Source organism: Tenacibaculum sp. SM2510, from assembly GCF_057002845.1.
In genome coordinates, this window is record NZ_CP192703.1 from 2,144,291 (window position 1) to 2,201,961 (window position 57,671).

Consider the following 57,671-nt stretch of genomic DNA (forward strand, 5'->3'; position numbering starts at 1 on the left):
TGTTACTTATACGACTTATGAGTATGATGAAGATTATAAACGTAAAGCAGTATCTAAAACGAAAAAAACATTAGTACCTGATTTTACACTAATGATTGGGTCAGAAGAAAAAGAGTTATTGAATAAAATGTTTAGATTAGGACAAAAACATAAGGTTGTAAATACAACTAATAATGTTTTTGAATTTGTTAGCAAGAAAGGAGAGTTACCATTTAACTTATATTCAGTAATTAAAAATGAGGTTTTATATATAACCACATCAAAAACAAGAGCTGTAAATATAGAGGCAGGAAGAGTTAGCTATAAAGGGTCTAAGTTTAGTAAATTGATTAAAAGAAATTCAAGTGCGCTGTATTTAAATGTAAATGCTTTGATTGATAATTTACCTAAAAAAATGTTTGGTAGAGATGAAAGAAAAATGGCAAGCTTTTCTAATGAAAACATTAATGATGTTCAATTTAAAGTTTCAAGAATAAAACGAGGGAAAATGTCTTCTGAATTACAATTGAATACAAAAGGGAAAGAAGAAAACACCCTGAAGTTATTATTAAAGTTGATTAATGATGTAGCTAAGTAAACAGATGATTAAAAAGGTAGTATATATTGTTTTAATTATACTTGGTATACTATTTACGGTTGGGTATTTTAGGTATAACCCAGCCGTAAATATTGTAAATGTAGTGCCAGTTTCCGCAGATGCAGTTGTTCGTTTTAATTTAAGAGAAATTGAATACAACATAATAAAAGATGCTATAAAGCACCCTTTTTCGTTTTTTAAATCGACAAACAAAACAATTAAAAAATCAACAAATACTGAAAGTGAATTTTCTTTACTTGATGAAGTGGTAATTCCTGCAAATCTCTTTTTTTATACAAATCATAGTAATTTAAAAAATACATGGATTAGTAGTGCTGTTAAAATAAAAAACAAAGACAACTTACAAGCGTTTTTTAAACAAGAGAAATTTATTAAAAAAAATATAAACGATATTGACTATTTTACGCGTAAAAACAGTGTTTATGTTGTAAAAAATGATGAGTTAAGTATGCTATTTAGTTTTGGTAAAACAATTAAAATTGAAGAGAAATTAAACTTTGTTTTTCAAGCAAGAACATATCTAACAGAAAAAGATAATGCGCTTTGTAAATTAATAAATAGCAATCAACTTATTGCTATAGCAACAAAAAAAGATGATTTTTTTGAACTTGGTATCGGCAGTAAAAAGTTACAGATAAATGGTGAATTAGGTAAGAAGTATAATCCTTTTTTGCCTTACAAAGCTGGGAATAAGACTAATTCCACGGCATTTATTTCGGGAAAAATTAATAAGCAACTGTTATTTAGTTTTGTGAATAAGGACCAAAAAGATAAGTTTAAAAAGGCAACGAACTTATCATTAGAGGCGATTAAAAAATATTGGAATGGGGAGCTTCAGGTTAATTTAGAGTCTTTCATTAGTAAAAACGACACTATAACAACTTATGAGTATGATGATGATTTTAATAAAGTTGAAAAAACAATAATTAAAAGCAACATAATTCCTGATGTGAGCCTAAGGTTAGGAGGTGGTATTTTTGCAGATTACTTATGTTCTAAAGGAGCTATCAAAAACATAAATGGCGATAGCTTGCTAGTCATGAATCCCTTTTTTAAAACCTATAGTAGTAGGCGCAAAAACAGCTTGTTTTTGTCTTCAAAAAATCCAGTTATTGATGATTTCGAAATAAGTCAAAAGAACAAATTTTTTCTTTTTTTTGATATAGAAAAATACATAAAGGTTCAAGAAAACTCTTATTCAATTCCTCATAAATATCTAACTTTAATAAAAAAAGTTAAAGTGGCTGTGACAAATGAAAACAAAGTAGTGCTAAGGGTTGATTTAAAGGATACACCACAATCTCTTTTATATCAACTATTAAAATAATTTAATACAATGCAAAAGCAATAAACGAAATTATAAAGGAACCTAGTAAAGCGAGCATAAAAAATACAAAATTTGCCATTAGGTACTTCATAAAGGTTTTAAGATAACCTTGGCCATAAAATTTCTTCATTGCCATAAATAAATAGATGGTAAATAGTAATAAGAAAATAGCCAGTAAAAATTCGGCATCTTTAAAATAACCGATTAAATAAAATACAGAGAAAAGTAAAAAGAAGACAGTTTGAGTATGAAAAACAAAAACCAAATGTTCTACATATGTAAACTTTCTTCGGATGTAAACTATTCGTAAAAACAGTGTAAAAAGCGGTAGCAAGATAAAAAGAGCTATTGATGCATAGGATAATAATTGGCGATAAAATTTTTCAGTTTCTCCTCTTTTTGATATAAAAGAATTTAAAACCTCAGTACGTGAGTAGAGAAACCTGTTGGTAAAGGTTTTTTTCATTTGTAAACTATCCAGCGCATTGTTGATGTAAATTTCTGGATGTTTTTTTTGAAATTCAATAATTTTTGAAAGTCCATTAGAATTGTCAAACCCAATATTTAGTAAGGAATGCTTCGAGTTTCCACCAATTTTTAAGGAATCAATTTTTTGCGTAATTAAATTAATTTTTACTGAATCTTGCTTGTCAATTTCTTCAAATATTTTTTTTTGAATAGAGTCTAAATCTACTTCTAGAACTTTTATACCGTTTTTATCAAATTTTATTTGTGATGTAGTATTTTTTGAAATGTTACCGTCTTGTAATTCGTTAAATTTATCATAGCTTTCAGTAATTCCTATAATTAAAAAAAACAAAATAGAAACGGTTAAATAAAACCGAAAAGGATTTGAGTATCTATCTCTTTTTCCATTAATATAATCTTTAGATATTTTCCCAGGTTTTATTAAAAGAGGAATTAATGTTCTCCAAAATTTAGCATCCCAAGAAAAGAAACCCGCAAACACTTCGCGAATAAAACTAGCTAATGTAATTTTTTTACCTTTATTTTTTTGGCCACATTCTGGGCAGAATTTCTCATTTTGACAAAATGGGTATCCGCAATTTAAGCAATTAGGTTCTCTTATAATTGCAACATTGGTTTTCTTGGCCATTAGTTTAAAGTAGGGATAGTAGTTAATTGAAATGTTGGTATGGTTACCAAGAATTCTTCTAAAGTATCTGGGTTAATCATTTTATAGTTTCCTTTCATGGCGCCTACTGTAGAAAGTAAAAAACAGTTAGATCGGTAGTTGTAGGTTTCATTAGGTTTAAGAATAGGAGTTTCTCCAATAACACCTTCGCCCTCTACATATTCGGTGCCGTTAAGGGAGTCAAAAATTGTCCAGAAACGTTCTAAGAGTTTTACAGTATCTTTTGAGTTGTTTTCAATAAAAACATAATAGCTAAAAGAATAATATTGTTGATGTCCACGGTAAATTAGACCATTAAATGTGGTCTTGATAGATATTTTTATGCCTTTTGTTATTTGTTGAAACATTGTATAAATATAAACTTTTTTCGGTTTTCAGTCAATTATTTTAAAAGTAAATTACTTGTTTTGATTTAAGTAGCCGTTTCCTACACCTACAACTCTGTCGTAAATTCCGCCAAAAGGTTTGTAATAAACGATTACAGTATATTTATTTTCAGTTTGATAAAAAGAGCCATCTACTTCATTTAAATCAAGCCTATTATTTTTATCTAAGGTAGCATAACTGTAATTATAAAATCCTTGTTTAAATTTAATTTCGGCGTAATATCTTTCGTCAACAGCATTGTATTTCATTTTGTTTTCATCTGATAGTTTGTAGTTGTTATAAGCGCCGTATACAAATACTTCTTTATTATCGAAAGGCTCAAAAGCATCTAAAGAAAAATGAAGCATTGAGTAGTCAGCTTCAGTATTCGCGTCATTTGCTTCTAAAGTTCGAACAACAAACTGTCCGTTAATATCAGGATTGTAAGTGTAAATTTTATCAACTCTTTGTTCATCAGTATATAAATAACTGTGATAGATTTTTTTTCTTTCGGTTTTTGCAATGTTTAAACTTGTGCTTCGTATGTGTTTACTATCAAAATTTAAAAATTCATTTCCTCCCCAAAAATCTGTTTTAAGAGTGTGGTTGTATAATAATTGTTGAGGTTTTATAAATTGAGGTTGAATATTGTTAATAATGGTTGCCCAATTATGGTTTTGAAGTAATGAAACATTAATTTCTTGGTTTGGATTGTTAATTACCAATCCCGGATGATTTATAGAGAATTGAACTGTTTGTTTTTGTATGTTGTGCTTGGTATCTCTACTTCTAAAAACTGCCACGCCAACAGTAGTAATATCTTCATAAAAAATGCAGCGTCTCGAAAACACTACTTCATAATCATCATTTAAAACAGAAAGTAAATAGTTACCACTTTTTGTAATAACGGTATTCTGATTCGGTATATCAACCGAATAATGTGTGTAAGGTTGTAGGGTGTTAAAAGAGTTAGATATATTAATGATTTCGTTCTCATTAAATCCGTTTATATACTGATTAGAAGTTAAATTGCTTGGTTTCCAATCATGTGTCATATGCTCAATTTTATACTTGTATTCTTTGTTGTCGGCATCTAAATCATCAAAAGACAGTTCCAATACCTCTCCTAGCTTTACAATTGCCGAATATTGATTTGTATTGTGCTTGGGTTGTAATTGAATTGTTTTTATGTTCTGCGCATTTACAGTTATGCATAATGTGCTAAATAGGAAGATTATAAGATGTTTCATCATAAATGCAAAGGTATCAAAATGTAGACCAAAGATAAAAATTTATTTAGAACAGATATAAATAATGAGCTATCGAAAAGATAAAAATGTAAATACTTACCCGAAAAAATGAAAATCTGTAAATTTGCGTGTTTTTAGAAAATCAATTTAATCAGTTCCTATGTCAAAAGACATCCGTATTAAGAAAGGCTTGGACATCAAGCTCGTTGGCGACGCAGAGCAAATCACTACTGAACTTTCGTTGGGTAGCGTGTTTGCAATTAAGCCTAGCGATTTTCATGGCGTTATTCCAAAGATTTTAGCAAAAGAAGGTACCGAAGTAAAAGCAGGTGAAGCACTTTTTTATTCAAAAAGTGACGAGCGTATTTTATTTCCTAGTCCGGTAAGTGGTAAAGTTACAGAAATCGTTCGTGGAGACAGAAGAAAAGTTTTAGCATTTAAAATCACTGCTGATGCACAGCAGCAATACAAAGATTTTGGTAAAAAAGATATTGATGCAATGTCTGGTGAAGAAGTGAAAAATCACTTATTTGCTTCAGGTTGTTGGCCATTTGTAAAGCAACGTCCTTACGATGTTGTTGCAAATCCGAATCAAGCACCAAAAGCAATTTTTGTATCTGCTTATGCAAGTGCACCTCTGGCAGCAGATTATGATTATGCATTAAAAGGTAAAGAAGCTGAATTACAAGCTGCTTTAACTGCGTTAACAAAGTTAACGGCAGGTAAAGTACATGTTTCAGTTGCAAAAGACTCAATGTTATCTCCGTTTAAAGAGATGAAAGGAGTTGAATTGCACAAGGTTTCTGGTCCGCATCCTGTTGGTAATGTAAGTACTCAGATAGCACAAATTAATCCTATTAATAAAGGAGAAGTTGTGTGGGTGGTTACTCCGCAAGATTTAGTGGTAATCGGTGAATTATTGTTAACAGGTAAGTTTAACGCAAAGCGTACAATTGCTTTAGCAGGAGCTAAATTTAACAAGCCACAATACGTTACTGCCCTGGCAGGAGCAAGTATTGTTGATTTGGTAAAAGGAAATTTAGATGCTGATAACGCGCGTGTAATTAGCGGTAACGTGTTAAGCGGAACGCAGGTTGGCGAAGAAGGATATTTAGGGTACTACGAAAATATAGTAACTGCAATCCCTGAAGGAGACGATTATGAATTATTTGGTTGGAATAAGCCAGTTTTTGATAAGGTTTCTACTTCTAGAGCATTTACGTTCTCTTGGTTAACACCAAAGAAAAAATACGACTTAAATACGAATACAAACGGTGAGCACAGAGCATTTGTGGTTACAGGATCGTATGAAGAAGTGTTTCCGTTAGATATCTATCCGATGCAATTATTAAAAGCGAGTATGTACAAAGATCTTGACGAAATGGAAGGATTAGGAGCTTACGAAGTTGCACCAGAAGATTTCGCTTTAACAGAATTTATTTGTGTATCTAAACAACCTCACCAGAAGATAATTCGTGAAGGATTAGATTTAATGAGAGAAGAACTAGGATAAGATATGGGCTTAAAACAAAACTTACATAATTTAAAAGAAAAATATAAAGGTACTAAGATGGCACCTGCGTTTAACGCAATCCACACCTTTTTATATTTACCTAATGAGACGACTCACGGAGGAACTCATATAAAGGCGGCCGATGATTTAAAACGTACAATGAACATAGTTATTATGGCATTAGTACCATGTTTAATCTTCGGGATGTTCAATGCAGGTTATCAACATAACGCTGCTATTAACGGATTTACAGAAGGAATGTCTTTCTTTAGTGGAGATTTCTGGAATATGGATAATTTCTTAATCGGTTTAGTTAAAATTTTACCATTAGTAATTGTATCGTATGTGGTTGGTTTAGCTGTTGAATTTGTTTTCGCAGTAATCAAAGGCCACGAAGTAGAAGAAGGATACTTAGTAACAGGTATGCTAGTACCGTTAATTGTACCAATCGATTTACCTTTATGGATGCTAAGTGTAGCCGTAATTTTCGGTGTAGTAATCGGTAAAGAAGTTTTTGGTGGTACAGGGATGAATATCTTAAACCCAGCATTAACTATACGTGCATTTTTATTCTTCGCATATCCAACTTGGATGTCGGGAGATAAAGTATGGGTAGAAGGCGCAAGAGAATTGGCAGGAACTGCTGATGCTATTTCTGGTGAAACAGTTTTAGGAAGCTTAGCGCAATCACAACCATTAACACATTCAGTTTCTGATATGTTCTTCGGATTTATTCCGGGATCAGTAGGCGAAACATCAACATTATTAATTTTATTAGGAGGGCTTTTCTTAATCTTTGCAAAGATAGGTAGCTGGAGAATTATGTTATCTGCAGTGATCGGAGCCTTAGTAATGGGATTCATCTTTAATCAAGTAGTTGATTTAGGATGGATTGGTGAAACAAGTAAGTTTTACGGATTAATGAGCTTAGATTTTTGGAAACATTTATTAATTGGAGGTTTTGCTTTTGGTGCCGTTTATATGGCAACTGATCCGGTATCAGCATCGCAAACCAACAAAGGAAAATGGATTTACGGTTTCTTTATCGGTTTTATTTCGATTATGATTCGTGTATTCAATCCAGCGTATCCAGAAGGAGTAATGTTAGCTATTTTATTAATGAACGTTTTTGCTCCAACAATCGACCATTATGTGGTTCAAGGAAATGTAAAGAGAAGATTAAAACGTGCTAAAGTTAAAACTGCCTAATTATGAGTAAGAAAACAGACAGTAATGGATATACGCTACTTTTTGCCATAGGTATGGTATTAATAGTAGGTGCGTTGTTAGCTTTTACAGCTTCATCGCTTCGGCCAATGATAGATGCTAATAAGCGTATCGAAAAGCAACAAAATATTTTGTATGCAATGGGTGTAAATGACAATGATGAGAGCAGTGCCGTTTTTGTAGCAAAAGACAAAGTAGCAGGTGAGTTTTCAAAATATATCAAAAAGCAATTAGTTATCGAAGGTGATAAAACTACTGAAGATGCTGAAGCGTATTTAATTGATGTAAAAAAGCAACAAACAGCTGCAAAAGCAGGAAAAGTAAGAAAATTACCATTATTTGTTGGCGAAAAAGACGGTAAAGCGTTTTATATCGCACCAATTAGAGGTAAAGGATTATGGGATGCTATTTGGGCATACGTTGCAATGGATGAAAACATGGTAGTTCAGGGTGCTTTTTTCGATCATAAAGGAGAAACGCCAGGTTTAGGAGCAAATATTAAGCAACGCTATTTTATGGATGATTTCATTGGAGAAGATTTAATGAACAATGGTTCTTTTAAAGGAATCACAGTTTCTAAATCAAATAATGACCCGAAGAACGAAGATAAAAATGATAACGAGGTAGATGCAATTGCAGGAGCAACCATTACAGGTGATGGTGTTGCAGCAATGATTAAATCTGAATTAGGTTTATACGTGCCTTACTTTAAAACATTGAAATAAATATGGGACTTTTATCAAAAAAAGACGCAGTATTAATTACAGATCCGTTATTGGATAACAACCCAATTACGATTCAAGTATTAGGTATCTGTTCAGCATTAGCAATTACAGCAGAGCTTAAAGCTTCTATAGTAATGGCTGTTTCTGTATTATTTGTATTAGGTATAGGAAACGTAGTAATCTCTTTAATGAGAAACATCATTCCATCAAAAATTAGAATTATCGTACAGTTAATCGTAGTTGCTGCTTTAGTAATTATTGTTGATCAAGTATTAAAAGCATTTGCTTACGAGTTAAGTAAAACACTATCGGTATTTGTAGGGTTAATTATTACCAACTGTATTATTATGGGGCGTTTTGAGGCTTTTGCTTTAGGAAACGGACCATGGAGAGCTTTCTTAGACGGAATAGGTAATGCTTTAGGTTACGGTGCTATTTTAATAGCTGTTGGTTTCTTTAGAGAGTTGTTAGGTTCTGGTACTTTATTAGGATTTAAAGTATTAGGAGATCCAATTGAATTAACAGGATTGTATGCTTTCGGATATGAAAACAACGGATTCATGTTATTATCACCAATGGCATTAATTGTTGTGGGTATTATTATTTGGATACAGCGTAGTAAAAACAAAGCATTAATTGAAGACTAACACCGTTAGGAATCATTAAAAATATAGAAAAATGGAACATTTAGAATTATTTTTCAAGTCGATATTTATTGATAATATGGTATTTGCAACCTTCTTAGGAATGTGTTCTTACCTAGCAGTATCTAAAAAAGTAGCAACAGCCGTAGGTTTAGGGGCTGCCGTTATTTTTGTATTAGCTGTAACAGTACCTATCAACTGGTTATTAGATCAATATTTATTACAACCAGGAGCATTAACTTGGTTAGGAGAAGAATATGCAGATTACGATTTAAGTTTCTTATCATTTATCATGTTTATTGCAACTATTGCAACCATGGTACAATTAGTAGAAATTATTGTAGAGAAGTTTGCACCAGCATTGTATAACTCTTTAGGTATTTTCTTACCATTAATTGCAGTAAACTGTGCAATTTTAGGAGGGTCATTATTTATGCAATCTCGTGAAATTCCTACTTTAGGTTTATCATTAACCTATGGTATTGGTTCAGGAATCGGATGGTTTTTAGCAATTGTTGCCATTGCAGCAATTCGTGAAAAAATTAGATATTCATCTGTACCACCAGCTTTAAGAGGATTAGGAATAACTTTTATCATTACAGGTTTAATGGCAATCGGATTCATGAGCTTTGGAGGTATGTTAACAGGAGGTGATGATGAAGCAAAGAAAGAGGAAGCGCCTAAAACATCAGTTGTCAGTTCGAGCGCAGTCGAGAACAAAACAACAAAGAAGGTAGTAGCAGAAAAAGAAGAAGCTGAAAAATTAGCTGATAACCCTAAAAAAATTATAGAATAATGGTATTTTTAGAAGTAAGTACAGGAGGTACAGTAGCTGTAACAGTGATATCTTTTTTAATAATCTTATTAATTTTAGTAGGATTGTTATTATTTGTAAAACAAAAACTAGCACCATCAGGACCCGTAAAAATTACAATTAACGGCGATAAGATAATCGAAGTTGCATCAGGAGGTACGTTGTTATCTACTTTAGGGGCAGAGAAAATTTTCTTACCATCAGCTTGTGGTGGAGGTGGATCATGTGTGCAGTGTGAATGTCACGTAAATTCTGGTGGAGGTGAAGCTTTACCAACAGAAACACCACACTTTACACGTAAAGAATTAGCCAGTGGAGTACGTTTATCTTGTCAGGTAAAAGTAAAACAAGACATGGATATTTCTATTCCAGAAGAAATTTTCGGAATTAAGAAATGGGAAGCAGTAGTTGTAAGAAACTATAACGTAGCAACATTTATTAAAGAATTTGTAGTTGAAATCCCTGAAGATATGGGCTACAAAGCAGGTGGTTATATTCAAATTGAAATTCCAAACTGTGAAATAAAGTATGCTGATATGGATATTACTGCGCATCCAGAAGAGCATGATACACCAGATAAGTTTGAAGCTGAATGGGATAAATTTGGTTTAAGACCATTGGTAATGAAAAATACAGAAACTGTAGAAAGAGCATATTCTATGGCTTCTTATCCTGCCGAAGGGAGAGAAATTATGTTAAATGTACGTATTGCAACACCACCATTCGATAGAGTAAAAGGTGGATGGATGGATGTAAATCCAGGAGTTGCCTCTTCTTATATTTTTAACTTAAAGAAGGGTGATAAGTGTACTATTTCTGGACCTTATGGTGAATTCTTTATTAATGAATCTGAAGCAGAAATGTTATATGTAGGTGGTGGAGCAGGTATGGCGCCAATGCGTTCACACTTATATCATTTATTCAGAACATTAAAAACAGGAAGAACAGTAACATATTGGTACGGTGGTCGTTCTAAGGCTGAATTATTCTATATAGAACACTTTAGAGCATTAGAAAAAGATTTCCCGAACTTTAAGTTTTACATCGCATTATCTGATCCAACAGAAGCAGATAATTGGAAAGTGAAAAAAGATATCAGTGATGAAGCTGGAGATGGATTTGTAGGATTTATTCACAATTGTGTAATAGAAAATTACTTAAACCATCATGAAGCACCAGAAGACTTAGAATTGTATTTCTGTGGTCCACCATTAATGAACAATGCTGTTCAGAAAATGGGAGAAGATTTTGGTCTTGCTGATGAGAATATCCGTTTTGATGACTTTGGAGGCTAAAAACTCAATGTCATTACGAGGAAGTATGACGAAGTAATCTTTTCAATAAAAAATAGATTATTTTACTTTATTAGCGATGACTATATAATACATAAAAACCGATACAGCAATGTATCGGTTTTTTGCTTTTTATAACTTTTATGCCAGTTTATTTCCTTAATAATGATAAGATGATATTTTACATATTTTGTCAAAGTAATATACTTATGGTTTTTGAGTATAGAAAGCGTACCTTTGCGGCAAATTACTGTAAATGATTACTTTTCAAGATTTAGATTTATCAAATCCACTAAGAAATTCAATAGAAGAATTAGGTTTTGTTAACCCAACACCAATTCAAGAAGAAGCTTTTCCGATTATAAGATCTGGTAAAGACGTTGTGGGTATTGCACAAACAGGTACTGGTAAAACGTTTGCCTATATGTTACCTATACTTCGCGATTTAAAATTTTCGAAGCAAGTACACCCTAGAGTTTTAGTTGTTGTACCAACACGTGAATTAGTAGTGCAGGTGGTTAGCGAAATTGAAAAGCTTTCAGAATTTATGAGCTTACATACCGTTGGTGTCTTTGGAGGAATTCCTTTAAACAGACACAAGGAAGCCGTTGCGCAAGGTGCAGATGTTATTGTAGCAACTCCTGGACGTTTGTATGATTTAGCAGTAAGTAAAATACTAAAGCTTAAATCAATTCAGAAATTAGTGATTGATGAAGTTGATGTAATGCTAGATTTAGGATTTAGATTTCAACTATTAAATATTTTTGATTTATTACCAGAGCGTCGTCAAAATATTATGTTTTCGGCAACAATGACAGAGGATGTAGAGGCATTGATTGATGATTTTTTTACAGCTCCTAAAAAGATTTTCATAGCAGTAAGTGGAACCCCGTTAGATAATATTCAGCAAATCAGTTACGATGTGCCTAACTTTTATACAAAAGTTAATTTATTAAACGAGTTACTATCTAATAAAGAAGAGTATAGTAAAGTACTAGTTTTTGCGCCAAATAAAAGGAATGCAGATCGATTATTTGAATGTGTAAAAGAAGAATTTCCTTCAGAATCTTGTGTAATTCACTCAAATAAAACGCAAAACTACCGTATGCGTTCTATAGAACAATTTAATAATGGTGAAAAGCGGATTTTAATCGCTACTGATGTTATTGCTCGTGGATTAGATTTAGAAGAGGTTACACACGTAATAAACTTTAATACACCACATTTTCCAGAAAATTATATGCACAGAATTGGTCGTACTGGTCGTGCAGAACATGAAGGGAAAACAATTCTTTTCTCAACAAAAGATGAGCAAGAAGCAAAACTAAGAATTGAGGAATTAATGAATTATGTTATTCCGAAATCTGAAATTCCTGAACAAGTTGAAATTACCAAGCAACTAACAGAAGAAGAACGCCCTAAGGAGGAAGGAGAGCGTGATAAAAATAGAACTTCTTTAGAGTATGTTCCTGGTCCTGCTTTTCACGAAAAGAGTGAAAAGAATAGCAAAACAAATCAAGGAGGATCTTATCGTAGAGAAATTGCAAAAAAATATAAGAAACCTAAGACCAAAGGAGATAAAAACTTTAATTTACGACGCAAAAGAAAATAATGCAGGCACTTACAAAGCAAGAATTTCATAATTTAGGTATGAATATTGTAGGTAAAAAACTGCAAGAAAAGGGTTATGAGTTTGTCGCTATTAATAGCGAACTCAAAAAACACCCACAGTTTGTTTTATTTAAAAAAGGTGAACCTACCATTTTCGTTTTAGTAAAAACGACAAATAATATTCAAACGCCAGAAGAATACGATGTCTTGTGGATGGAAACATTTAAAGAACATGCCAAAAAGCAAAATGCAAAAGTTTGGTTTGCAGGTATTGGTATTGCTAATTCAGAAAGCGTAGAGTTGCCAGTATTTAAAGACAAGCCATATTATATAGCCTTTAATGATTTTATTAAAATTTTGTAGCTAGTTAATTCACTATATGTTTTTAAATATTCTTCTTAAGATGTCTTTATTTACTTCATAATATGTTGTTTTTAAGTTGTTTATTTAATTTTTTCGCATGATTACCGTGAGGTTATTGTGAAAAAAGGAAAAGAAATTACCAACTATACATGATAATGTGTAATCTACACATTGTTAGGTTTTTAGGTTTTTTTCGCTTTTATATGTTCGTATATTTGTAGTGGGGAAATTAAAAACTACAATTATGAAAAAACAATTATTTAAGGGGGTTCAAAACTTTTTCAAAAACATTTTAGATCAATTAGCCGAGTTTGGTAAAGCAGCAGGTTATGCAATAAATCATTAAAAAGAATTTAGTTTTGAAGAAAAACACTCGCTTTAAGAAAGGCGAGTGTTTTTTTATGCCTTCGTTTTAATGCTTCAATAAATACAGCCTAGCTTTTTAATATAAAAGAACTATAAATAATTAGTAATAATGACTATAGTTCTAGAGGTCTTAAAGCTATAATTTAGGGCTAACGTTAGTGTAGCAATAATGTAATAACTTTATGAAATTTATAATGTTACGTGCTAAATGATGGTTTTTACCAGCTACAAGAATAACGCTTTTGCAATGATGCGTATTATTATATAAAAAAAGTAAATGTAAAATTGTAGGGTTTAATTGAGTTACAAACACAAAAATAGTATCTTAAAAATTCACTTCAAAGGTATTAATAGGCGCAGTAAATCATTTTGTAAGTATTACTCTTAATACATTACATTATGAGTAATAGGTTTTAGGATGCAAATAGCGCAAGGCCTAAGAAAAGCAACTCTTTATAATAAAAACCAAAAAGTAACAAAGACAATTTAGATTTCCTAACTTGATAAATTTGTACTTTTGCAATCTATGGTAGAAACACGTGAAGCAATATCAGAAAAAGCGGTTTTAATTGGTATTATAACCCAGCATCAAAACGAAAAACAGTCTGATGAATATTTAGACGAGTTAGAATTTTTAACTTTAACAGCAGGAGGTGTTGCCGTAAAACGCTTTGTGCAAAAGATGGAGAAGCCCAATCCTAAAACATTTTTAGGAACCGGTAAATTAGAAGAGGTAAGAGCATATATTGAGTCTAACGGTATAGGTACCGCAATTTTCGATGATGAACTATCACCTGCGCAATTAAGGAATATAGAAAACGAATTAGATTGTAAAGTATTAGATAGAACAAATTTAATTCTTGATATTTTTGCAGGAAGAGCTCAAACCAGTTCTGCGAAAGCACAAGTAGAATTGGCACAATGTCAATATTTATTACCTCGATTAACAAGACTTTGGACACACCTTGATAAACAAAAAGGTGGAATTGGTATGCGTGGGCCTGGTGAAACAGAAATTGAAACAGATCGCCGTATCATTAGAGAGAAGATTACTTTGTTAAAGAAAAAATTGGCAACCATTGATAGGCAAATGGCAGTTCAGAGAAAAAACAGAGGTAAAATGGTACGTATATCATTGGTTGGTTATACGAATGTTGGTAAGTCAACATTAATGAATGTAATTAGTAAAAGTGATGTTTTTGCAGAAAACAAACTATTTGCAACTCTAGATACCACGGTGAGAAAGGTTGTAATAAAAAACATTCCTTTTTTAATGACCGATACTGTTGGGTTTATTAGAAAATTACCAACACAATTAGTAGAGTCATTTAAATCTACTTTAGACGAGGTTCGTGAATCAGACTTGTTATTACATGTCGTAGATATTTGTCACCCAAATTTTGAAGATCATATAGCATCTGTAAATAAAATTTTAGACGAGATAGGTTGTTCAAATAAGCCAGTCCTTATGGTTTTTAATAAGATTGATGCTTATACCCATGATACAATCGAAGAAGATGATTTAATTACTGAGAAATCAAAGATTCATTACACACTTGACGATTGGAAAAAAACTTGGATGAATGATTTGGGTAAAGAGAATCTTTTTATATCTGCTCTAAATAAAGATAATTTAGAAGACTTTAAGGAAACAGTTTATGAAGAGGTAAAAAAGATCCATATTCAACGTTTTCCTTACAATAATTTTTTATACCAAGATGATTTGCAATAAGGTATAGGTTGATTTTAGATAAAAAAGAGCATTAATATTTTCATTAATGCTCTTTTTTTATTATATTTATATTCGCTTAGCGAAAAAAAATAATAATATTTTTAACATTTTACCCCCCTAAAAATGAAAAATAATACACCTACCCACGGCAAATTATCAAAATTTTCTTTTGATAATACTATTCAAAGTAAAGTTTCAACTACATATTCTTATTTAATATTTTAATCAATTCAGTTTGATGGTATTCTATATTTTAAATATAGAATTATTATCACTGATCCCCTAAAAAGAAATGTAATGAAAAATCTAACTATAATAGCATTGTTTGTTTTTGGAATGCAACAAGTTCTCTGTCAAGAAATATGTGCTCCTAAAGAGCAGTTATATATTGATGTTAACACTCTAGATAATAGCAAATGTGTTATATCGGAAGATAAAACTCAAAAAAATACTTCTAAAGATATTTTAATATCACGAAAAAGATATTTAAAAAAACGTGTATATTTAAATAAGATGGTTTTTGCTGCAAGTAATTTAGAAGCTAATTCTGTTTTAAATACAGCGACTGTTAATCAGGTAGACAAAGAATTGTTGTTGGTTTTATTAAATAAAAAAAGAACAGAAGGAGTGCCTTTTGATGTGGTAGAAAAAATACCATCATTCCTGTCTTGCGAAGAAAGTGATTTAGATAGTGTTGACTGTTTTAATTACGAAATGCAAAAACATATAGTTAATAATTTTATTTACCCTAAAAAGGCCTTGAAAAAAGGACTTGAGGGTGATTTTGAAATTCGTTTTACTATTGATACTAACGGTAAGGTAAGTAATATGGATGTAAGCGGTACTAATAATAGTGAAATTTTAAAACAAGAAGCAAGAAGAATTGTGTCTTTATTGCCTCAATTTGTTCCAGGCGAACACAAAGGGCGTAAAACTGCTGTTTCATATAGCTTTCCAATGAGTTTCACTTTAAATTAAAATAGACATTCATAAAATTACATAGGGTTTTTCCTGTTTTTTACATTTTAACATTTATTTATAAAAATAAATAAATATATTTGTAGGCTAATTCAGCTTATACGTATATTTCGTTTAAGTGTTTGGTTTAGACTGTAATACCCCAATTTAATGAAAAAATTATTAATATTAATATTGATTTGTGCTTTTCCTATAAGCATTATGTCACAAGAAGTTTGTGAAACACCTGATGAAGCAGACTTAGATTTAAATAGTATAAGTATAACTAAATGTACTATTAAAGAGAAAGACAAGACAAATAAAAAAACAAGACAAATTTCGGTAAAGGTATCAGCAAGTAGAAGATATCTTAAAAAAAGAGCACCTATTGAAAAGCAAAAAGCAGCTGGTCTTGGGAGTTTAAGTATTGCTAATGTTGAAAAAACAACTGAAAAAATAGCAGTTATAAGCGCTACCACATCATCATTGAAAAATAACATCGAAGATATTAAAAACAAGATGTCTGCAGAGGAATTAAAAAAAGCGGAAAAGTTTAGTGCCGTTGATAAAATTCCATTATTTAACGCTTGTAAAAAAGCTAAAAAAGGTGAAAGAGTAGACTGTTTCAATGAGCAAATGGTTAATCATATATCTAAGCACTTTAGATACCCTAGTACAGCAATTAAGGAATCTATCCAAGGGGAGGTATGGGTTCGTTTTGTAATTGATAAAAACGGAGAAGTTAAGAATATTAAAACGTTAGGACCTAAAAACGGAGGAGTTTTAAATAGAGAGGCAGTAAGAGTGGTTTCAAAATTACCACAATTCATACCTGCGAAAAAAGACGGAGGTCGTACCTCTGTAAAATATGGTTTTCCTATTGCATTTGCATTGGAAGAGTAATTTCCCTAAATTAGAACAATCAATTAAAATCGAATACTATGCTTAAAAAACTACTATTAGGTTTTTTTGTTACATGCAGTATTGCTTTATCAGCACAAGTTGCAGTAACAGGAAAAGTTTATGACGAGTACTTAGAGCCTTTTCCAAGTGCTTTAATAAACTCATTACAAGGTAAAACAACTTCAGATATTGATGGGAATTTTACCTTACAAGTAAAATCAAGTTTTCCTTTTTCTATTCAGGTTTCGGCTTTTGGGTATAAAACTGAAGTTATAGAGGTTACCTCTAAAGATCAAGAGTTAAATATTATTTTAAAAGAAAATACAAGCTTAGATGAAGTTGTAATTTCTGCTTCAAGATCTCCAGAACGAGTTATTGAATCGCCAGTGACCATTGAAAGGTTAGGTATAAACGATATGAAAAAAGGAACTTCGGTTTCTTTTTATGACGGTGTTACTAATTTAAAAGGTATAACCTCTAGAGAAGCAAGTTATGGATTTAAATCTGTAAACTCACGTGGTTTTTCTAGTTTTGATAACACAAGGTTTGTTCAATTAGTAGATGGAGTTGAAACTTCAGTACCAGCATTAAACTTCTCTGCAGGTAACCTTGTAGGTTTATCAGAACTAGATGTAAAAGATGTTGAAATATTACCAGGAGCTTCTTCTGCCTTATATGGTGCAAATGCATTTAATGGTATTTTATTAATGAGAAGTAAGAACCCTTTTACATATGATGGAATTAGCACATATTTTAAAACAGGTTTTATAGAACAAGAACAATCGGGGTCTAATCAGTTTTATGATGTAGGTATTCGAATGGCACATAAGTTCAGCGATTACTTTGCCGCTAAAGTAAATTTAACGGTTTACAAAGCAGAAGAGTGGCATGCAAATGATGCTTCTAATACAACAGGTGTTGGAGGAGAAATTAAAGCGGGTAATAGAAGTGACTCGCCAGATTACGATGGTGTGAATTTTTATGGTGATGAGGCAAATTTCACATTCCCAGGTATAGGTAAAGTTAGTAGAACAGGATATGCTGAAGCCGATTTATATGATTATGATGGTTACGGAGTGAAATTTGACGGATCATTACATTATAGACCAATGGGTAATGATAAACTAGAAATAGTATATAATTCTCGTTTTTCTAAAGGAAATAATTTATATCAAGGAACAAATAGGTTTTCTCAAGAAGACTATTATGTTGAGCAACACAAATTAGAGTTGTTGGGTAAAAACTTTTTCGTTCGTGGATATTTTACGGGTAACGATGGAGGAGATAGAACACACGATTTGCGATTTGCAGGTCTTGCTATAAATAATAAATATAACCCAAACAGAACTTGGTTTGGTGAATATGCAGCTGCTTTTTCAGGAGATGTTCCAGGAGTTACACCAGGTAATGATGCTTCGGCAAGGTCTTTTGCAGATAGAAATAGGTTACAGCCCGGAACAGCCGCTTTTAATAAAGCATTAGATGAAGTAGTTACCACACCAATATCGCAGGGTGGAGCAGGAGTAAAAGATGAAACAAGTTTTTACCATGCAGATGCAAATTATAACTTTAGAGATCTAATTAAATGGGGTGAAATACAAATAGGTGGTTCATACCGTAAATTTAATATTAACTCACAGGGTACTTTGTTTACAGATGAAGACAGCCCTATTGAATTTGATATGTATGGTGTTTATTCACAAATACAAAAGAAATTTTTAGATGATCGTTTAAAGTTTACAGGGTCTGTACGTTATGATAAATCATCTAATTTTGAAGGTGATTTTTCTCCAAGGGTAGCATTAAACTATGCTGTAAAAGAAAATAAAATATTAAGGGTTTCTTACCAAACAGGTTTTAGAACTCCAAGTACAACAGAGCAGTTTTTTGGATTAAGATCAGGACCAAATACATTTCAGTTAGGTACATCATCGGATAATATTGAACGTTTTTCAGGGCAAGTTTTAAATAATGATGGAACTACTAATGTAATTACAGGTGCTGAAGTTTTCGAAAAGGCATTTATATTGGAAAACGGAGTTCCAGTAAGTATTAAACCAGTAGCAATTAAACCAGAGAAAGTATCATCTTATGAATTAGGGTATAGAAGTATTGTAAATATAACGGATACTAATATTTTAGAATTAGATATAAATGGTTATTATAACCAATATGATAACTTTGCAGCAGTAAAGAATGTATTTGTTCCTAATTATGGTGAGTTTGTAAATGGGGTGCCAGATGCAGATGCTTTACAGGCTATTAATAATGAAGATGTAACAGAGTTTGCCTTAAGTACTAATACAACAGCTAATGTACAGTCTTATGGTGTTGGAGTAGGTGTTAACACAAAAGTGTTTAGAACCTTTAATTTTGGTGTAAACTATACGTTAAGTAAATTAATTTTTGATCAAAATGATGATTTAGAGTTTGACGCAGGTTTTAATACACCAGAGCATCAAGTAAAAGTAATGTTTGGAAATGAAAATTTATTTAGCAATTTTGGATTTAATGTAAACGCTAGATGGCAGAATGAATTTTTATGGCAATCTAGTTTCTTAAATGGGAACGTTGATAGTAGAACAGTATTAGACGCGCAAATAAATTACAGAATTCCATCTTTAAAATCAAGAGTTAAAGTCGGTGGAACTAATTTAACCAAAAAAGAATATGTTGTTGCACCAGGATCAGGGTTAATAGGTTCTATGTATTACATATCTTGGACAATTAATAACTAATTGCAAATACAATTATAAAAAAAGGGAGTGATTTAAATCACTCCCTTTTTTTTGCTTTTTACTCAGGTTTATTATTGCAGGAAAACATATTCAATTTATATAATCTATTAGCTAAAAAATTGATTACCGTCTCTTGTAATCAACTATAAATTTATAAATGACATCCACGTAACTATAGGTAATTTGATTAAGTTAAAGGTAAAGTAACTGATGCATAAATATAGTATATGTGCATTTCAGTTTTTTAAAATTGCACTTGTTTTTGCATAACAAAAAACCAGAGATTTATATCTCTGGTTTAATTATTTATAATTATCTGTATTATTGACTTAACTTATTCTTAGGATTACTTCTTTTCTAAATCATTTATAATACCTAAGCGTTTTTTCCAATTCTTTTTAGCTAAGCTTTGTAAGTTTGCTACATTATCACTCTCATCCATAATTTCATAGCCTAATAACGTTTCAATTACGTCTTCTTGAGTTACTAATCCACTTACAGAGCCATATTCATCAACAATTAAAGCTAGGTGCTCTCGCTGCTCAATTAGCTTCTTAAATAGGCCAGGAATAGACAAATCTCTATCTGCAATAATAATATCTCTTTTAATTGACTTTAAGGGTTCATTTCCTTTTTTATCAATTAAAGCTAATAAGAGTTGATCTTTTAATATGTATCCAGTTATGTTGTCAGGGTTTTTAGAAAATACAGGGATTCTAGAGAAATTTAGAAGTTTATTTTTTTCAAAAAAAGATTCAATAGATTCGTTTTCATCAGCAATTTTAATAACCGTACGAGGTGTCATAATATGCTTTGCTTGAATATCTTTAAAATTAAGCATGTTTCTTATTACGTTACTTTCATTTTGTTGAAAAACACCTTCTTGTTCAGCAATATCAGTCATGGCAGAGAAATCTTCTCTACTTAAAATGCTTTCACCATGACCACCTTTGCCTCCAATTAATTTAGTAGTTAATTGTAATACCCATAAAATACCCGTCCATTTTAATGGAAATATCATTATTTTTAATGCAGTTGTAGTAAAGCTAGCAAGTTGTTTCCAGTAAGTTGCTCCTATTGTTTTTGGAATAATTTCTGAAGCCACTAAAATTAATATTGTCATGGCTGCAGAAACAATAAAAACACCGTAACCTTCGTCATTAAATAGCTTCTTAGCTTCAGTACCAACCAATATAGCACCTACTGTGTGGGCAAGAGTATTTAATGTAAGAATGGCAATTAAAGGCTTGTCTACGTCTTTCTTTAATGCTTCTAGCTGCGTAGCAAAACTTACACCTTCTTTCTTTTTTACATTAACGAAAGTTGGTGTTACACTTAGTAAAACAGCCTCTAATATGGAGCATATGAAAGAGAAAAATATAGATACTGTTGCGTATATTAGTAATAAAGTCATTCTTTTTAAATTTTAAGCAAAAGTAAGCAAAAAAGAAAACCTTAAAGAGATGACTCTTTAAGGTTTTCTTTTTTTTGAATAGTTATTTGTTAGAAACTGTAATTTACACCTAAACCAAATACTTCTTTTGTTTGAAATCCTTCAAAAGCATTATCGTCATAAATAGCTTGCATAGATAAATTGGCAGATAAATATTTATTTACCTTCATCACTACGTTTAAGGTGTAATCAATATCAACATTTTGAGCATCTTCTAGGTAGTTGCTGTATAAATTTAAAATATTTTCAACACTTACGTTTTTCATTACCTCAACCTTGTAGTACCCACTAATAGAAGCACCTAATTCGTATCTTGTGCTTTCACCTTGTTCTACGCCAAATGCTGGTCCAAGATCAGTTAAATGAGAATGCACTACAATAAGTTTAGAAGTTGCAGGAGCGAAGTTAACCTTTAGCCTGTCCGATTTTTTCCATAACATACCAGGACCTAATTGAAAATAAGCTGGAGAGAAAAAATGTGAAGTTTGTACGCCGTCAACATCTGTTGATGACATTTGTGTTTTAAAGTTTAAAAATGCTGAGTAATACCAGTATTCAGACGCCTTTTTACCAACAAGAGAATTTAATTCTAAACGATCATCTGTTTTTTGAATGTCTTCTTTTTTTATTTTTGTTAATCCGTAAGAAGCAATTAATTTGTTATCCCAAGTCCAATCATTTTTTGTATAGTTGAAGTCGTAATTCAAACTTAAAGTTCCTGAAATGTTATTTACACCACCAGCTAACCAGTTATTAAATGCAGATTGATTAAATAAGAAAGAAATATTACCTTCCTTTTTCCATCCATCTTTGTTTTCTTCCTTCTTTTCTTCTTGGGCACTCATTGATAATGCTCCTAGTAAAATAGCTACTGCTAATATTTTTTTCATTGATTTTGTGTTTTGTAGATAAATTGAATTATTTCTTTTTAAATAACGGAACTGTAGAACAAGCTTCGCCAAACATGATGTTTTTTGCTACGGGTTGCAATTTTTGTATTAAAAATGTATAGGCTGATGCAGGTATAGGTTTATTAGTGCAGCCTTTAATTATTACCGGTTTGTCTTGGTACTGCGTGTTATCTAATTTATTAATTAGTTCTTGGTAAATAACGGTTTCTAATAATTCTAAATTACCAACAATTATTTTTTCAGCAAATTCAGCTAAATGTGCTGTTAATAATAAATAAGCCCAAGAAGGAATAATCGCATCCGAAGAACATGTTAAGGCAATATAAGCGCCTTTGTATTGCGACCAATCATGATTTTTAACTTGTGCCCTAAAATCTTTCTCACGAAGAATTAATTCTTCATATAACCAACTTTTAATATCAAAAACAATACGTTGCCCTTTCGGATAATAATCTTCAAGGTCTATAGTGATTAACTTACTGGTTGCAATTTTGTTTATAATTTCTTCAGCCATATATTTTGAAACGTCATTGCGAATAAAAATGAAGCAATCTTTTTAACAGACTGTTTTGTTCTTGTTCGTAATGACAAATTTATTTAAAGCATTCCTAATTCTAATTTTGCCTCTTCGCTCATCATTTCTTGAGTCCATGTAGGATCGAAAGTAATTTCTACTTCACAAGCGTTAATTTCCTTTAACGATTTTACTTTCTCTTCAATATCAACAGGTAAACTTTCTGCTACTGGGCAGTTAGGTGAAGTTAAAGTCATTAAAATTTTAGCATTGTATTCTTCAGAAACAAATACATCATAAATTAATCCTAGTTCATATATGTCTACAGGAATTTCAGGATCGTAAATTGTTTTTAAAACACCAACAATTTTATCTCCTAATACTTCTAATTCTTTATCGTTCATAATCTACTTCTTTATTTTGTTAGTTTAGATTGCTGTGCAATCGCATACATTTTTATTTGCTTTACCATAGAAACTAAACCATTTGCTCTCGTTGGACTTAAGTGTTCTTTTAAGCCAATTTCATCAATAAAATCAGTTTTAGCTTCAATAATTGCTTGCGGAGTTTGGTTAGAATACACTCTTAATAATAATGCGACAATCCCTTTTGTTAAAATGGCGTCACTATCGGCAGTAAAAATAATAGTATCTGATTTTAATTCAGAATACAACCATACTTTCGATTGACAGCCTTTAATTAAATTTTCATCTAATTTATACGTGTCATTTATTAAAGGTAAAGATTTTCCTAAGTCAATTATATATTCATAACGTCCCATCCAGTCATCAAACATAGAAAACTCGTCAATAATTTCTTCTTGTATTTCTTTGATAGTCATTTTTTAAAACTATTTTTGCAGCGTCTAAAGACACTTTATTTAAAAGAGCAAAATTACAGTAAAAAAATAAGAAATGAGTAAATTATTAGCAGTTGGTACCGTAGCTTTTGATGCTATTGAAACACCTTTTGGTAAAACAGATAAAATATTAGGAGGTTCAGGAACTTTTGTAGGTTTAGCAGCTTCTCAATTTGGTGTTAAAACAGGCGTTGTTTCTGTTGTTGGTGGAGATTTCCCGAAGTCATATTTAGATATGATGAACAATAAAGGAATTAATACTGATGGTATTGAAGTTGTTAAAGAAGGTAAAACTTTCTTTTGGAGCGGTAAATATCATAATGACATGAATTCTCGTGATACTTTAATTACAGAATTAAATGTATTAGAACACTTTCAGCCAGTTGTGCCAGAAGCGTTTAAAGATGCAGGTATTGTTATGTTAGGTAATTTACACCCATTAACACAAGCTTCAGTTTTAGATCAAATGACTGAAAGACCTAAATTAGTAGTATTAGATACTATGAATTTTTGGATGGATATTGCTTTAGCAGATTTGCATACCGTTTTAAAACGTGTAGATGTTATTACAATTAATGATGAAGAAGCACGTCAATTAAGTGGTGAGTATTCGTTAGTTAATGCAGCGAAGAAAATTCATGAAATGGGGCCAAAATATGTTGTGATTAAAAAAGGAGAGCACGGAGCTTTACTATTTAATGAGGGTAAAATGTTCTTTGCGCCAGCATTGCCATTGGCAGAGGTTTTTGATCCAACAGGTGCAGGAGATACTTTTGCAGGAGGTTTTTGTGGGTATTTAGCAAAAACAGAAGATGTTTCGTTTGAGAATATGAAAAACGGAATTATCTACGGATCCAATTTAGCTTCGTTCTGTGTAGAGAAATTTGGGACACAACGAATGGAAGAATTAACAAAAGACGAAGTGCAAACACGTTTGCAGTCTTTTAAAGAATTAACACAATTTGATATAGAGTTATCATAAATACAAATCCGCGCTTTTTGCTGCGGATTTTTTTTTACAACAAAACAACAACAACACACAATTAAATATTTTTCAAATGAGTGACGCTATAAAACACGAATGCGGTATTGCAATGGTTCGATTATTAAAACCATTACAGTATTATAAAGATAAATACGGAACGGCATTTTATGGTGTAAATAAAATGTACCTGTTAATGGAGAAACAACACAATCGTGGGCAAGATGGCGCAGGTTTGGCAAGTATTAAATTTAATGTAGAACCAGGAACAAGGTATATTAGTAGAATACGATCTAATCAATCACAGCCTATTCAGGATATTTTTGGAAAGATAAACGAAAGAATTGCAGGTGTTTTAGAAGAAAACCCTGATAAAACAAGTGATATTAAGTGGCAAGAAGAGAATGTGCCATACCTTGGAAATCTTTTTTTAGGACACGTTCGTTATGGTACTTTTGGTAAGAACTCTATAGAAAGTGTACATCCTTTTTTACGTCAAAGAAACTGGAAACATCAAAACTTAATTGTTGCAGGTAATTTTAACATGACTAACTCTAAACAGTTGTTAAACGATTTGGTAGATTTAGGTCAGCATCCAAAAGAGTTTACGGATACTGTTACTGTTATGGAAAAAATCGGACATTTTTTAGAAGATGAAGTTTCTGAATTATATATAAAAGCCAAAGAAGAAGGTTACAGTAAAAAAGATGCTTCTGGTTATATAGAAGAGAATTTAAATATTCAAAATATATTACAGCGTTCAGCAAAAAACTGGGATGGTGGTTATGCTATGGCTGGTTTATTAGGTCATGGAGATGCGTTTGTTTTAAGAGATCCATCAGCAATCAGGCCCGCCTTTTATTATCAAGATGATGAAGTCGTTGTTGTGGCATCCGAGCGTCCGGCAATTCAAACAGTATTTAATGTGCCTATTGATAAAATTAAAGAGATAGACAGAGGTCATGCATTAATTATAAAAAAGAACGGTGAAACAGCAATGTCACCAGTTTTAGAGCAACGCCCAAAGAAATCTTGTTCTTTCGAACGTATCTATTTTTCTAGAGGAAGTGACGCTTCAATTTATGAAGAGCGTAAAAACTTAGGGAAGTATGTTTTTCCTGAAGTTTTAAAATCTATCGACAACGATATAGAAAATGCCGTTTTTTCATACATACCTAATACAGCCGAAACATCTTTTTTCGGAATGATGGAAGCAGCAGAAGATGTTTTAAATCAACAAAAAACAGCCGCTATTTTAGCAGGTGACGGTAAACTATCTAAAGAAGTAGTTGTAGAGATTTTATCAAAAAGACCCCGTTTCGAGAAAATTGCAATTAAAGACGCAAAGCTTAGAACATTTATTACTGATGATAGTAGTCGTAATGATTTGGTGGCGCATGTATACGATGTTACTTACGGTGTTGTTAAGCCAACCGATAATTTGGTGATTATTGATGATAGTATTGTGCGTGGTACAACTTTAAAGAAAAGTATCATAAAAATATTAGACCGTTTAAATCCGAAGAAAATAGTAGTAGTTTCTTCAGCTCCCCAAATTCGTTATCCAGACTGTTATGGTATCGATATGGCAAAAATCAATGATTTTATAGCTTTTAAAGCTACATTAGAGTTGTTGAAAGAAACAAATCAATATCATATTATAGATACGGTATATGCTAAGTGTAAAAAGCAAGAGATTAGTGAAGATAAAGATGTTGTAAATTATGTAAAAGAAATTTATGCGCCTTTTACTGATGAGCAAATCTCAGCTAAAATTGCACAAATGTTAAAAACACCTGAAATAAAATCTGAGGTAGAAGTTATTTTTCAACCTGTTAGTGGTTTGCATAAAGCATGTCCTGATAATTTAGGAGATTGGTATTTTACAGGAGATTATCCAACAGATGGTGGTAACCGCGTAGTAAATCAAGCTTTTATTAACTTTTATGAAGGGAGTGATAAGCGCGCTTATTAAAAACTGCCTAAATTATAGAAATAAAAAAAGCGAAATCATTTGATTTCGCTTTTTTTATGCTTTGTTGTTTGATTTATAGTGGAATAATGATAGCTCCGTTAAATTTTTCTCTTATTTCATTCAAAGATCTGTCTGCTTCTAGTTTTGTTTTGTAGTTGCCTATCTGCACTTTCCATTCAGGAGATTTATAAACTAATTTGGTGTAAACGCCTGGGTATTCAACCTGAAACCTATTACGTAAACTTTTAGCCTTTCTTTCTAGTCCATTATATAACTGAATCCTGTATCCTGTTCCGTTATATTTGTTGTAGTGTCTTTTTTTTTCGATTAGTTCAGTAATGTCTTTATTATCAGTGATGTTATCTTGAGCGTTGATGTTAAAAACACCAATTACCACACCTAAAATTAAACTTAGTATAATGCTTCTTTTTTTCATTTTATTAAAACTTTTTACAAAAGTAACGACTTGCAATTTAATAGATTGTCTGTGCAAGTTATTTAGAATAACTATAAATTATAAATTAGCAATCTCTTAACATTTCACAATTTAGACAGAAGTAGTACTTTTGTCTAACTTTCTATCTGCTATTTTTAGAATAGTATTATAGAAAAAAATGTGCCAAAACAGATACAAAACTTATATTTAACAGTATGAAAAGTGTGAAACATCACAGTAAATTAACCCAGAAACTCGTAAAGAGTTTAGCTTTCTTTTTAGTTTTATTTATAAGCTTTTCAGCGTTTTCTCAAGATATTGATGAAGTTCGCCAGAAAGAAGGGAAAAAATTATTTAAATCTTTATGTGCTTCATGTCACAAGTTAGACAAGAAACTTGTTGGGCCTAAATTAGCAGGTATTGAAGAAAGAAGAGAAAACGATTGGTTAAAGTCTTGGATTAAAGACAACGCTGCGTTAAGAGCTTCTGGAGATAAAGATGCAATTGCTATCTTTGAAGAGTATAAAGGTTCTAACATGACTGCTTTTCCTCAATTAACAGATCAGAATATCGATGATATTCTTTATTACACAACTGTTGGAGAGGTTGCTAAACCAGGTCAAGTAGTAGTAGCCGCTGGTGGTACAGAAAAAGGAGATTCGCCAAGATGGTTGTTGTATGTTTTAGCAGCAGCTATTATTGTAGCTTTTTTAATTATTGCTAATTTATTAAAAACAATTAGTGAGTTAAAAGGAGCTCCTAAAACACCTGGTATGCTTGGTCAATCGGCTGAGTTATGGGCAGGTATTAAAAAGAATACTTTTTTACATGTTTTAGCTGTTGTTTTTGGAGCTTTAATTGGAATCTACATCTTATTCGGAACCTTATTCCAAGTAGGTGTTGATGAAGGTTATCAACCAATACAGCCTATAGCATTCTCTCATAAAATTCACGCAGGTGATAATAAGATAGATTGTCAATATTGTCATTCATCGGCAAAACATAGTAAGACATCAGGTATTCCTTCTGTAAATGTTTGTATGAATTGTCATAAAAATATTTCTGAAGTAGCAGATGATACTAAAGTTGTTATGGATGATCATACTTTAGTAAAGTCAGACTTAGATAAAGAAATAGCTAAGATTTATGAAGCAGCTGGTTGGGATGCTGACAACTTAGAATATACTGGTAATACTAAACCTGTAAAATGGGTTAGAGTACATAATTTACCAGATTTTGCATACTTTAATCACTCACAACACGTAACCGTAGGAGGAGTCGCTTGTCAGAAATGTCACGGTCCTGTAGAAGAAATGGAAGAAGTATATCAATACTCTCCATTAACAATGGGTTGGTGTATAGATTGTCATAAAACAACGAAGGTTGATTTAAAGGGCAATGAGTATTATGCTAAAATTCATAAAGAATTAGCGGCAAAGTATGGTGTTGATCAAGTTACAATTGCTCAACTAGGAGGAAAAGAGTGTGGTAAGTGCCACTATTAATCAATTAGAAAGTAGAAAAACACGTATATAAATGGCTTCAAACAAAAAATACTGGCAAAGTGTTGAAGAACTTAAAGGTAGTTCTGTTGTTGAAACGCTGCGTAATAATGAGTTTGTACAAGATATTCCTACAGATGAGTTTTTAGGTGATAAAGAAACATTAGAAACATCATCTACATCACGTAGAGATTTCTTAAAATACGTTGGATTTACAACGGCAGCTGCATCATTAGCTGCTTGTGAAGGTCCCGTAAGAAAATCAATCCCTTATGTAGTGCAACCAAATGATATCGTTGTAGGTGTTGCTGATTGGTATGCAACTACAATTGCAGATGGTTTTGATTTTGCAAACGTATTAGTAAAAACACGCGAAGGTCGTCCTATTCTTGTAATGCCTAATAAGCAAGCAGGAGGAGAAACAAATGCACGTACTCAAGCATCTGTTTTATCTTTATATGATAGCGAATTACGTTTAAAAGAACCTAAAAAAGGAGAAGCTGAAATTTCTTGGGCTGATGCCGATAAAGAAATTGTAGCTAAACTTAATGAATTAAAAGAAGCAAACGAATCAGTAGTTTTATTAACAGGTACTTTAGCGAGTCCTTCTACTGAAAAAGTAATTGCTGATTTTACGGCAGTATACCCAAACGTTAAGCACGTTGTTTATGATGCGATTTCAGAAAGTGCAACTGCCGATGCTTTTGAAGCAATGTACGGTAAACGCGCTGTTCCTAATTACGATTTTAGTAAAGCAGAAGTTATTGTTTCTGTAGGTGCTGATTTTATTGGTGACTGGCAAGGTGGATATGAGAAGTCTTATGCAGATGGGCGTAGAGCCGAGTCTGGTAAAATGTCTTACCATGTTCAAATAGAAAGTAATATGTCTTTAGCAGGAGCAAACGCTGATAAAAGAATGGTTGTAAAGCCTTCTGATCAAGTATATGCTTTGGTTAATTTATATAATGCTGTAGCAGGAGAATCACTTCCATCTAAGGCAACAAAATTTGATGCTGAAATTAAAAAGCTGGCTAGCGATTTAAAGAAAGCGGGTTCAAAAGGAGTAGTAGTTACAGGTTTAAATGATAAAAACGCTCAGTTAATTGCTTTTGCAATTAATGAGAAATTAAATAGTGAGATTTTCGATACTAAAGCAGTTAATTTAACGCGCCAAGGTAACGATACTCAAGTAGCTGAATTAGTTGCGGATATTAAAAGTGGTAAGGTTAAAGGTTTAGTAACTTATAACACAAACCCTTTATATACACTAGCAAATGCATTTGAATTAGCAGAAGGAATTAAAAAGTTAAAATTATCTGTTGCAATAGCTACTCAGAATGATGTAACAGCTAAGGCAACACAATATACATTACCAGCGCCTCATAACTTAGAAAGTTGGGGAGATGTTACGGTAACAGCAGGTACTTATAGTTTAATGCAGCCTACTATTTCTCCGTTATTTAATACACGTCAGTTACAAGATGTGTTATTAAAATGGTCTTGTAGTTCTGTAAACTATTACGATACTTTAAAAGAATTTTGGAGCACTACTGTTTTAGCAGGCGCATCTTGGAATCAAGCATTACATGATGGTTTCTTTAAGTCAGAAATGATGTTAGATGAAGAAGCTTTCAAATCTACAGTAGATATAAACACTAGTGCAGCTGAATTAGTTAAAGATGCAAAGGCATCTTCAGGATTCGAATTAAACTTATATTCATCAACTGCATTAGGTGATGGTAAACAAGCAAATAACCCTTGGTTACAAGAACTACCAGATCCTATTACGCGTGCAGCTTGGGATAACTACTTAACCGTTTCTATGGCTGATGCTAGAGAATTAGGTTTTGAAAATCCAGTGAAAGATAACGGAGCAATTAATGGTAACTACGCTAGCGTAACAGTAAACGGGGTAACAATTAAGAATGTTCCTGTGATGATTCAGCCAGGTCAAGCAAAAGGATCGGTTGGCTTAGCATTAGGTTACGGTAGAACTGAAGGGTTAAAAGAAGAGATGCAAGTTGGTATCAACGCATATCCTTTCTTAAAAGATGGAAACAATGTACAATACAATGTTACTATCGAGAAAACTTCAGGATGGCATAAGTTTGCTTGTACTCAGGTACAAAGTACACTTGCAGGTCGTCATGATATCTTAAAAGAAGCTACTTTACAGCAAGTAAATAATAAGAATTTAGACCCAAAACATACTTGGAACAAGCCAGCAATGGTTTCTTATGACCACCAAGAAACAGCGGCTAGTAAAATAGACTTATGGGATGATCATAATCGTGAAGTTGGTCACCACTTTAATTTATCTATCGATTTAACATCTTGTACAGGATGTGGGGCATGTGTAGTAGCATGTCATGCAGAAAATAATGTACCAGTTGTAGGTAAAGATGAAGTAAGAGTAGGTAGAGATATGCATTGGTTGCGTATCGACCGTTATTATTCTTCTACGGTTGCAGATAAGCAACATGAAGCTTCAATGACTATTGAAGAATTCAAAGCGGAGAATCCTAGCTTAGCGAACAAAGACGTTGAAAGAAAGTATACAGAAAGAGTTTTAGAATTAAGTAAAGGTGATTTATTTGACGCTTTAGAAAATTCTGCTGAAAACCCAGAAGTAGCTTTCCAACCAATGATGTGTCAGCACTGTAATCACGCACCATGTGAAACAGTTTGTCCGGTTGCAGCAACCTCTCACGGTCGTCAAGGTCAAAATCAAATGGCATACAACAGATGTGTTGGTACAAGATATTGTGCAAACAACTGTCCATATAGAGTTCGTCGTTTCAACTGGTTTAACTATGCTGAAAACAATGAATTCGATTTCAACATGAACAACGAATACGGTAAGATGGTATTAAATCCAGATGTAGTAGTTCGTTCTCGTGGAGTTATGGAAAAATGTTCTATGTGTATTCAAATGACTCAAGCAACTATCTTAAAAGCTAAAAAAGAAGGTAGAGCTGTAAATAAAGACGAATTTGAAACAGCATGTTCATCAGCTTGTTCTACAGGAGCAATGGTGTTTGGAGATGTAAACAATTCTGAAGATGCAGTAGCAGCATTAAAAGAAGATAATAGAGCTTTCCACGTGTTAGACTATATTGGTACAAAGCCAAACGTAGTATACCAAGTGAAAGTAAGAAATACAAACGAAGCTTAATAATATAATTAATAAGTATATAGATTTATGTCGTCTCATTACGAATCATCTTATAGAGAACCTTTAGTGTTGGGTAACAAAAGTTACCACGATATCACTGAAGACATTGCAAAACCTATTGAAGGTAAAGCAAATCAAAATTGGTATATCGCATTTTATATTTCTTTGGCAGCAATGCTATGGGGATTTGGATGTATTTTCTACACAGTCGGTACTGGTATCGGTGTGTGGGGATTAAACAAAAACATCGGTTGGGCTTGGGATATTACCAACTTCGTATGGTGGGTAGGTATTGGTCACGCAGGAACTTTAATTTCGGCTGTACTGTTACTATTCCGTCAAAAATGGAGAATGGCAATTAACCGTTCGGCAGAAGCGATGACAATCTTTGCGGTTTTTCAAGCAGGGTTATTTCCAATTATTCACATGGGACGTCCATGGAACGGATACTGGGTATTACCAATGCCAAACCAATTTGGTTCGTTATGGGTAAACTTTAACTCACCGTTATTATGGGATGTATTTGCAATATCAACCTATTTATCTGTATCGTTAGTTTTCTGGTGGACAGGTTTATTACCAGATTTTGCAATGATTCGTGATAGAGCAGTAAAGCCTTTTCAAAAGAAAATATATGCTTTATTATCTTTCGGATGGTCAGGTAGAGCAAAAGATTGGCAACGTTTTGAAGAAGTATCTTTAGTGTTAGCAGGTTTAGCAACACCATTAGTACTTTCTGTGCACACAATTGTATCGATGGATTTTGCTACTTCTATTAACCCAGGATGGCACTCAACAATATTTCCACCTTACTTCGTAGCTGGAGCAATCTTTTCAGGATTCGCAATGGTACAAACTTTATTAGGTATAATGCGTAAGGTTACGAATATGGAAGCTTATATTACACGTTTACACGTAGAGTATATGAATATCGTAATCCTTTTAACAGGTGGTATTGTAACTGTAGCGTATGCAACAGAATTCTTTATCGCATGGTATACAGGATCCCCTTATGAAAATTATACATACTTATCATTTGGAGCTGAAGCAGGACCTTATGGTTGGGCATTCTGGGCACTTTTATGGTGTAACATTATCTTACCACAATTATTATGGATTAAGAAATTAAGAAGAAGTTTTATCTTCTCTTTCATTATCTCAATCGTAATTAACATTGGTATGTGGTTTGAGCGTTTTGATATTATCGCAATTGTATTAAGTAAAGGACATTTACCATCTACATGGTGGCGTTTTGAACCAACATTTGTTGATGTAGGTATTTTTGTAGGAACTATCGGGTTCTTCTTTGTATTATTCTTATTATATGCAAGAACATTCCCAGTAATAGCACAAGCAGAAGTTAAGACAATCTTGAAATCTTCAGGAGAGAATTTTAAAAAACTAAGAGAAGAGAACAATGAGCACTAATAAAGTAATTCACGCATTTTATAATGATGATGATATCTTAATGGATGCCGTTAAGAAAATCAAAGGAGAACATCATCATCACATCGAAGAAGTATTTTGTCCTTTTCCTGTTCACGGATTAGACAAAGCATTAGGATTAGCGCCAACGCGTTTAGCAATTACTGCATTCTTTTACGGAATTACAGGTTTATGCTTTGCTGTTTGGATGACTAATTACATGATGATTCAAGATTGGCCACAAGATATTGGAGGTAAGCCTAACTTTAGTTGGTTTGCAAACATGCCAGCGTTTGTGCCGATTATGTTTGAATTAACAGTGTTTTTTGCAGCTCACTTAATGGTAATTACTTTTTATATGAGAAGTAGAATATGGCCATTTAAAGAAGCAGAAAATCCTGATCCAAGAACGACCGATGATCATTTCTTAATGGAGATTCCTGTTCATGGTAATGAAGACGAGTTAAAAGCATTGGTTGAATCAACTGGGGCTGTAGAAATTAACATAGTAGAAAAGCACTAATAAAGAGATATGAAAAGTTTTGTAAAAATAATCGTCGCTTTAGTTGTAATAACAAGTGTTATTTCATGTGGTGATAAACGTACACCTCAATTACAATATATGCCAGATATGTATGTCTCTGTTCCTTACGATGCAAACGGAGCTGAAGGCTTAAATGGTAAAATGGTAGATAGATTACCAGTTGCAGGTACTGTAAGTAGAAATGGTATAGTAGCTTATGATATTCCCGACACAAATGAAGGATATGAAAAAGCAAAAACTGAATTAAAAAATCCATTAGCTGCTTCAGAGAAGAACTTATCAAAAGGTAAAGAGCTATATACAATTTATTGTGCTACGTGTCATGGTAAGAAAGGAGATGGTAACGGAGTTTTATCTCAAAGAGATAAATTTAACGGTATACCAAACTATAAGGATAGAGATTTAACTCCAGGTAATATTTATCATGTAATTATGTATGGTAAAAATTTAATGGGATCTCATGCAGCACAATTACAGTACAAGGAGCGTTGGCAAGTTGTACAGTATGTAGAGAAATTAAGAAGCGAATTAAAATAAGTATATAATAGATAGTTAAGATATGTACAAGTTTTCAGGAAAATTAAAAATGCTTGCTATTATTTTAATGGCTTTGGGACTTTTAGGAACTGTTTATAGTTTTTATAGTGCACCTAACACATTAGAAGAGGCAAAAGAAATTTTAGCAAAACAGCACGATGCTCATCATGGAGATCATGCTACTGCAAATTCTCATGATTCAGCAACACATGCTACAACAGATAAACATGATAAAAAAGTATTGGACGTACACGCTACGGATAGTACAGCTACTCATGCTGATGTTGCACATGCAGCAGATTCAACACATATAGAACATAAAGAAGAAGTAAAAGAACAGCATGCTGAAGCTGCTGTAAAACATACAGATGCTACACAAGTACATGGAGAGAACCATGAAGATGCCCATGCACAACATGCTTTTCATCAAATGCAAAACCGCCCTTGGGCAGCCTTTTTTGTTGCTTTAATGTTCTTTTTAGGAGTTACATTATTAGTATTAGCTTTTTATGCAATACAAAGAGTAGCACAAGCAGGTTGGTCTATCGTATTGTTTAGAGTAATGGAAGCTATTACAGCAAACTTACACTATGTAAGTGCTATTATGTTAGTGTTTTTAATCGCTACCTTTATGCATATGAATCATTTATTCCCTTGGATGGCTGAAGGTGTTTTCGATCCTCAAAGTCCAAACTACGATGCAGTTGTAGACGGAAAAAAATGGTTTTTAAATACACCAGGTTGGTTAATGAGAAGTATCTTTTATTTAACTGTGTGGAATGTATATCGTTTCTTTATTAGAAAAGGTTCGATAGCACAAGATAATGGAGATTTAAAATTACACAAGAGAAATTATAACATCTCTGTAATTTTCTTATTCTTATTTATGATTACTGAATCTATGATGTCTTGGGATTGGATTATGGGTATCGACCCACACTGGTTCTCTACATTATTCGGTTGGTATGTGTTAGCTACTTTCTTAGTATCTGCATTAACAGTAATTGCTTTTGTAACAATCTACTTAAGAGCAAAAGGTCACTTACCATTTGTTAATGATAGTCATATTCATGATTTAGCAAAGTATATGTTTGGTTTTTCAGTATTTTGGACATATTTATGGTTTGCACAATTTATGTTAATCTGGTATGCAGATATTCCTGAAGAGACTACTTATTTCTTATTGCGTTTCAATGAATATAAAGTTCCATTTTTAGCCATGGTAGTTATGAATTTCATCTTTCCAATATTATTATTAATCAATAGCGATTTTAAAAGCGTTCCTTGGTTTGTAACAATAGGAGGGGTTGTAATTTTAGCAGGTCATTATTTAGATTTATTTGTAATGATTATGCCAGGAACAGTTGGTGCACAATACGGTTTTGGAATTGGAGAAATAAGCGGAATTTTATTCTTCCTAGGTTTATTTATATATGCTACCTTTAGTGCGTTTGCAAAAGCAAATACATTGGCAAAAGGAAATCCATTCCTACACGAAAGTGAAACACACCATTACTATAACATCGAACACAGAGGTGAAGACAGTAACGACCATTAATAATTATAATTAATAAACAAATAGTTTAGATAATATGCTCGCTTTATTTTATATTTTCATAGCAATTGCAATAGGAGTTAGTTTCTGGCAAATTACTCGTATAATGAATTTTCGTTCTGTAATAGCTACAGATAAAGACAATGAAACACAAGGTAAATTAGCTATCGGATTTTTAGTAATCCTGTATGCAATGATGGTTTATTGTTTAATAGCAATGAATGTAATAATGTTACCAGAATCTGCTTCTATCGAAGGAGAACATGACGATAACTTATTTGACATTACGTTTTGGTTAATTGGTGTTGTACAATTTGCAATGCAATTCTTAATTTTCTTCTTTACTTATAAGTATAGGGGGAAAAAAGGAAACAAAGCATTATTTTATGCAGACAGCCATAAGTTAGAATTAATATGGACCGTTATTCCAGCAGTAACAATCGTTATCTTAATTGGTTATGGTTTATGGGCTTGGAATAATATTATGTATGTTGGTGATGACGAAAACCCAATTGAAATTGAAGTATATTCAAGACAATTTGATTGGCAAGCACGTTATGCCGGAGCCGATAATGAATTAGGTTTAGGAAATGTAAACTTTATTAAAGGTATCAATTCTATGGGGGTTGATATGTCAGACCCAAAAGCACAAGATGATAAAAAAGTAACAGAATTAGTTTTACCAAAAGGGAAAAAGATCTTGTTTAAGTTCCGTTCTCAAGACGTATTACACTCTGCCTATATGCCTCACTTTAGAGCGCAAATGAACTGTGTACCTGGTATGGTTACCCAATTTGCGTTTACACCTAAATTTACTACCGAAGAAATGCGTAAAAGCTCTGAGGTAATTGCTAAAACAAACGGAATTAACAAGATTAGAAAAGTAAAAGGTGAAGACCCTTACGAGTTTGATTATTTGTTATTGTGTAATAAAATTTGTGGTGCATCTCACTACAATATGCAAATGAAAATTACAGTTGTTGAAGAAGTAGAATACAACAAGTGGTTATCAGAACAAAAAACGTTAGCTCAAGTTATTAAATAAGATATTTTTTAAAAGTATATATATAGATTATGTCAGATCATCATCACAAAGAAACATTTGTAACCAAATACATCTTCAGTCAAGATCATAAAATGATCTCGAAACAATTTCTTGTTACGGGTATATTTATGGGTGTTATAGGAGGTTTTATGTCTATGTTATTTCGTTTGCAAATTGCATGGCCAGAAACATCATTTTCAATTATTGAAGCATTCTTAGGAAACCATCAAACAGATGGAATTATGAATGCAGATATGTACTTAGCATTGGTTACAATTCACGGTACAATAATGGTGTTTTTTGTTTTAACTGCTGGTTTAAGTGGTACGTTTTCAAATTTATTAATTCCATTGCAAATTGGTGCCCGTGATATGGCTTCTGGTTTTTTAAACATGGTTTCTTACTGGTTATTTTTCTTATCATCAGTAGTTATGATAATCTCATTATTTGTTGAAGCAGGACCTGCATCAGCAGGATGGACAATTTATCCACCTTTATCTGCATTGCCACAAGCAATTCCAGGTTCAGGAATGGGAATGACGTTATGGTTAGTTTCTATGGCAATTTTCGTAGCATCTTCTTTAATTGGGTCATTAAACTATATCGTAACAATTTTAAACTTACGTACAAAAGGAATGAAAATGACAAGATTGCCACTAACAATGTGGGCATTCTTCATCACTGCTATTATTGGTGTTATTTCGTTTCCTGTATTATTATCTGCAGCTTTATTATTAATTTTTGATAGAAGTTTCGGAACCTCATTTTTCTTATCAGATATTTTTATCTCAGGAGAAGTATTACATTACCAAGGAGGATCGCCTGTATTATTTGAACACTTATTCTGGTTCTTAGGGCACCCTGAAGTATATATTATTTTATTACCAGCACTAGGTCTTACTTCTGAAGTAATATCAACAAATGCTCGTAAGCCAATTTTCGGATACCGTGCAATGATTGGATCAATCATCGCGATTGCATTCTTATCAACAATTGTATGGGGTCACCATATGTTTATTACAGGAATGAATCCTTTCTTAGGATCTGTTTTTACTTTTACAACGGTATTAATTGCAATTCCATCTGCAGTAAAAGCATTTAACTATGTTACAACATTATGGAAAGGTAACTTACAATTAAATCCTGCCATGTTATTCTCTATCGGATTAGTTTCTACATTCGTAACAGGAGGTTTAACAGGATTAGTTTTAGGAGATTCAGCATTAGATATTAACGTACATGATACTTATTTCGTAGTAGCGCATTTCCACTTAGTAATGGGTGTATCTGCTTTATTAGGAATGTTTGCGGGTGTATATCACTGGTTCCCTAAAATGTATGGTAGAATGATGAATAAAACATTAGGTTACTGGCACTTTTGGTTAACAATTATCTCTGCTTACGGAGTGTTTTTTCCGATGCACTTTGTTGGATTAGCAGGTTTACCTCGTCGTTATTATACAAATTCAAACTTTCCAATGTTTGATGATTTAATTGAAATCAACGTATTTATGACTTTAATGGCATTCTTAGGAGGTGCTGCTCAGTTAATATTCTTAGCCAATTTCTTTATCTCAATATACAGAGGTAATAAAGCAGAACAAAACCCTTGGAAGTCGAATACTTTAGAGTGGACTACTCCTGTTGAACATATTCACGGAAACTGGCCAGGTGCTATTCCTGAAGTTCATAGATGGGCGTACGATTATAGTAAAGTTTGGGATGATGAAAATGACCCTAGATTTGGCGAGTATGTTCACGGAAAAGATTTCGTATTACAAACAACACCATTGTTAGATGGAGAAGAACCATCTTAATAGATAAAATAATTTAAAAAAGCCTTCCAATTTTGGAAGGCTTTTTTGTTTTACAATTCTAAATGCTATTATGTACCTTAGCATTGGTAATGTTACTAAGTAACAATTATTACAAATCAAAAATTATATTTCAAGTATATTTGTACCTATATGAACGAAAACTTAAATCCTGAAAACACAAACCTATCAAATGACGATTTAGATGTAGAAAAAAAACTACGTCCGCTTTCTTTTGATGACTTTTCAGGGCAAGATCAAGCAATTGATAACTTAAAGATATTTGTTGAAGCTGCCAATCAACGTGATGAAGCTTTAGATCATACGTTGTTTCATGGTCCTCCAGGATTGGGAAAAACAACATTAGCGCATATTTTGGCTAATGAGTTGGGTGTAGGTATTAAAGTTACCTCAGGGCCTGTTTTAGATAAGCCAGGAGATTTAGCAGGTTTGTTAACAAATCTTGATGAACGCGATGTGTTATTTATAGATGAGATTCATCGATTAAGCCCTATTGTAGAAGAGTATTTATATTCAGCAATGGAAGACTATAAAATCGATATTATGATTGAGTCTGGACCTAACGCACGTACTGTTCAAATTAATTTAGAACCTTTTACTTTAATCGGAGCAACGACTCGATCGGGATTGTTAACAGCACCAATGAGAGCTCGTTTTGGTATTAGTAGTCGTTTGCATTATTATTCAACAGAATTACTTACTACTATTATACAACGAAGTTCACAAATACTTGGCGTACCAATTTCTATGGAAGCAGCAATAGAAATTGCTGGTAGAAGTAGAGGAACGCCAAGAATTGCAAATGCATTACTACGAAGAGTTAGAGATTTTGCACAAATAAAGGGAAACGGAAGTATTACTATTGAAATCGCAGTATATGCCTTAAAAGCATTAAATGTAGATGCTCATGGATTAGATGAAATGGATAATAAAATTCTAGTAACCATTATTGATAAGTTTAAAGGTGGCCCTGTAGGAATTAGTACAATTGCAACAGCAGTTAGCGAGAATACTGAAACTATAGAAGAAGTATATGAACCTTTTTTAATTCAGCAAGGTTTTATAATGCGTACGCCAAGAGGTAGAGAAGTAACCGATTTAGCCTACAAACATTTAGGTAGAATTAAGGGTAAAAATCAAAGTGAATTATTTTAAATGAAATTACTAAAAAAACTAATACCTATATTAGAGTGGTTACCGAGCTACAAGAAATCACAACTTAGAGGTGATGTTGTAGCAGGTATAACTGTAGCAACGGTTTTAATTCCGCAAGGAATTGCGTATGCATTAATTGCAGGATTACCACCTATTTATGGTTTGTATGCAGCCCTAGTACCACAAGTAATGTATGCAATTTTTGGTTCGTCCCGTCAAGTAGCAATTGGCCCTGTAGCAATGGATTCTTTAATTGTAGCAACAGGAGTTTCAACATTAGCATTAATGGGTTCAGAAAGTTATATAGCGATTGCTATTCTATTAGCATTAATGGTAGGTAGTATTCAACTTTTAATGGGGTTGTTTCGTTTAGGTTTTATTGTTAATTTTTTATCAAGGCCTGTAATTGTTGGGTTTACATCTGCAGTAGCATTGATTATAGGGTTAAATCAATTTAGAAATTTATTAGGAGTAGATTTTTTACAGAGCGATCAAGTTCATATACTTATTGAAGATATTTTTAAAAGAATTTCATATTTCAATACCAATACAGCTCTTATCGGAATTATTGCATGTATTGTAATTATGATTTTCAGAAAAATAAATAAAAAAATCCCCAATGCTCTAATTGTGGTGATTATCGGGATATTGGTCATACGTTTTTTTGAAGATTACTTTATAGATGTAGCAATTGTAAAGGGTATTCCTTCGGGTTTACCCAAATTTAATATCCCGGTTATAGATGTCGCTTTAATAAGAGAATTGCTACCAATAGCAATAACTTTAGTAATGGTAGGGTATTTAGAAATTATATCAATTGGAAAAACATTAGAAGCAAAACAGGATGAATACAGAATAAGGCCTAATCAAGAATTAGTAGCATTAGGTTTAAGTAACGTTGTTGGTTCGTTGTTTCAATCATATCCATCAACATCTAGTTTTTCTCGTTCGGCAATTAATGAAGAAGCAGGAGGTAAAACAGGTATATCGGCAATTGTATCAGTGTTAATTGTTATTCTTACATTGCTTTTTTTAACGCCAGTATTTTATCACTTGCCAAAAACAATATTAGCTGCCATTATTATAGTGGCTGTATTTAATTTAATAAACCTAAAAGAAGCTAAACGACTTTGGACAGCCAATAATTTAGATTTTTGGTTGTTGGTAGCAACATTTTTAGCGACTATATTTTTGGGTATAGAGTATGGTATATTATTAGGTGTAAGCATGTCTTTAGTAATTTTAATTTTTAGAACATCCCGACCTTATGTAGTTGAGTTAGGAAAGGTGCCAAATTCTGATTTTTATCGAAATAAAAACAGATTTAAGGATGTAATTATTGATGAAAAAGTATTAGTATTTCGTTTTGACGCACAATTGTTTTATGCCAACTCAAACTATTTTCGTGAAAAATTAGATGAGATGGTGGAGGAAAAAGGAAAATTATTAAAGCTAATTGTTTTAGACGCCGAAAGTATTAATAGAGTTGATAGTACCGGAGTAGAAATGCTTAAAGAGCGCATAAAATATTACAATAAAAGAAACATCGCGTTTTATTTTGCAGGAGTAAAAGGTCCGGTTAGAGATGCTTTTTTTAGAGGAGGTGTATTAGAAGTGGTAAGTATAGATTACTTTTTTATGCGTGCCAATGGAGCAGTAAATTTTTTTAAGACAGGAGATAATAAAAATCAAAAAAAATACGCACAGTATATACACCAAGCGTATGAATAATTAAGATTATGAATATAGAGCAAATTTATACAGGTTGTTTAGCACAAGGAGCATATTATATAGAAAGTAATGGAGAAGTAGCAATTATAGATCCCTTACGTGAAGTGCAATCCTATATAAAAAAGGCAGCAGAAGCTAAGGGAAATATTAAATATATTTTTGAAACTCATTTTCATGCAGATTTTGTTAGTGGCCATGTAACGTTAGCAGAAAAAACAGGAGCAACAATTGTATACGGACCAACAGCTAAAACAAATTATAAATCTCATGTAGCAACCGACGGTGAAGTTTTTAAAGTAGGGAATATTACAATTACAGCAATGCATACACCAGGACATACGATGGAAAGTACTTCGTATTTGTTAAAAGACGAAAACGGAAAGAATCATGCCGTTTTTAGTGGAGACACCTTGTTTTTAGGAGATGTTGGACGCCCTGATTTAGCGCAGAAAGGAGCGCTTACTCAAGAAGATTTAGCAGGACTCTTATATGATAGCTTACGTACTAAAATAATGACTTTAGAAGATGATGTTATTGTGTATCCGGCACACGGAGCAGGTTCTGCTTGCGGAAAAAACTTAAGCAAAGAAACGGTAGGCTCAATTGGAGATCAAAAGAAAACCAATTATGCTTTAAGAGCAGATATGACTAAGACAGAATTCATAAAAGAAGTAACAGATGGTTTAGCACCACCACCAGCTTACTTTCCTTTAAATGTAAAGATGAATAAAGAAGGATATCAATCAATAGATGATGTTATTAAAAAAGGAGCAATAGCATTATCTGCTACTGATTTCGAGAAAATTAGTAATTCAACAGACGCGATAATTTTAGATGTACGCCATCAATTCGACTTTATAAAAGGATTTATACCGCAATCGATTTTTATTGGTTTAGGGGGGACATTTGCGCCATGGGTTGGTGCTTTAATAAAAGATGTAACACAGCCAATCTTACTAATAACTCCTTTAGGAGAAGAAAAAACTGCAATTACACGTTTATCTCGTGTAGGTTTTGACAATGTTTTAGGATACTTAGAAGGTGGTTTTGATACTTGGCAAAAATCAGGGAAAGAAATAGATACCTTACGTTCAGTTTCTGCAAATGATTTAGAAGAAGCGATAAACAATAACGCAAAAGTTTTTGATGCTCGAAAACCAGGGGAATACGCAAACGAACATATTATTGATGTGACAAGTACACCGTTAGATTTTTTAAATGATCATATACAGGAGTTTCCTAAAAAGGAAGACTTTTATATTCATTGTGCAGGAGGATATCGTTCGGTAATAGCGGCTTCTATTTTAAAATCGAGAGGATATCATAATGTAATTGATGTAGCTGGTGGTTATGGAGCTATCAAAAAAACAACGATCAATAGAACAGCCAATGTTTGTCCGTCAACATTAAAATAAAATAACATGAAAAAAAATATTCTTTACTTAGGATTAATTTTAACGATAATAACATCTTGTACTTCAGTAGAAAACGGAGTAAAAGACATCACGGTTAAAGATTTACAAGTTGTATTAAAAAACAATAAAAATGTTCAGTTAGTAGATGTTCGTACACCAGCCGAATGGGTAGAAGGTACTATTAAAAATGCCATAGAAATAAATGTAACAGGGAATGATTTTGAAAAAAAAGCATTGGCTAAATTAGATAAAACAAAACCTGTGTATATTTATTGCCGATCAGGAGGTAGATCTAAAATAGCATCTGAGCTTTTATTAAAAAAAGGTTTTCAACCATATAATGTTTTAGGCGGATATAAAGCGTGGGAAGAAGAAGCAAGTAAAAAATAATAATTTAGATAGTATTCAAAAAGTATATGAGAAACGAGCTTCTAGCTCGTTTTTTTGTTTTAATAGCTTTGTTTAATAACTATAAAATAAGTAAAAGACTTGTAGTATATAGTTTAAGAAACTAAGATCTCTTTTTATTCTTTTGCTTCTGTTCGGTTTGTATTGGTGAATTTAATGTTAACATAAGATATTATATGAACATTAAATTATTGCAGCTGAATATATCTAATTTTTTAGGTACTATTCAAATAGTTCAGAAGATAAATAACGATCACCACGATCACAAATTATTGTCACAATTACACCTTCCTTTAGTTCTTTGGCAAGTCTTAGGGCTACAGTTGTGGCTCCACCGCTACTCATACCTGCAAGAATACCTTCTTCTTTAGCTAATCTTCTTGACATTAAAATTGCTTCTTCTCGACTTACCTCATAAATACTATCAACTTTAGAAGCATTGAAAATTTTCGGTAAATACTTTGTTGGCCACTTACGTATACCTGGAATTTTTGATCCTTCCGTAGGTTGCACACCAACAATTTGAATAGCTTCTTTTTTTTCTTTTAAATAGGTAGAAGTACCCATAATGGTTCCTGTAGTTCCCATTGAAGATACAAAGTGAGTTACTTCTCCGTTAGTATCTCTCCATATCTCTGGTCCAGTAGTTTTATAATGAGCCTTCCAATTATCTTCATTAGCAAATTGGTTGAAAGAATAAAAACCTTCATCTTTCACCTTGTTTTCTGCATAATCACGAGCACCTTCAATACCATCGGGATGTAAGGTAACCTTTGCGCCATAGGCCTTCATGGTTTGAACTCGCTCTTTGGTAGCTGTTTCGGGCATTACCAATTCAATATCTAGCTTAAATATACCTGCAATCATGGCTAAGGCAATGCCTGTGTTGCCACTAGTAGCTTCTATTAATTTTGTAGATGTATTTATTTTTTTAGAATCTAAAGCTGTTTTAATCATGTTGTAGGCAGCGCGATCTTTTACACTTCCTCCAGGATTATTACCTTCTAGTTTAAAATATAGTTTTACATTCGGATTAGAATTTAAAGCTATAGATTTTACAATTGGTGTATTACCAATTTGATTTAATAGTGTTCTGCTCATTATTTCATAGGAATTATTTCAATTTGAGGATTATGTGTCACAATAGAATTTTTTGCTACTGAATTTGTAACCCATGCGTTACCTCCTATAATACTATTTTTTCCAATAACGGTATTCCCTCCCAGTATGGTAGCGTTAGCGTAAATAATCACGTTGTCTTCAATTGTTGGATGTCTCTTGCTATTTATAAGGTTCTTTTTAACCTTAAGTGCACCAAGCGTAACTCCTTGAAATATTTTTACATTATTATGTATGATTACAGTTTCACCAATAACCACTCCAGTACCATGATCTATAAAAAATGACTCACCTATAGATGCACCTGGATGAATATCAATTCCAGTTAGTTGATGAGCATATTCCGTCATAAGTCTAGGTATTAATGGGAGGCCTAAACGGTTAAATTCTTTAGCCATTCTAAAGATAGAAATGGCAAAAAAACCAGGATATGCTAAATATACTTCGTTAAGAGATTTAGCAGCAGGATCATTATTAAAAATAGCTTCTGCATCTTTCTTTAAGTTACAAAACAAGTTAGGAACGCCTTTAATAAAATCATCCCAAGTCTTACAAGGCTTGCCTTTAATTTCTGGGCAAGCAATATCTCTTATTTTTATAAATAAAGCTTTTAGGTCAACTAAAGATTTTTCGGTATCAGTTTCACTATCAAAAAACGTATTAAACATTAATTGTGTAAAGCGTTGTGACTCTGCTTTTAGGGTAGATAATATTTTAATAGCTGCTTTTTGGCTGTTAATAACTTCAATTAAATGTTTATGATCCATGATTTTCAAAACTTTATTACAAAGTTGAGTCATTATTTTAATATTTATGATATAAAAGCAAAAATTTTATTGTGAGAATATATAAGAAAAACAAATCAGATTTAGCAGCTAGGTTCTTTTGTTCGTTTTTTATGTTTATTTTGAATAAGCGCCAGATGAATATGTTAATTCATAACTGTGAGTGTAAATCTCAAAAACAATTCCGAAAGGGTCTTCAACGTAGCACATTTTAAAAGGCTTGTCTTTTGGGTAATACTCTCTTATTGGCATTCTTTGTTTTCCTCCATAAGACAAAATTTTATCAATAAGTTCTTCAATATTTGGATCTTGTATACAAAAATGAAATAAACCAGTATTAAAAGGATTAAATTCTGGAGCCTCTTTAATTCCATTCGGAAAAGAAAATAATTCTATACCAATTCCGTCTGAAGTTGCCAAATGAGCAATTTCAAATTCGGTCCAATCACCACCAAAAACATCAATGCACATTTGACCAATAGCTGTTTCAGTTTCCTTTTTAACTGTTGATGGTTCCATTATTATGTACCAGCCCATTACTTCTGAATAAAATTTTACAGCTTTTTTTATATTAGGAACTGTTAACCCGATATGTGAAAACGATTTAGGGTAATTCTTGTTATTTGTCATTTTGTTATGTTTTAGATTACAAAATTAATTTATATTTGTGTATTCGGCAATAACTTACTAAAAAGTGATATAGTTACTTAAAAGAGTAAAATACTGATTATAAATGATTTAAAATTTTTAATTTGAATAAAAAGATTAGTTGTCCTTTAAATTATACAATGAATTTGATAGGGACAAAATGGAAACCTTTAATTTTATTTCACTTATTAGAAGGGGGTTTGCGTTCGGGGGTATTACAAAAGAAAATTACAGGTATTTCAAACAAAATGTTTACGCAAACTGTAAGAGAACTAGAGAAAGATGGACTTATTTCTAGAAAAATTTATCCGGTAGTTCCTCCTAAAGTTGAGTATAAATTGAGTAAAAGAGGTAAATCACTAGAGGGTGTTTTAATAAGTTTGGATAAATGGGGTTCTGAAGACAGTCAAAGTTAATTAAAGCTTATTTAAAATACCCATAAAACAAAAAAACCTGAGTTATAACTCAGGTTTTTTTGTTTCAATAAATTTAAGTTCCTTAAAACTTAAAAGTAACACCTACTAAAAAGTTAATAGTTGCCTGCGGATAATATCCTTGTGCTTCTTGTGTAGTTCCGGGAGTAGACCAATCATCTAAATAAATATAACCTCTATCTACATATTCTTTGTTAAAAACATTGTTTACCAAACCGGTAAATACAATCGATTTAAAAATTGATGCTGTTTTTAATTCATACATCACGTTTAAATCACTTGTGTAATAGCTATCTAATTTTGATGCTTTTGTATCCGTATTACTTAAGTATTGCTCACCAACAAATTTTGTTAAAAAGGCTATCTGAAAATTGTCAGAAGGTTGATAGGTAAATGCGTTACCAGCAACAATATTTGGTGAATTAGCAATGGTGGTATTCCCTAATTCTTGTACTGCTCCATCTCTATTAGTAAAGAAATCTACATTTTTGTTTTTACTTACAGCAATGTTTTGGCGTACAGAAAACTGCTCTGTTAAACGAATGTCGGCATCAATTTCTAAACCTAATCTATAACTGTTACCGCTTGTACCACGCAAAGGATCTCCAGTATCATCAATTTCACCAGTTAATACTAACTGATTCTGATAATCCATAAAGTAAACATTCGTGTTTAATTTAACGATGTCATTTTTTAAACGATAACCTAATTCGTAATCATTTAAACTTTCCGAAGTATTTACACCAGCTTTAAAATCGCTTCTATTTGGTTCTCTATTTGCTTTTGCAAACGATGCGTAAAAACTATTTTTGTCGTTTGATTTATAAGTTAAACCTATTTTCGGATTAAAGAATTTAAAGTTTTTATCAACATTTAAAGGCTTTCTTTTAGAGGTTAATCCGTTTGTTTTATAAGTGATAAATCTACCTTGAACATCAACAAAAGCTCTTAAATGATTCGTAATATTAAAAGAAACTTTAGAGAAGACACTAAAGTCGTTTTTAGTTGATTTTCCGTCATAATAACGATCTCTAATATTTCCTTTATCAGAAAATTCTTTAGCCCAAATAACTTCCCCAAAATGGTTATTTGTGTAATGGCTATAAGAACCTCCCGATATAATTTCTAATCCTTCATTTTTATAAGTAGCATTAAAGTTACCTACATAAAAATGATTATCTAACCAACGACGAACAATTAAATCGGTAGCAGGGTCTCCGTACCAATCTGTAGTTGTAGCTTTAACAATATCATTGTATTTAGATACAGCGCTTTCGCTTTTAAACTGCTCGAAATACCCTTTACCTCGCGTGTAGTTTAAACCAAGATTGCTAGTCCAATTGCTATTTAATTTTTCGTTCCAATGTAATTGGTAATGATCTTGCTGATAATTATCTACTTCATTTTCGTAGGTTAACGGATTTTGTCGTCTGTCTTCTTTTAATTGTTGTGCAGAAATTCCGTCCCAAGCTTGGTACGTTTCTTCTTTCCCTCCAAAAGCTACCGCTTTAATTAACGTATTTTGATCCGTATAACTACCTTGTAAAAAGTACGATTTTAAATCGGTAGAAGCTCTATCTATGTATCCATCAGAATAAATGTTAGATACACGTCCTGCAAATTCAAAGTGCTTATTCAGTTTTCCTGTCGTAAATTTTACAGTGTGCTTTCTTGTGTTAAAAGAACCAAAAGAATTAGAAATTTCTCCACCAGCTTTTTCGGCACTAGCATCTGTAAGAATATTTAAACTTGCACCAAAAGCACCCGCACCATTTGTTGAGGTACCAACACCACGTTGTAATTGTAAACTTTGTGTAGATGAAGCAAAATCTCCTAAATTAACCCAAAAAGTTCCTTGACTCTCTGCATCGTTATACGGAATTCCGTTTATCGTAACATTTACTCTCGTAGCGTCAGAACCACGAACACTCATATACGTATAGCCAACACCAGCACCAGCATCTGAAGAAGAAACGACGTTAGGTAAGTAATTTAATAAAACAGGAATGTCTTGTGCTAAATTACGTTTCGCTATTTCTTTTTTAGATAAGTTAGAGTGTGTTACAGGTGCATCAGCTTGCACACGTACTGCAGAAACTAATACTTCTTCTAAAACAGTAGCATCTGATGTTAATTGAATTGTAATATTTTGATCTTTTAAAACAGCTATGTTTTTAACTAAAGTTTTAAAACCTACAAAAGAAATTTCAACATCGTATGTTCCTTTTTCTAGTTTTAATTTAAAGTTTCCGTCAAAATCAGTAGCGGTTCCTTTTTTTAATTCTTCTACAGCAATGGTAGCACCTACAAGTGGTTCTTGATTATTGTTAACTACTTTACCCGTTATGATAAAGTTTTGTGCATTTACTGTTATAGCAGTAAATAATACGATTAAAAAAGCTACAGCTTTCATTTGTTTAAGAAAAGACATCGGTCTCATTTTTTATAAAATAAAATCGAATAAAAAGAGGTAATTATTCCTTGTTATTGTTGAATAATTAGTTACTTACGTTATTGTGAGGGGAACGAAAATATCTTTTATATAAAGATTACGTTACCTGGTTCACAACAGTTTGTTTTACAAAATGGCGATTATCGCCTCCCTAAACAGCATTACCTGTTCTAGGTTCATTGGGTATGATCTCAGCCGATATAGGCACCCCTTTATGAGAACGCGACAAAGGTAAAGCGAATTTTATAATTGAAAACAAAAGAACAGATAATTTTAAGTGTAATGTTGAGGTTGGTGAAAAGCAATTAACATAATGCACCAAAAGGTGTGGGGATATTTAAGAGAAATGAATTTTCATGAGCTATTTCCTGCTTTCACTACTCGCTTTTTTCGTCCCTCAAAAGAGCTCAAAACAAACCGTTCAATCAGGGCTAAGTTTGTTTGTGAAGTATTGGATTATTTAATCGATTTTTGGTTTCTTTCTCAAGTTTTTTTTAACTGAGGTTCTTTTTTTGTTTTCAGCTTTTCTTAAAACAGAGCCTCTACTAGGTTTAGTGGTTCTTCTTATTTTAGGTCTTTTTAAACCTTGGGTAATTAGCTCTAAAAAACGTTTTATAGCAAGGTCTTTATTTCTGTGTTGAGAACGTGTTTCATCTGAAAATAATATTAAAACATATTCTTTAGTAAGTCGAGAAGTTAGTTTTTTAAAGAGTATTTCTTTTTGTCTTTCAGATAATTGGTTAGAGTTCGCAAGATCAAAAGTTAATTCTATTTTAGACGATACTTTATTTACATGTTGCCCGCCGGCACCAGAACTTCTTATGGCTTTAAATTTTAGTTCTTTAACAAGTTCGTGCGTATTCATAATTATAATGAAGGCTTGTTTAAAGTAGTAGAAAAAGAATACAGATTTTCTTTTTTAGAAAGTAATCCATCAATAATTTCAATTGCTTTTTTCAATCGGGTTTCTTTATCTCCTTTTAATAAAACATATGGGCGATTGTACTTTTTTAACGTGTTTTCAAAGGCAGTAAACATTTCTAAACGTTCGCCTGGTTTATCACGTAAATCGTCAGCTTCCCACGGAGTATCAATATAAGTTAAAAAATAAATATCGTACGAGTTTTCAATAGCTGCTTTATCGAGTGTAGGATCTACAAAACCACCATAATACTCTTCAGAATATACTTTTGTTTCAAGTAAGTCGGTGTCGCAAATTAAAACGTTATCCGCTTTTAGCGATAAATCATTTTCTAGTTTTATTTGTCCTTCGGCAATAGGTATTATGTCTTTTTGTTCACAAATTTTACGCTCGTTATTCCATTTGTCTTGCAAATACTCACGTGCAAATTCTGGCGTCCAAACGGTATTGTAATAACGTGCTAATTGTCCAGAAAGTGTAGTTTTACCAGTGCTTTCGGGTCCGAATAAAACAACCTTTACAAGGTTGCTGTTTTTTTGTTTAAGCTTTTTTTCCATGCTAAATAACCGCTAACGGCAATAAAGGTAAAAATTAAATATTGAAAACTTGTAAACGTAAAGCCTTTGTAAAAATAAAGAGGCACAGAAATAATATCTCCGATAATCCAATAAATCCAATTTTCAATTTTACGCTTTGCCATTAACCACATTCCTACAAAGAAAATAGCGGTAGTAAACGTATCTACATAGGCTGTCCAACTATTCCATTTATCAAAATAAGTATATACAGCAAACACAAAAATTAGAGTTGCAAAAAAGATAAAAACACTTGTTTTTTTTTCCTTTAAAGATGTACTAGAAATAGGAGTAACGTGTGTTGCATCTATATTGCGAGTCCAAATATACCAACCGTAAATACTCATGATAAAATAGTAACCATTTATCATCATATCGCCCAATAGCTGCCATTTTAACAACAGATACACAAAAATAGCGGTGCTAATCATTCCGGTAGGAAATACCCATATTTTATTTTGTTTAGAAAACCAAACAGATAAAAAACCAAAAAATACGGCAATAATTTCTAACCAAATATCTAAAATAGAATAGGTTGCGTACTGATTAAAAAGAAAATCAAAAACTTGGTTCATAGTCACTACGGTCAGATTTTACAATTTTCATAAATAAAATCCCTTTATCAATTAGCTCGAAGGAGTTTTTTAACTCTGCAGTAACCACTTGCATTACGGTATCGTAATCGCCATACACTTGTGTGCTTAATGGATTTTCAAGCACAGTTAAGCCAGAAGCTCTTAGTTTTTTAATAAAATGAATAATTGGTTCTTCAAAATTATTTTGAAGTGGTGTTAGGGTAAGTTCTACGGATATTTTCATAAAATATGTTTCAAAGCAGCAAAGTTACAAAGTTTGTAAGTGCCATTTTTATGAAGAGCGTAAACTTTTAGGTCCAGCTTTTATTAACTTGCATACACACAAGTAAATCCTTCGGTTTCTAAGAAGTAAATTTTATATTCATCGGTAACCCCTTCATATAAAATTTTACCAGAAGTTTCGTTCGTTTCAAAAGAGAAATCTTCAATATAAATATTATCTAAAAAGAGTAATTTTTTCTTTCCGTAAATTTTATATAAACTCTCTTTGGCTCCCCAAACAATGGTTAGTTTACTCACTAAAGCTTCGTGGTTCGCGATCGATTTATATTCTTCAATGGGTGTGAATTTATGTGCTATTTTTAAAATCTTATCACGCTGTTTTTCAATATCGATACCTACAGGTTTGTCATCAGAAATTATAATGCCCGAAAAAGTAAAAGAATGTGTTATAGAAATAAATTTACCATCTTTTAAATGTGGTTTTCCGTATTCATCATACACTAAATCGGCATCAGTGTAACCAAATCTATTTAGTAAGTGGCGAACGCTTAAGAAGCCTCTCCGATGTAAATCCGATTTCATGTTGTTAACTCGGTCTTTACTACTCTGAGTAAGTTCAATGCCTTCAGATAAATTCTCAAAAGATTCTTCAATCTTCCAAATCAATACTTTAGTGGTTTTGTTTACCGTTAATGTTTTGTGAACAGGCATATTTTAGAAAGTTATTTCGTAATTTTGCGACTTAGAAATTTAGATATATAAATATACATAAATATGAGCACAAAAAACGCTACATACGTTCCTTTTAAAGTTAAAGATATCTCTTTAGCTGATTGGGGAAGAAAAGAAATTTTATTGGCAGAAGCTGAGATGCCAGGATTAATGAGCTTACGTGAAGAATATAAAGATGAGCAACCATTAAAAGGAGCAAGAATTGCAGGGTGTTTACACATGACAATTCAAACAGCTGTTTTAATAGAAACTTTACAAGCTTTAGGTGCTGAGGTAACTTGGAGTTCTTGTAATATTTTTTCTACACAAGATCAGGCTGCTGCTGCAATCGCTGCTACAGGAACACCTGTATATGCTTGGAAAGATATGACAGAAGAAGAATTTGACTGGTGTATCGAACAAACATTATTCTTTGGTGAAGATAAAAAACCATTAAACTTAATTTTAGATGATGGTGGAGATTTAACAAATATGGTATTAGATCGTTACCCTGAATTAGCTGCGGGAATTAACGGGTTATCAGAAGAAACTACTACAGGAGTTCACAGGTTGTATGACAGAGTAAAGGCAGGAACTTTACCAATGCCAGCAATTAATGTAAACGATTCTGTAACTAAATCTAAATTTGATAACAAATACGGATGTAAAGAATCTGCAGTTGATGCAATTCGTCGTGCAACCGATATTATGTTAGCTGGTAAACGTGTTACAGTTTGTGGTTATGGTGATGTAGGTAAAGGTACAGCGGCTTCTTTTAAAGGAGCAGGTTCTATCGTTACAGTTACAGAAATTGACCCTATTTGTGCTTTACAAGCAGCAATGGACGGTTTTGAAGTTAAGCGTTTAGAAACTGTTGTTGGTAATTCTGATATTATTATTACAACTACTGGTAACAAAGACATTATTCAAGGGCGTCATTTCGAAGCAATGAAAGACAAAGTTATTGTTTGTAATATTGGACATTTCGATAACGAAATTGACATGGCTTGGTTAAATAAAAACCATGGTAACACAAAAGATACTATCAAACCTCAGGTTGATAAATATAACATCAACGGAAACGACATTATTCTTTTAGCTGAAGGACGTTTAGTAAATTTAGGTTGTGCAACAGGTCACCCAAGTTTTGTAATGAGTAACTCATTTACAAACCAAACTTTAGCGCAAATTGAGCTATGGAAAAATAAAGCTGCTTACGGAAACGATGTTTATATGCTACCAAAGCACTTAGATGAAAAAGTAGCATTTTTACATTTAGCAAAAATAGGAGTAGAGCTTACAGAATTACGTTCTGACCAAGCATCATATATCGGTGTAACTGTTGACGGTCCATTTAAGCCAGAGCACTATAGATACTAAATTTTGTTATTCTGAAGTAGTCACCTTGAGCGCAGTCGAAAGGTTGTTTTAGAATTTTATCATAAAGAAACCTAAAGCCCTTGCATTAATTTGTAAGGGTTTTTTTGTATGTCATTACGATGAAGAATGACGTGGTAATCTTTTACTAGTACTTTGATTATTTTTTTAAGTGTTTTAACAGGCTATCCGTTATATCTTTTTTAAAGTTATTCTCGATACAATTTTTTTCATTCTTCAAAAAATAACTCGAACAGACATTAAAAAAGGATGTCGCTGCTATACTTAACGCAGCTGTATGCTCTCAACAATAAGTAATTATAACTCCATTTTTGCTTCATGTCACCTTGAGCACAGTCGAAAGGTTGTGTTTTTAATTGTTTTGGTTTTGAAAATAACAATGTTAAATATTCTACGGCAATCTCTTTTTAAGAAGAAGATTACTTCGTTTCTCTCGTAATGACGTTTGTTTAAGAGGTATAAATAGGTTTTGTAGCCAGACTTAACATAAATTTACATTTTCAGAGATATTACTATTTTATAACCGTCATTGCGAAGTTTTTTTTTCAAACTGTGGCAATCTATCTTTAAGAACAAGATTACTTCGTTTCTCTCGTAATGACGTTTATTTAAGAATTATAAATAGGTTTTGTGGCCAGACTTAACATAAATTTGGATTGTAGAAAATGCTGGTGTTTTATAATTGTCATTGCGAAGTTTATTTTTTTAAACTGTGGTAATCTCTTTTAAGAACAAGATTACTTCGTTTCTCTCGTAATGACGTTTAATTAAGAGTTATAAATGGGTTTTGCTGCTATACTTAACGGAAATATAGATTTTCAGAAATATTACTGTTTTATAACAGTCATTACGAAGTTTGTTTTTTAAACTGTAGCAATCTCTTTTTAAGAAGAAGGTTACTTCGTTTCTCTCGTAATGACGTCTATTTAAGAATAATAAATAGGTTTTGTAGTGAGTCTTAGCATAAATTTACATTTTCAGAGATTTTGCTATTTTGTAATCGTCATTGCGAAGTTTATTTTTTTAAACTGTGGCAATCTCTTTTTAAGAAGAAGGTTACTTTGTTTCTCTCGTAATGACGTTTGTTTAAGAAGTATAAATAAGTTTTTGCTTCTAGCCTTAGTATAAATTTGGATTATAGAAAATGCTGGTGTTTTATAATTGTCATTGCGAAGTTTATTTTTTTAAACTGTCGCAATCTATCTTTAAGAATAGGATTACTTCGTTTCTCTCGTAATGACGGTTTTATTAAAAATTATAAATAGGTTTTGTATCCAGCCTTAACATAAATATGTTTTTATAGCTTCATTCTGAATTTATTTCAGAATGACATCTAATAAGTTATCTTATTATTAAAAAAAAACTAGAGTAACAGTAATCAATTATTTTAAAACTAAACACATTAAAATACTTAGCCCCGACTGAAGCATTTGTTTTAGCTCTTCGCAGAGAGCGAGTGCGGAAAGCGGGAATTAGCTTCAAAAAAAAATCCTACAACTAAGTTGCAGGATTCATTATATAAGTTTTAAACTTGAATTATATATTTAAAGAATTAAATAACTCAACTAACCTTGGGCTAGAAGGTCTAGGAGCATTTGCATCTACAATATTACCTTGTGGATCAATTAAGATAAAACGAGGAATGCTATTTACTTTATAAGCACCAGCAAAGTTTTTATCTCTTTTAGAATACAATTGAATTCCGGTTAATTCTTTGTCAGCTACCATTTTTTTCCAAGTTTCGTAATCTCTTTCGCTATCAACAGAAATACTTACAAACTCGATGTTTTTGCCGTGGTATTTTTTTTCTACTTTTTGTAAAAAAGGAATTTCTTGTTTACAAGGGTTACACCAAGTTGCCCACATATCAATATACACATATTTTCCTTTAAGATCATCTAAAGAAGTCGTTCCTCCTTTAAAATTTTCGTAATCTACAAACTTTGGTGACTGAACCCCTTTTGCTAATTTAGTAGCTAAATAAAGTTTTTCAGTATGTGTTTTGTTTAAATAGTTTTTTAAACCAGTGATGTTTTGTTTTTGAAAAGCAACAAAAGCAGAATCTAACTTTGTATCAGCTATTCTTTTATTAATATCAGTAATATAACCATTTACTTTTGTGTCAAATTTTTCTTTTGATAATGTAAATAGATCTTTATCATTAAGAAGATTTCCTTGTAGTAAAGATGTTTTTGCTAAGAAACTACTTTCATTAGAGCCTTCACCTGTATAGGTAATAGTTTCATCAAATTTAGTAGCATCAACAGAGATGTTAATATTAGCTCCGTTTTTTAAATATAATGAAGTCGCTTTTTGTCCGTCAAAAAGACGATAAAAGCCACCTTTAATATTCATGGTATCCTTAAAAGTTCCCTGATCATCAAGTTTAATAACTCTGCTGAATTTTAATTGAGGATTAGAAATAACGATAGAATCGGAATTTTTATTAGTTATTTTCCCTGAAAAAGAAACAAAATTATTTTTCTCTTTTTTACAAGAAACTATGGCAATGGCAATTGCCAATATGCAAACTATTTTTTTCATCGAATGATCAATTTAATGATTGTTTTTAAGCCACTAAATTACTCATTTTTCTATAAAAAAAATGGTTGTTTTTATTTTTATCCTAACCAACCTTCTCTATCTAAACTTCGGTATTGAATTGCTTCTGTTAAGTGTTCTGATTTTATATTTTTTGCCCCATCAATATCTGCAATAGTGCGCGATACTTTTAGTATTCTATCATAAGCTCTGGCAGAGAGGTTGAGCTTTTCCATGGCCATTTTTAGTAAACTTTTACTTTCGTTAGATAGTTTACAAAACTCACGAATTTGTTTTACGTTCATTTGGGCATTGTAATGTACACTATCTGAGTTGCTAAAACGTGCTGTTTGTATTTCACGTGTTTCTGTTACTCGTTTTCTTATTTCTGCACTAGGTTCTCCTTTTCTTTCTTCTGATAATTTATCAAACGGAACCGGAGTTACTTCTATATGTATATCAATTCTATCTAGTAAAGGCCCGGATATTTTACTTAAATACCGTTGCATTTCTGCAGGCGAAGATGTCATTGGCGAATTAGGGTCATTAAAAAAACCAGATGGACTAGGGTTCATACTTGCAACCAGCATGAAACTACTTGGGTAGTTTACCGTGAATTTAGCTCGTGAAATAGTTACTTCTCTATCCTCTAAAGGTTGTCTCATTACTTCTAAAACTCCGCGTTTAAACTCTGGTAATTCATCTAAAAATAATACACCATTGTGGGCTAATGAAATTTCACCAGGTTGCGGTAAATTATTTCCGCCACCAATAAGTGCAATGTCAGAACAACTATGATGAGGAGATCTAAATGGGCGATTAAATTGTAGTCCGGTGTTTTTTATTTTACCTACAACAGAGTGTATTTTGGTTGTTTCTAATGCTTCTTGTAATGTCATTGGAGGTAATATAGACGGAAGCCTTTTTGCTAACATTGTTTTTCCTGCTCCAGGCGGACCGATTAAAATTATATTGTGTCCGCCGGAAGCGGCAATTTCCATACAACGCTTTATGCTTTCTTGCCCCTTTACATCAGAAAAGTCAAACTCAGGAAAATCAACATGCTTATTAAATTCTGCACGTGTATCGACTATTGTTGGCGTTATTAATTCTTTATTTTCCAAGTGATTAATAACTTGCATAATATTATCAACCGCTAGTACATTTAAATCATTAACGATTGCTGCTTCTTTTGCGTTTTCTTTTGGTAGTATAAAATGTTTGTAACCTTCTTCTCTAGCTTTAATTGCTATTGGTAACGCTCCTTTAATAGGCTGGAGGCTTCCGTCTAAAGAAAGCTCTCCCATTATAATGTACTCGTTAATGTTTGTGGTTTTAATTTGATTTGAAGCAGCAAGAATACCAACAGCTAAAGTTAAATCGTAAGCGGCGCCTTCTTTGCGAATATCAGCAGGAGCCATATTAATAATTATTTTTTTGCCTGGAAGTTTGAACCCGTTGTTATTTAATGCAGCAGAAATACGATAAGAGCTTTCTCGCACAGCATTGTCTGGTAAGCCAACCAAGTGATATCCAACTCCTTTATCTATGTTTACCTCTACTGTAATAGTTGTAGCTTCAATGCCAAATACAGCAGAACCATAGGTTTTTATAAGCATAACTTTCTCTTTCTGTTAAAGATAGCTAAAATTATTGGGTTTGTTTATTAAGTGTTAATACTCAGTAGTTTATTTTAAATTTAAGCAATAAAAAAAGCCTCTTAAATAAAGAGGCTTTTTTAAATGTATTTTATAATAGGTTAGTTATTGTTAAAATTATCTAACCCTGTTTTTAACCAATCGTAATATGCTGTATGATCAGTGTATTGTTGAGGTGAATTTAGAAGCTCTAAATTTGGGCTCATCAATATATAAAATGGTTGAGACGCTGTTTTAAAGTTAGCAACTTGTAAAGTAGCCCATTTATCACCATAAGTTCTAATTCTTTTTACCTTACCGTTAGGTTTAATAAAGTCGAATTGTTGTTCTTCAGGTAATTGTCTTTCATGATCATCTACGTATAATGAAATTAAAACATAATCATCATTAATTAAAGAATAAATCTCTGGTTTAACCCAAATGTTTTCTTCCATTTTACGACAGTTAACACATGCCCATCCTGTAAAATCTAATAATACTGGTTTGTTAACCGATTTCGCATAAGCAATACCTTCTTCGAAATCTTTAAAACAATTTAATCCTAAAGGACATTTATTATCTTTTTTGTAGA

51 protein-coding genes (2 of these 51 running past the window's edge) are annotated in these 57,671 nt (G+C 32.3%); 30 read left to right on the forward strand and 21 right to left on the reverse strand.

Going from position 1 to position 57,671, the window contains the following annotated elements; translation table 11 throughout:
• Positions 1 to 577, forward strand: the final stretch of a protein-coding gene (locus tag ACQ629_RS09610; protein ID WP_483704486.1) for a hypothetical protein. The gene continues 1,139 nt to the left of window position 1, outside the view; 577 of the gene's 1,716 nt are visible here — the last part of the coding sequence; the start codon falls outside the window, past its left edge; its stop codon occupies positions 575 to 577.
• A gap of 265 nt (positions 578 to 842) precedes the next feature.
• Positions 843 to 1,925, forward strand: coding sequence for a hypothetical protein (locus ACQ629_RS09615; RefSeq protein ID WP_483704488.1), 1,083 nt, complete (start codon positions 843 to 845; stop codon positions 1,923 to 1,925).
• Position 1,926: 1 nt separating this feature from the next.
• On the opposite strand, the gene ACQ629_RS09620 is transcribed toward ACQ629_RS09615, so the two are convergent.
• Genes ACQ629_RS09620 through ACQ629_RS09630 form a run of 3 tightly spaced genes read right to left on the reverse strand, consistent with a single transcriptional unit; the run spans position 1,927 to position 4,697 of the window.
• A complete protein-coding gene (locus ACQ629_RS09620; RefSeq protein ID WP_483704490.1) occupies positions 1,927 to 3,042 on the reverse strand; it encodes a DUF3667 domain-containing protein in 1,116 nt (371 codons plus the stop codon).
• On the reverse strand, positions 3,042 to 3,428 hold the full coding sequence (gene apaG, locus ACQ629_RS09625; protein ID WP_483704492.1) for a Co2+/Mg2+ efflux protein ApaG: 387 nt from the start codon (positions 3,426 to 3,428) through the stop codon (positions 3,042 to 3,044). Before apaG ends, ACQ629_RS09620 begins: the two co-directional genes overlap by 1 nt.
• Positions 3,429 to 3,479: 51 nt before the next feature.
• Positions 3,480 to 4,697 carry a type IX secretion system plug protein gene (locus ACQ629_RS09630; RefSeq protein WP_483704494.1) on the reverse strand — a complete coding sequence of 406 codons (1,218 nt, stop codon included), beginning with the start codon at positions 4,695 to 4,697 and terminating at the stop codon, positions 3,480 to 3,482.
• Between the two features lie 160 nt (positions 4,698 to 4,857).
• Between ACQ629_RS09630 and ACQ629_RS09635 the strand changes: the two genes are divergently transcribed.
• The 12 genes from ACQ629_RS09635 (at position 4,858) to ACQ629_RS09690 (ending at position 19,582) form a co-directional block, all read left to right on the forward strand.
• On the forward strand, positions 4,858 to 6,210 hold the full coding sequence (locus tag ACQ629_RS09635) for a Na(+)-translocating NADH-quinone reductase subunit A (protein WP_483704496.1): 1,353 nt from the start codon (positions 4,858 to 4,860) through the stop codon (positions 6,208 to 6,210).
• A 3-nt stretch (positions 6,211 to 6,213) separates the two neighbouring features.
• Positions 6,214 to 7,419, forward strand: coding sequence for an NADH:ubiquinone reductase (Na(+)-transporting) subunit B (locus ACQ629_RS09640; RefSeq protein ID WP_483704498.1), 1,206 nt, complete (start codon positions 6,214 to 6,216; stop codon positions 7,417 to 7,419).
• 2 nt (positions 7,420 to 7,421) lie between these two features.
• Complete coding sequence (locus ACQ629_RS09645) at positions 7,422 to 8,162, forward strand: Na(+)-translocating NADH-quinone reductase subunit C (RefSeq protein ID WP_483704500.1); 741 nt, start codon at positions 7,422 to 7,424, stop codon at positions 8,160 to 8,162.
• Between the two features lie 2 nt (positions 8,163 to 8,164).
• On the forward strand, positions 8,165 to 8,809 hold the full coding sequence (locus ACQ629_RS09650) for an NADH:ubiquinone reductase (Na(+)-transporting) subunit D (protein WP_483704502.1): 645 nt from the start codon (positions 8,165 to 8,167) through the stop codon (positions 8,807 to 8,809).
• A gap of 31 nt (positions 8,810 to 8,840) precedes the next feature.
• Positions 8,841 to 9,602, forward strand: coding sequence for an NADH:ubiquinone reductase (Na(+)-transporting) subunit E (gene nqrE, locus ACQ629_RS09655; protein WP_483704504.1), 762 nt, complete (start codon positions 8,841 to 8,843; stop codon positions 9,600 to 9,602).
• Positions 9,602 to 10,915: an NADH:ubiquinone reductase (Na(+)-transporting) subunit F gene (gene nqrF, locus ACQ629_RS09660; protein ID WP_483704506.1), complete on the forward strand. Its 1,314-nt coding sequence runs from the start codon at positions 9,602 to 9,604 to the stop codon at positions 10,913 to 10,915. The genes nqrE and nqrF overlap by 1 nt, the downstream gene beginning before the upstream one ends.
• 256 nt (positions 10,916 to 11,171) lie before the next feature.
• On the forward strand, positions 11,172 to 12,524 hold the full coding sequence (locus ACQ629_RS09665; protein WP_483707197.1) for a DEAD/DEAH box helicase: 1,353 nt from the start codon (positions 11,172 to 11,174) through the stop codon (positions 12,522 to 12,524).
• Entirely contained in the window at positions 12,524 to 12,886 is a 363-nt protein-coding gene (locus ACQ629_RS09670) for a Na(+)-translocating NADH-quinone reductase subunit F (protein ID WP_483704508.1), read from the forward strand. The genes ACQ629_RS09665 and ACQ629_RS09670 overlap by 1 nt, the downstream gene beginning before the upstream one ends.
• Positions 12,887 to 13,778: 892 nt before the next feature.
• Complete coding sequence (gene hflX, locus ACQ629_RS09675) at positions 13,779 to 14,984, forward strand: GTPase HflX (protein WP_483704510.1); 1,206 nt, start codon at positions 13,779 to 13,781, stop codon at positions 14,982 to 14,984.
• A gap of 297 nt (positions 14,985 to 15,281) precedes the next feature.
• Positions 15,282 to 15,962, forward strand: coding sequence for an energy transducer TonB (locus tag ACQ629_RS09680; protein WP_483704512.1), 681 nt, complete (start codon positions 15,282 to 15,284; stop codon positions 15,960 to 15,962).
• A gap of 150 nt (positions 15,963 to 16,112) precedes the next feature.
• Positions 16,113 to 16,844: an energy transducer TonB gene (locus ACQ629_RS09685; protein WP_483704514.1), complete on the forward strand. Its 732-nt coding sequence runs from the start codon at positions 16,113 to 16,115 to the stop codon at positions 16,842 to 16,844.
• Between the two features lie 38 nt (positions 16,845 to 16,882).
• Positions 16,883 to 19,582, forward strand: coding sequence for a TonB-dependent receptor (locus tag ACQ629_RS09690; RefSeq protein WP_483704516.1), 2,700 nt, complete (start codon positions 16,883 to 16,885; stop codon positions 19,580 to 19,582).
• A gap of 346 nt (positions 19,583 to 19,928) precedes the next feature.
• Here ACQ629_RS09690 and ACQ629_RS09695 read toward each other — a convergent pair whose 3' ends face one another.
• The 5 genes from ACQ629_RS09695 to ACQ629_RS09715 form a co-directional block, all read right to left on the reverse strand.
• Complete coding sequence (locus ACQ629_RS09695; protein WP_483704518.1) at positions 19,929 to 20,996, reverse strand: CNNM domain-containing protein; 1,068 nt, start codon at positions 20,994 to 20,996, stop codon at positions 19,929 to 19,931.
• 89 nt (positions 20,997 to 21,085) lie between these two features.
• Positions 21,086 to 21,925, reverse strand: coding sequence for a DUF3078 domain-containing protein (locus ACQ629_RS09700; RefSeq protein WP_483704520.1), 840 nt, complete (start codon positions 21,923 to 21,925; stop codon positions 21,086 to 21,088).
• A 28-nt stretch (positions 21,926 to 21,953) separates the two neighbouring features.
• Positions 21,954 to 22,460, reverse strand: coding sequence for a DUF2480 family protein (locus ACQ629_RS09705; protein WP_483704522.1), 507 nt, complete (start codon positions 22,458 to 22,460; stop codon positions 21,954 to 21,956).
• Positions 22,461 to 22,543: 83 nt separating this feature from the next.
• Positions 22,544 to 22,864: an iron-sulfur cluster assembly protein gene (locus ACQ629_RS09710; RefSeq protein ID WP_218772106.1), complete on the reverse strand. Its 321-nt coding sequence runs from the start codon at positions 22,862 to 22,864 to the stop codon at positions 22,544 to 22,546.
• 11 nt (positions 22,865 to 22,875) lie between these two features.
• The gene (locus tag ACQ629_RS09715) at positions 22,876 to 23,301 is read right to left on the reverse strand and encodes a SufE family protein (protein ID WP_483704524.1); all 426 of its coding nucleotides are present in this window, start codon (positions 23,299 to 23,301) and stop codon (positions 22,876 to 22,878) included.
• A 73-nt stretch (positions 23,302 to 23,374) separates the two neighbouring features.
• Here ACQ629_RS09715 and ACQ629_RS09720 point away from each other — a divergent pair, with 73 nt between their 5' ends.
• Positions 23,375 to 24,301 (forward strand): PfkB family carbohydrate kinase, encoded by a 927-nt coding sequence (locus ACQ629_RS09720; protein ID WP_483704526.1) that lies wholly within the window; start codon positions 23,375 to 23,377, stop codon positions 24,299 to 24,301.
• A gap of 76 nt (positions 24,302 to 24,377) precedes the next feature.
• Positions 24,378 to 26,276 (forward strand): amidophosphoribosyltransferase, encoded by a 1,899-nt coding sequence (locus tag ACQ629_RS09725; RefSeq protein WP_483704528.1) that lies wholly within the window; start codon positions 24,378 to 24,380, stop codon positions 26,274 to 26,276.
• Between the two features lie 73 nt (positions 26,277 to 26,349).
• On the opposite strand, the gene ACQ629_RS09730 is transcribed toward ACQ629_RS09725, so the two are convergent.
• Positions 26,350 to 26,712, reverse strand: a complete 363-nt coding sequence (locus tag ACQ629_RS09730; protein WP_483704530.1) for an SPOR domain-containing protein — start codon at positions 26,710 to 26,712, stop codon at positions 26,350 to 26,352.
• A gap of 215 nt (positions 26,713 to 26,927) precedes the next feature.
• Here ACQ629_RS09730 and ACQ629_RS09735 point away from each other — a divergent pair, with 215 nt between their 5' ends.
• From ACQ629_RS09735 to ACQ629_RS09790, 12 genes are all read left to right on the forward strand, one after another.
• Complete coding sequence (locus tag ACQ629_RS09735) at positions 26,928 to 28,217, forward strand: c-type cytochrome (RefSeq protein WP_483704532.1); 1,290 nt, start codon at positions 26,928 to 26,930, stop codon at positions 28,215 to 28,217.
• A gap of 31 nt (positions 28,218 to 28,248) precedes the next feature.
• Positions 28,249 to 31,389: a TAT-variant-translocated molybdopterin oxidoreductase gene (locus tag ACQ629_RS09740; protein ID WP_483704534.1), complete on the forward strand. Its 3,141-nt coding sequence runs from the start codon at positions 28,249 to 28,251 to the stop codon at positions 31,387 to 31,389.
• Positions 31,390 to 31,416: 27 nt separating this feature from the next.
• The gene (nrfD, locus tag ACQ629_RS09745) at positions 31,417 to 32,817 is read left to right on the forward strand and encodes an NrfD/PsrC family molybdoenzyme membrane anchor subunit (protein WP_483704536.1); all 1,401 of its coding nucleotides are present in this window, start codon (positions 31,417 to 31,419) and stop codon (positions 32,815 to 32,817) included.
• A complete protein-coding gene (locus tag ACQ629_RS09750) occupies positions 32,807 to 33,337 on the forward strand; it encodes a DUF3341 domain-containing protein (protein ID WP_483704538.1) in 531 nt (176 codons plus the stop codon). The genes nrfD and ACQ629_RS09750 overlap by 11 nt, the downstream gene beginning before the upstream one ends.
• A 9-nt stretch (positions 33,338 to 33,346) precedes the next feature.
• Positions 33,347 to 33,895: a c-type cytochrome gene (locus tag ACQ629_RS09755; RefSeq protein ID WP_483704540.1), complete on the forward strand. Its 549-nt coding sequence runs from the start codon at positions 33,347 to 33,349 to the stop codon at positions 33,893 to 33,895.
• A gap of 22 nt (positions 33,896 to 33,917) precedes the next feature.
• Complete coding sequence (locus ACQ629_RS09760; RefSeq protein ID WP_483704542.1) at positions 33,918 to 35,453, forward strand: quinol:cytochrome C oxidoreductase; 1,536 nt, start codon at positions 33,918 to 33,920, stop codon at positions 35,451 to 35,453.
• 34 nt (positions 35,454 to 35,487) lie between these two features.
• Entirely contained in the window at positions 35,488 to 36,495 is a 1,008-nt protein-coding gene (locus ACQ629_RS09765) for a cytochrome c oxidase subunit II (RefSeq protein WP_483704544.1), read from the forward strand.
• 29 nt (positions 36,496 to 36,524) lie between these two features.
• Positions 36,525 to 38,312, forward strand: coding sequence for a cytochrome c oxidase subunit I (locus tag ACQ629_RS09770; RefSeq protein ID WP_483704546.1), 1,788 nt, complete (start codon positions 36,525 to 36,527; stop codon positions 38,310 to 38,312).
• A 150-nt stretch (positions 38,313 to 38,462) separates the two neighbouring features.
• Positions 38,463 to 39,485, forward strand: coding sequence for a Holliday junction branch migration DNA helicase RuvB (ruvB, locus tag ACQ629_RS09775; RefSeq protein WP_483704548.1), 1,023 nt, complete (start codon positions 38,463 to 38,465; stop codon positions 39,483 to 39,485).
• Complete coding sequence (locus ACQ629_RS09780) at positions 39,486 to 41,216, forward strand: SulP family inorganic anion transporter (protein WP_483704550.1); 1,731 nt, start codon at positions 39,486 to 39,488, stop codon at positions 41,214 to 41,216.
• Between the two features lie 8 nt (positions 41,217 to 41,224).
• Positions 41,225 to 42,631, forward strand: a complete 1,407-nt coding sequence (locus ACQ629_RS09785) for an MBL fold metallo-hydrolase (RefSeq protein WP_483704552.1) — start codon at positions 41,225 to 41,227, stop codon at positions 42,629 to 42,631.
• Positions 42,632 to 42,637: 6 nt separating this feature from the next.
• A complete protein-coding gene (locus ACQ629_RS09790; protein ID WP_483704554.1) occupies positions 42,638 to 43,021 on the forward strand; it encodes a rhodanese-like domain-containing protein in 384 nt (127 codons plus the stop codon).
• 240 nt (positions 43,022 to 43,261) lie between these two features.
• Here the strand turns inward: ACQ629_RS09790 and cysM are convergent, their stop codons facing one another.
• The 3 genes from cysM to ACQ629_RS09805 form a co-directional block, all read right to left on the reverse strand.
• Positions 43,262 to 44,140, reverse strand: coding sequence for a cysteine synthase CysM (gene cysM / locus ACQ629_RS09795; RefSeq protein WP_483704556.1), 879 nt, complete (start codon positions 44,138 to 44,140; stop codon positions 43,262 to 43,264).
• Positions 44,140 to 44,925, reverse strand: coding sequence for a serine O-acetyltransferase EpsC (gene epsC / locus ACQ629_RS09800; RefSeq protein WP_483704558.1), 786 nt, complete (start codon positions 44,923 to 44,925; stop codon positions 44,140 to 44,142). Before epsC ends, cysM begins: the two co-directional genes overlap by 1 nt.
• A 135-nt stretch (positions 44,926 to 45,060) precedes the next feature.
• Entirely contained in the window at positions 45,061 to 45,573 is a 513-nt protein-coding gene (locus tag ACQ629_RS09805; RefSeq protein ID WP_483704560.1) for a VOC family protein, read from the reverse strand.
• A gap of 122 nt (positions 45,574 to 45,695) precedes the next feature.
• Between ACQ629_RS09805 and ACQ629_RS09810 the strand changes: the two genes are divergently transcribed.
• Positions 45,696 to 46,007, forward strand: a complete 312-nt coding sequence (locus ACQ629_RS09810) for a winged helix-turn-helix transcriptional regulator (protein WP_483704562.1) — start codon at positions 45,696 to 45,698, stop codon at positions 46,005 to 46,007.
• Between the two features lie 82 nt (positions 46,008 to 46,089).
• On the opposite strand, the gene ACQ629_RS09815 is transcribed toward ACQ629_RS09810, so the two are convergent.
• The 6 genes from ACQ629_RS09815 to ACQ629_RS09840 form a co-directional block, all read right to left on the reverse strand.
• Positions 46,090 to 48,438 (reverse strand): TonB-dependent receptor, encoded by a 2,349-nt coding sequence (locus ACQ629_RS09815; protein WP_483707198.1) that lies wholly within the window; start codon positions 48,436 to 48,438, stop codon positions 46,090 to 46,092.
• A 499-nt stretch (positions 48,439 to 48,937) separates the two neighbouring features.
• Positions 48,938 to 49,342, reverse strand: a complete 405-nt coding sequence (arfB, locus tag ACQ629_RS09820) for an alternative ribosome rescue aminoacyl-tRNA hydrolase ArfB (protein ID WP_483704564.1) — start codon at positions 49,340 to 49,342, stop codon at positions 48,938 to 48,940.
• Between the two features lie 2 nt (positions 49,343 to 49,344).
• Positions 49,345 to 49,956 (reverse strand): AAA family ATPase, encoded by a 612-nt coding sequence (locus tag ACQ629_RS09825; protein ID WP_483704566.1) that lies wholly within the window; start codon positions 49,954 to 49,956, stop codon positions 49,345 to 49,347.
• Positions 49,917 to 50,549 (reverse strand): nicotinamide riboside transporter PnuC, encoded by a 633-nt coding sequence (pnuC, locus tag ACQ629_RS09830; protein ID WP_483704568.1) that lies wholly within the window; start codon positions 50,547 to 50,549, stop codon positions 49,917 to 49,919. Before pnuC ends, ACQ629_RS09825 begins: the two co-directional genes overlap by 40 nt.
• Positions 50,533 to 50,793, reverse strand: a complete 261-nt coding sequence (locus ACQ629_RS09835) for a thiamine-binding protein (protein WP_483704570.1) — start codon at positions 50,791 to 50,793, stop codon at positions 50,533 to 50,535. The genes pnuC and ACQ629_RS09835 overlap by 17 nt, the downstream gene beginning before the upstream one ends.
• 83 nt (positions 50,794 to 50,876) lie before the next feature.
• Complete coding sequence (locus ACQ629_RS09840) at positions 50,877 to 51,503, reverse strand: 4'-phosphopantetheinyl transferase family protein (RefSeq protein ID WP_483704572.1); 627 nt, start codon at positions 51,501 to 51,503, stop codon at positions 50,877 to 50,879.
• Positions 51,504 to 51,566: 63 nt separating this feature from the next.
• Between ACQ629_RS09840 and ahcY the strand changes: the two genes are divergently transcribed.
• A complete protein-coding gene (ahcY, locus tag ACQ629_RS09845) occupies positions 51,567 to 52,883 on the forward strand; it encodes an adenosylhomocysteinase (protein ID WP_483704574.1) in 1,317 nt (438 codons plus the stop codon).
• Positions 52,884 to 54,437: 1,554 nt separating this feature from the next.
• Here the strand turns inward: ahcY and ACQ629_RS09850 are convergent.
• The 3 genes from ACQ629_RS09850 to ACQ629_RS09860 form a co-directional block, all read right to left on the reverse strand.
• Complete coding sequence (locus ACQ629_RS09850) at positions 54,438 to 55,445, reverse strand: TlpA family protein disulfide reductase (RefSeq protein ID WP_483704576.1); 1,008 nt, start codon at positions 55,443 to 55,445, stop codon at positions 54,438 to 54,440.
• A 77-nt stretch (positions 55,446 to 55,522) separates the two neighbouring features.
• A complete protein-coding gene (locus ACQ629_RS09855; protein ID WP_483704578.1) occupies positions 55,523 to 57,061 on the reverse strand; it encodes a YifB family Mg chelatase-like AAA ATPase in 1,539 nt (512 codons plus the stop codon).
• 140 nt (positions 57,062 to 57,201) lie between these two features.
• On the reverse strand, positions 57,202 to 57,671 hold the 3' end of the coding sequence (locus ACQ629_RS09860; RefSeq protein WP_483704580.1) for a protein-disulfide reductase DsbD family protein. The gene runs 1,495 nt beyond the window's last position; only the last 470 of its 1,965 coding nucleotides appear in the window; the start codon falls outside the window, past its right edge — the gene reads right to left on this strand; its stop codon occupies positions 57,202 to 57,204.

What these genes read in the sequence shown, in the direction of transcription:
- ACQ629_RS09620 (WP_483704490.1), bottom strand. Translation starts at nt 3,042, where the DNA reads ATGGCCAAGAAAACCAATGTTGCAATTATAAGAGAACCTAATTGCTTA.
- apaG (WP_483704492.1), bottom strand. Translation starts at nt 3,428, where the DNA reads ATGTTTCAACAAATAACAAAAGGCATAAAAATATCTATCAAGACCACA.
- ACQ629_RS09630 (WP_483704494.1), bottom strand. Translation starts at nt 4,697, where the DNA reads ATGAAACATCTTATAATCTTCCTATTTAGCACATTATGCATAACTGTA.
- ACQ629_RS09635 (WP_483704496.1), top strand. Translation starts at nt 4,858, where the DNA reads ATGTCAAAAGACATCCGTATTAAGAAAGGCTTGGACATCAAGCTCGTT.
- ACQ629_RS09640 (WP_483704498.1), top strand. Translation starts at nt 6,214, where the DNA reads ATGGGCTTAAAACAAAACTTACATAATTTAAAAGAAAAATATAAAGGT.
- ACQ629_RS09645 (WP_483704500.1), top strand. Translation starts at nt 7,422, where the DNA reads ATGAGTAAGAAAACAGACAGTAATGGATATACGCTACTTTTTGCCATA.
- ACQ629_RS09650 (WP_483704502.1), top strand. Translation starts at nt 8,165, where the DNA reads ATGGGACTTTTATCAAAAAAAGACGCAGTATTAATTACAGATCCGTTA.
- nqrE (WP_483704504.1), top strand. Translation starts at nt 8,841, where the DNA reads ATGGAACATTTAGAATTATTTTTCAAGTCGATATTTATTGATAATATG.
- nqrF (WP_483704506.1), top strand. Translation starts at nt 9,602, where the DNA reads ATGGTATTTTTAGAAGTAAGTACAGGAGGTACAGTAGCTGTAACAGTG.
- ACQ629_RS09670 (WP_483704508.1), top strand. Translation starts at nt 12,524, where the DNA reads ATGCAGGCACTTACAAAGCAAGAATTTCATAATTTAGGTATGAATATT.
- hflX (WP_483704510.1), top strand. Translation starts at nt 13,779, where the DNA reads ATGGTAGAAACACGTGAAGCAATATCAGAAAAAGCGGTTTTAATTGGT.
- ACQ629_RS09680 (WP_483704512.1), top strand. Translation starts at nt 15,282, where the DNA reads ATGAAAAATCTAACTATAATAGCATTGTTTGTTTTTGGAATGCAACAA.
- ACQ629_RS09685 (WP_483704514.1), top strand. Translation starts at nt 16,113, where the DNA reads ATGAAAAAATTATTAATATTAATATTGATTTGTGCTTTTCCTATAAGC.
- ACQ629_RS09690 (WP_483704516.1), top strand. Translation starts at nt 16,883, where the DNA reads ATGCTTAAAAAACTACTATTAGGTTTTTTTGTTACATGCAGTATTGCT.
- ACQ629_RS09695 (WP_483704518.1), bottom strand. Translation starts at nt 20,996, where the DNA reads ATGACTTTATTACTAATATACGCAACAGTATCTATATTTTTCTCTTTC.
- ACQ629_RS09700 (WP_483704520.1), bottom strand. Translation starts at nt 21,925, where the DNA reads ATGAAAAAAATATTAGCAGTAGCTATTTTACTAGGAGCATTATCAATG.
- ACQ629_RS09705 (WP_483704522.1), bottom strand. Translation starts at nt 22,460, where the DNA reads ATGGCTGAAGAAATTATAAACAAAATTGCAACCAGTAAGTTAATCACT.
- ACQ629_RS09710 (WP_218772106.1), bottom strand. Translation starts at nt 22,864, where the DNA reads ATGAACGATAAAGAATTAGAAGTATTAGGAGATAAAATTGTTGGTGTT.
- ACQ629_RS09715 (WP_483704524.1), bottom strand. Translation starts at nt 23,301, where the DNA reads ATGACTATCAAAGAAATACAAGAAGAAATTATTGACGAGTTTTCTATG.
- ACQ629_RS09720 (WP_483704526.1), top strand. Translation starts at nt 23,375, where the DNA reads ATGAGTAAATTATTAGCAGTTGGTACCGTAGCTTTTGATGCTATTGAA.
- ACQ629_RS09725 (WP_483704528.1), top strand. Translation starts at nt 24,378, where the DNA reads ATGAGTGACGCTATAAAACACGAATGCGGTATTGCAATGGTTCGATTA.
- ACQ629_RS09730 (WP_483704530.1), bottom strand. Translation starts at nt 26,712, where the DNA reads ATGAAAAAAAGAAGCATTATACTAAGTTTAATTTTAGGTGTGGTAATT.
- ACQ629_RS09735 (WP_483704532.1), top strand. Translation starts at nt 26,928, where the DNA reads ATGAAAAGTGTGAAACATCACAGTAAATTAACCCAGAAACTCGTAAAG.
- ACQ629_RS09740 (WP_483704534.1), top strand. Translation starts at nt 28,249, where the DNA reads ATGGCTTCAAACAAAAAATACTGGCAAAGTGTTGAAGAACTTAAAGGT.
- nrfD (WP_483704536.1), top strand. Translation starts at nt 31,417, where the DNA reads ATGTCGTCTCATTACGAATCATCTTATAGAGAACCTTTAGTGTTGGGT.
- ACQ629_RS09750 (WP_483704538.1), top strand. Translation starts at nt 32,807, where the DNA reads ATGAGCACTAATAAAGTAATTCACGCATTTTATAATGATGATGATATC.
- ACQ629_RS09755 (WP_483704540.1), top strand. Translation starts at nt 33,347, where the DNA reads ATGAAAAGTTTTGTAAAAATAATCGTCGCTTTAGTTGTAATAACAAGT.
- ACQ629_RS09760 (WP_483704542.1), top strand. Translation starts at nt 33,918, where the DNA reads ATGTACAAGTTTTCAGGAAAATTAAAAATGCTTGCTATTATTTTAATG.
- ACQ629_RS09765 (WP_483704544.1), top strand. Translation starts at nt 35,488, where the DNA reads ATGCTCGCTTTATTTTATATTTTCATAGCAATTGCAATAGGAGTTAGT.
- ACQ629_RS09770 (WP_483704546.1), top strand. Translation starts at nt 36,525, where the DNA reads ATGTCAGATCATCATCACAAAGAAACATTTGTAACCAAATACATCTTC.
- ruvB (WP_483704548.1), top strand. Translation starts at nt 38,463, where the DNA reads ATGAACGAAAACTTAAATCCTGAAAACACAAACCTATCAAATGACGAT.
- ACQ629_RS09780 (WP_483704550.1), top strand. Translation starts at nt 39,486, where the DNA reads ATGAAATTACTAAAAAAACTAATACCTATATTAGAGTGGTTACCGAGC.
- ACQ629_RS09785 (WP_483704552.1), top strand. Translation starts at nt 41,225, where the DNA reads ATGAATATAGAGCAAATTTATACAGGTTGTTTAGCACAAGGAGCATAT.
- ACQ629_RS09790 (WP_483704554.1), top strand. Translation starts at nt 42,638, where the DNA reads ATGAAAAAAAATATTCTTTACTTAGGATTAATTTTAACGATAATAACA.
- cysM (WP_483704556.1), bottom strand. Translation starts at nt 44,140, where the DNA reads ATGAGCAGAACACTATTAAATCAAATTGGTAATACACCAATTGTAAAA.
- epsC (WP_483704558.1), bottom strand. Translation starts at nt 44,925, where the DNA reads ATGGATCATAAACATTTAATTGAAGTTATTAACAGCCAAAAAGCAGCT.
- ACQ629_RS09805 (WP_483704560.1), bottom strand. Translation starts at nt 45,573, where the DNA reads ATGACAAATAACAAGAATTACCCTAAATCGTTTTCACATATCGGGTTA.
- ACQ629_RS09815 (WP_483707198.1), bottom strand. Translation starts at nt 48,438, where the DNA reads ATGAAAGCTGTAGCTTTTTTAATCGTATTATTTACTGCTATAACAGTA.
- arfB (WP_483704564.1), bottom strand. Translation starts at nt 49,342, where the DNA reads ATGAATACGCACGAACTTGTTAAAGAACTAAAATTTAAAGCCATAAGA.
- ACQ629_RS09825 (WP_483704566.1), bottom strand. Translation starts at nt 49,956, where the DNA reads ATGGAAAAAAAGCTTAAACAAAAAAACAGCAACCTTGTAAAGGTTGTT.
- pnuC (WP_483704568.1), bottom strand. Translation starts at nt 50,549, where the DNA reads ATGAACCAAGTTTTTGATTTTCTTTTTAATCAGTACGCAACCTATTCT.
- ACQ629_RS09835 (WP_483704570.1), bottom strand. Translation starts at nt 50,793, where the DNA reads ATGAAAATATCCGTAGAACTTACCCTAACACCACTTCAAAATAATTTT.
- ACQ629_RS09840 (WP_483704572.1), bottom strand. Translation starts at nt 51,503, where the DNA reads ATGCCTGTTCACAAAACATTAACGGTAAACAAAACCACTAAAGTATTG.
- ahcY (WP_483704574.1), top strand. Translation starts at nt 51,567, where the DNA reads ATGAGCACAAAAAACGCTACATACGTTCCTTTTAAAGTTAAAGATATC.
- ACQ629_RS09850 (WP_483704576.1), bottom strand. Translation starts at nt 55,445, where the DNA reads ATGAAAAAAATAGTTTGCATATTGGCAATTGCCATTGCCATAGTTTCT.
- ACQ629_RS09855 (WP_483704578.1), bottom strand. Translation starts at nt 57,061, where the DNA reads ATGCTTATAAAAACCTATGGTTCTGCTGTATTTGGCATTGAAGCTACA.